The organism is Colwellia asteriadis, assembly GCF_039523295.1.
Lineage (GTDB): Bacteria > Pseudomonadota > Gammaproteobacteria > Enterobacterales > Alteromonadaceae > Colwellia > Colwellia asteriadis.
The window spans coordinates 409,415-467,085 of the sequence record NZ_BAAAFA010000001.1; the positions used below are offsets into that span (position 1 = coordinate 409,415).

The window sequence follows — 57,671 nt, forward strand, 5'->3', positions numbered from 1 at the left end:
AAAGTTCCTCGATAAAACCAATAACTTGACAGATCCTAGCCAGGTATAACCTTTCCATAAAAAACTGCCGAAGCAGGTTTTTAATTTGAAGCGTTAAGTCGCAAAGCTCCAATACTTAGCCGCTAACTAGCTTTCTAAGCTGCCTGTGTGGCAGTGAACCAAAAATCCATTTTGCAAAAAGTGGTTGAATGTTTCTAAGCTGCCTGTGTGGCAGTGAATTTAATCGGACCAATTAAACCCGTTGATTGGTTTTTCTAAGCTGCCTGTGTGGCAGTGAACTATTGTAAATCACATCAGCAGCATCGTCAGTTTTTCTAAGCTGCCTGTATGGCAGTGAACGCCGCCAAATAACAGATACTTTTATGTTAAATTTTCTAAGCTGCCTGTGTGGCAGTGAACTCTTTTTGGCTCTTTTAGAGTTCGGTAACTTTTTTCTAAGCTGCCTGTGTGGCAGTGAACACGCTAAGCATCTTTATGCTTGCGGCAATTCATTTCTAAGCTGCCTGTGTGGCAGTGAACCAGGTAAACATCGCGAACTGTTACGCTCGATTTTTCTAAGCCGCCTGTGTGGCAGTGAACCTTCAAAGTACATTTTATGCACTTGCTCATATTTTCTAAGCTGCCTGTGTGGCAGTGAACTTATAGGATGGGAAGATTGTCCTTGCTGCAACTTTCTAAGCTGCCTGTGTGGCAGTACACATCTAGCCTACGGTACACGCTCAAATCTAGCATTTCTAAGCTGCCTGTGTGGCAGTGAACCCTCTAAATCAAAATCTAAATGATGTGTTGGCTTTCTAAGCTGCCTGTGTGGCAGTGAACTTGATTATCTTGTTTCTTGCATTGATAGCGTTTTTCTAAGCTGTCTGTGTGGCAGTGGACCGACTTCCGACAACCAACCTTTAACGCCAACATTTCTAAGCTGCCTGTGTGGCAGTGGACTTAGTTGCGCTATCCGTGCTTGAATGGCTTCGTTTCTAAGCTGCCTGTGTGGCAGTGAACTTTGGCGAGTATACGCAAGGCTCAGGCGATGATTTCTAAGCTGCCTGCGTGGCAGTGAACATTCTATCCATCTTAGATAATAATTCATGTCATTTCTAAGCTGCCTGCGTGGCAGTGAACAGATAAACAAGAGGTTACCAGTTAGCGCTAGTTTTCTAAGCTGCCTGCGTGGCAGTGAACGTTTAACTACAACCTAGAAAATTTCGGTGCTGTTTCTAAGCTGCCTGCGTGGCAGTGAACAACTAAACAAGTTGTTTGCGATCGACGGAGCTTTTCTAAGCTGCCTGCGTGGCAGTGAACTTGCACAAACCAACATTACTGAATTCGTTGGCTTTCTAAGCTGCCTGCGTGGCAGTGAACAGTTTTTTGCACAGTCTCTTGAGTGCTAACGCTTTCTAAGCTGCCTGCGTGGCAGTGAACAAAAGGCCAAGCCCGAGAACCATAACCCAAAATTTCTAAGCTGCCTGCGTGGCAGTGAACAAGAAATCAAGCGCGCTAAGTCGTCACAGGGCTTTCTAAGCTGCCTGCGTGGCAGTGAACTGGATTATTATTGATATGAAACAATTTTAAGATTTCTAAGCTGCCTGCGTGGCAGTGAACGTTCTGATAATGAAATTCTATTGACTAAATCATTTCTAAGCTGCCTGCGTGGCAGTGAACATTTTAGGCGCTGGCGACACCTTGCATCTATGTTTCTAAGCTGCCTGCGTGGCAGTGAACCACAGGGCATTGGCGCAAACTGGACTATATTCTTTCTAAGCTGCCTGCGTGGCAGTGAACGAGGGTAAAATATTATGCCCTATCTGCAAGCATTTCTAAGCTGCCTGCGTGGCAGTGAACGGTTATTGTTTGTAACACTTGTAATAGCTATATTTCTAAGCTGCCTGCGTGGCAGTGAACGTGTGCTGGGTGTTTTCGGTGACAGCTTTATCTTTCTAAGCTGCCTGCGTGGCAGTGAACAATATTGGTCATTTTATTGGTCTCACTAGATATTTCTAAGCTGCCTGCGTGGCAGTGAACATCAGGGCATATCGTTTATAGCTCAGTCCTTATTTCTAAGCTGCCTGCGTGGCAGTGAACCTGTTGCATGGGAAAACATTCCATCATGGGACTTTCTAAGCTGCCTGCGTGGCAGTGAACTTTCACACAGTGGTACCGGCCTACATGTTATATTTCTAAGCTGCCTGCGTGGCAGTGAACGCCAGTGTGGCCGGTGCCAAAATCAAATAGTCTTTCTAAGCTGCCTGCGTGGCAGTGAACTAGGTGAGATTATAGGAAACATATCAGAGATATTTCTAAGCTGCCTGCGTGGCAGTGAACACTGATTAGGGTTTTGTCTATCTGCGCGAAAATTTCTAAGCTGCCTGCGTGGCAGTGAACTTGTTACGGCCACATCTAAGTCTATTAAAATATTTCTAAGCTGCCTGCGTGGCAGTGAACGCGTGCTGTTTATCGTTAGGTTAAACTTTTGCTTTCTAAGCTGCCTGCGTGGCAGTGAACTCCCCAGTATGCTCGCCTGCTTCGCTAGTAATTTTCTAAGCTGCCTGCGTGGCAGTGAACTTAAAGTTTTGCGGCGTTCTCGGTATTTTATATTTCTAAGCTGCCTGCGTGGCAGTGAACCCTCTTTAACTGAGTAAACCATATCACCAGACTTTCTAAGCTGCCTGCGTGGCAGTGAACTAAGCCCCTTAATAGGGGCTTTTTATTTTAAATTTCTAAGCTGCCTGCGTGGCAGTGAACTTATTCCCGACTTGCTCGAATCGTTTTTGTGTTTTCTAAGCTGCCTGCGTGGCAGTGAACCCTGTTTAACTGAGTAAACCATGTCACCAGTTTTTCTAAGCTGCCTGCGTGGCAGTGAACATACATTAGCGCCTTGTGCATAATAATATCGTTTTCTAAGCTGCCTGCGTGGCAGTGAACTCCGCATTGATGCAACTGGCTCAACGGTCGATTTTCTAAGCTGCCTGCGTGGCAGTGAACGTAAAGACAGATTACGCACAGCTTCACAAGTATTTCTAAGCTGCCTGCGTGGCAGTGAACTAATTGGCGGCACTAACGTAATTCTTGCAAACTTTCTAAGCTGCCTGCGTGGCAGTGAACTTTCACTTGGAGTTGGTTGCTCTTCGCGCTCATTTCTAAGCTGCCTGCGTGGCAGTGAACTATCACCTATATGCCTTAATCTGCCATTTGATTTTCTAAGCTGCCTGCGTGGCAGTGAACAATATCAATAATCAATTACTGGATATCAATAGTTTCTAAGCTGCCTGCGTGGCAGTGAACGGTTATAAATACACTTTGCGCGATGGTTGCGATTTCTAAGCTGCCTGCGTGGCAGTGAACCCTTTACTATTCATATATATCAGCCACGTATCTTTCTAAGCTGCCTGCGTGGCAGTGAACAGAATAATAGCCAAGGTATGTTGTACGCTTTATTTCTAAGCTGCCTGCGTGGCAGTGAACTGAAAGTAAAACAAGCATAACTGACTCACAGGTTTCTAAGCTGCCTGCGTGGCAGTGAACAATAGAATATCAAGCAAAAAATAAGTTACAACAGGTGATTAAGTAAAATTATCTATTTTTACCTAATTTTTTAGTGCTGTTGTAACTTATTGTTTTAGTTTCTAATTTTTAAAGAGCAAAAATAAAGGTTAAAACTGAGGAATAGTTGCCAGTTTTTCTTTATTGCTGTGGTTTACACTTAAACCATAACAATTAAATATGCCTGTTTGTTTTTTCCCAATTTCTACCTTTTTGATAAATAGTGGAAACTTTCTACTGTTAGCTGCATCACGTTGTTTAGTTTCTTGGCTTTCTAACCAAATAAAGGGCGATTTAGTTTCATTTCTATCTGCTTTAGGTTTACTTTTTTCAAGCTCTGCCAAACAAGTATCAAGCGGTTGACCTGACTTTTCAGCCCAACGCTGAGCTTTACTTAGCATATCTTTTTCTATCCGCGCTTCACCTTTAACTTGTTGGCGAACAAAAACAACGTGAGTAGCATTATCGGGCACTGGTTTAACTGACTTAATATGCACGTAGTCTTCTAAACGATTTAACCATTTTGAAATGTTAAGTTGAGTCAGTTGCGATTCTTCATTTGCCAGCAATCTTAATTGATTGCCGATCGGAAATTTCTGCTCGCTATTTTTTTCAGCACTATAGCGAGGAAAACTCACCGCAATTGCTGATTGGTTTTCAGCAATTTTGTTTTCAACTAAGGCAATATGCACTTGTTGGTAAACCTTTTGCCAGAGGAAACCGAGGGTAATGTCAGCTTCTGGCAGTAAGGTAATATCGAGATAATATTTCATGTATTCCTCCCTTAACTTTCACCTTCACCAAACACACCTCCACGAATCAGCATGGCGACAACAAAGTCCTGTTCATTTTGTTCAAGCGCATCGTTACTAACTGAATTCAACCATTTTAACAACAATGTTTTAAAATCATTTTTTGTTGAACGATAAGCAATACCTCTTTGTGTAACGGAACCATAGGCTTCGATAGCTATAGGGATTTGTGTTTCATCAAAGCTAGGGTACCAATCATCAATGGTACGCAATGCATTGCCTATTTTTTCACAGTGCATTGCTGCTACATCTTTGCCATTCACGTTTAATGAAAATAAATGTCGGCTTTTCTCACCTTTCGGAGAGTTCAGTATCATCTCTTGTGAAGGCCAAATACGTTGCCCATTACCAAGCTTTGAAAATGCTTGAATAGACAATAAAACAGGTGTGTCACTTTCAAATCCTGATTTGATCAATTCTGTTAATTTGACTAATTCAGCATTTCCAGATGTCGTATTCTTTAATGAATAATCATAAGCATCAAATACTAATGGTTCGCTTAAACTTGCGTGATTCACTACAATTTTGATTTCTTGAGCACCAACACGGTTACGCCATAAAAAACGACCGTTTGCAATATTATATGCGTAACGACTAGCCAAATTACCTATATTAGATTGAACATAGCCATGAATTTTTTCTTTATATGCAGCTTCAAATTCCACATCGTTACATACTGATGGACGACTTAAACCGCTTACAACACGTAAAGTAAAACTTAATTTTAATGTATCGTGTTCATGGCTTAATGCGGCGTCATCTCCCCAAGCAAGGTTTGCTTCGGCAATTTGCTTTTGTAACTCAACCTCATCATTAAGAACTTCAGGTTTAAAGTTACTTTTAACTGCGCGGTTATGCCTATCAAAAAGTTCAATTTCGCGCCATGAATTAGCAGTGGCTATATTTTCCCAGTTCCCTGAATACATTAACGCATCGGAAGGTTCTAATTTTCGATCAAAAGCGATCACTGCAGGCATTTTTGTAAAAGTGGTCATGTTATTTATCCTTAAAAGAGGTTAAGTGCTTCATTTAAATTAAGTGTTTGTGCTTGTTCTAATTCGCTTTCGTTTGTATATAAATCAACGGACTCGGGGTTATTATTTTGTTCACATAAATACCATTGTCCGTCGTGTCTATAACGCCAAATAATGTCAGCAACTTTTTGAGTGTTGTGCATACTTTTCCATTCACCGACAGAATGAACTACTTCGACAAAACGTGAATGGGTTAAATCATCACGTGTATTCTTCACTTGCTTAGGTTCATACAGTTCACTGATCGCTTTATACCCCGTCATAATAGGAACCAAATAACCAGAATTAGGTTTAGCAACATACTTCCAATCAGCATCAGTATTTTCATCTGGTACAACTTGGTCTTTAGTTACTTTGGGAATTGCTTGATATTTAAGAGCAGAAAAATCTAACCATGCATCTAACAGTTGTGGTTCGTTGTTCACATTGGTATTTACTTTATGACGGCTTACTAGGGTTTTGTAATGTTGTTGCAAATATTCACTACGATCTAATAAAACAAAACCAGCCATAGTTAAGTTTTTTATTTTCCTAACCATGTCAGCATGCTGCTTTTCAGTACTCGCGGCTAAGAGCTTAATTTTATTAATGTTTAAAATTGTTCCACCAGCAATACGCATTCGATAACATAGCGCTTCAACTTTTTGTTCAAACTCTTTAATCTTTTCTATGGTTAGCATTGCTGATTTATCTATTTCAATAATCAAACTAACAGTCAAATTCATTTTTCCCTCTTCAATGATCGGAGGCGATGCATTTTTATGTTTAGCCAAAACAGGGGGGGTTTTACTTTGGATGAACTCAAAATCAGAGAATTGTTTAGGTTGATATACTTTATTTTGAACAGTATGAGATATCACTCCACAACCAGTTAATTCGAAGTCATACTCACCATCATACTGTTTTGATATTTTTCTATTTAAAGCATGAGTAAAACCTAAAAACTGAGTTATAGCGGGAAAGCCCCACGTTAACCCTGCAATTGAATTAGCATTTTGTATTTGAATATGACTGAGTACTAAGTATTGGCTCATAATGTTACCTCCTGTGTAGCAACAAACTCTCTCAACTCAATTAAAAATGCATCTGCCCATACTGCTTCGTGAATAAGGGTTAAGGGCAACTTATCTTTGTCTTTAAGCTGATTATTTAACCACCGGCCGTAACTTTTGCTAAGTACTTCCATCCATTGCTTATTTTGTTTTACGGTGATTGCCTTATCATCGTCACGGAAGTATTCAAATAAAAGCTGTTGCTCGATCGGTAGCTGCGTTTCAACTGTCCAATTTTTCATGCTTGTGTGTAAATTAATCTGTTCTATATAATTAAAGAAATTACCCGATATTGCCCGTAGTTTATTTATTACTGTCGCATTGCGTTTAGGCTCACTTATACTGAGTGATTTATTTTTTATCAGTAGTAAATATTTTTTTAAGTCGTTCATTTCTACTTTTAAAACAAAACTCAATGTTCGATCAAAAACATCGGTTTTATTAATATAGGAAGGAATAGTTGATTGCCATTGCGGTGGCATAGCTGGCAATAATGAAATTCGCCCCCCACGCTTGCCATTTAATGAGGAAGCATTGGAGTGATTAGAGCCTGTAACATGAATATAAGCTTTATTTGGATAGGAACATGACATTTTCGGCATGTATTTTTTACTATATCTCTGCGATCTAACCTTTTCTTGTTCTTCGTCCCAATATTTTTTATGTTCAAGGTGTAATGCGTGAACCAAGGAGGATGAAGTTAAGGGTAATAGCAGGTGATACTGCTTACTTTCTACGGGAAAGTAAGTTTGTTTAGAAAGGAAATAGCTTTGCTTTTCTGAACTATCATAAGCTTGTTTTAATTGTTCACACCACTCATTTATTAAAACCTCATTGTCAGTTAAATTTTCGAATAATGATTTATCATTCTTTTTTAAACAATCAAGAACACTAATACCATCGACTGTTATTTTTAATATATCTGCAATAGGTAATGAAGCCGCATTTGAAGAGGCTGTATCAATTTCAATATTATGCAAAGTATTAGTTGTAAGGTAGTCTTCTTTTTTTTCATCCGACACATCGAGAATACTAGAACTTTTACTGCTAGAATGAGTTAGTTTCCCAACATGGGTTGCGAAACTTATATCTTTAGCTTTCACAGAATAATTAGTAAGCCAAGTCACTGTGTTAAAAAACTCTCGATTAGTCTCTAGAAATTGATGATATTCATTTTTTATATCAACTAAATTATTATCAACACTGGTTGCATCTACTAAAGACAATAATTGCTCATATCGGCTTCTTTGAAATTCTAAATTTGTTTGGGTTTTATTTTTTTTTGCTTTTTCTATGCTGCTAACTTCATCAACATGATTAGTTACCTTTTTTATAACAGCTAATAATCTCGCAATAATTGCACCATTGGATATTGTCCCTTGTTTATTTTTTTTCGGCTTATCCTTTAAAAAACCTTCTTCTTTAACATCTCGACGATTATCAATATATTTAATAATCTCATCGGATAATGCCTTCGATATTTTTTCATTAATCATTTTTATAAGCATCCTTTTTCAATATTTTGTATAAACCAAGCGAAGGATGGCATTGCCACTGTTCAGCTGAGTCTTTATTAAATTGACGAAGTGATAGATTCGTAAATTTCTTTAATACCAGTTCTTCACTTTCACCACTTCGAGTAGCTAAACTTTCAACGCTTTCTTTAAGGTTAAAATCTCCCCATATATAATTACCTATGCCAAACTTAATATTTTCACTTTCAGTTGCTATGTCTGACGTATTTTCATATTCAACAGGCGATGTTTTCGCTATTTTTTTTTGCCAAATAACTTTGCCCGTACGACTAAACATCTGGTTATATTCATCATTTGGGGCTGACTGCCTAAATGGCTGTAAACGCTGCAACTCTCCACACCATGTGACGTTGTTATCCCACCATTGTGCGGCATAATTTCTGTCGTTTTTACTTCCTCTAAGTCGAATAGTCTGTGATAAATGCTCTAATTCATTAAATGATTTAAAACGCGGTGAAGCTTCACTTGTTAGTGTGAGTGACTTTGGCGCTTTAATTCTGGAAACAGCATTAATTTCATCAAATTCATTCATTGGAACAAGATCACTTAGCTCCGCAGAAAAATAACTTAATTTTTTAGTTTCAAATCCTGGCTTTTCGAAGCGTACATCAAGCCCTTTTATACCCTTAAAGTTTTTAGATAGAACATGAATATTTTCAGTGGTAGGTTCTTGTTTACGATGGCGCTGAACACGCCCAGCTAACTGAATAATTGAACGCATAGAGCTTGGCTCAACTATCGCCCAATCATAATCATGATCACGACCCACTTCAGCTACTGCTGTAGCTAAAACAACAAAAATATGGTGTGTTTCTTTATACTGTTTTACCTGTTCTGTAATACCTGAACGTTGTAACCATTCTTCTTGGTTATGTCGCGATAATGCAGTATCTAACTGGTTTTCAATTTTTGAGCGTTGTAATAATGGAAACTGACTATGGTAAACACAGTAATGAATAATCGTATCTTCAGGCGCATTTTCTTCTAATAATATTTTAGAAATATGCACCAATGGATCAATATTTGCCATACGTACTAATCCGATAGATACTTTTTTATCTAATACAGAAATGCAGTGTTGCTTATGTAAAGTTTGGATAGATGTATGAATAACTTCCGCTATATTTTCACTGGGTCTTTGTTCATTATTTTTAACAACAGGAATGATTTTACCTTTCCTTAACGCCACATTATTTTTCCCTAAATTACTAATGCGTTTTTCAATAAAATTAGCATGCTCTTTTTCATAAGCATCGGTATTAGCTATGAGTGCTGATTTAGGCTTTTTAAACTCATCAAACCATGCACAACAAACTTTTGTGGTTTCACCAAGCTCACCATTAACTTGCGTATAGTGTTTACGACCTGCTTGATAAGCAGAAAATAATGCACTCGCTAGTGATGGTGATATTGTCGCCGTTGATAAAAGCACTCGACTGCCGAGCATACCTGCCCAATTAACTAAACGGCATAACGCTGGTAAATCATCTAGACCAAAATCATCAGGTTCATCAAGCACTAAGTCAGATGTAAGTAACCTAAGCATAGGAGCTATTTGACGTCCACCGCGGATCCCCTCGTTAGCTGGCATCAAGTAATCTATCGTGCTAACTAATACAGGTGCTTGAATAAGTTTTAGTATTTTAGGGTCATGTTTAAACCATTTAGCACACTCGCCTATATACTCAGGTAAATTTTCAATTAGCGCAATTTCATCTTTTAATAATGATTCTGCAGATTCACTACCTTGGTTTTGCTGGACACTAACCTCAGGGACTTTTGATTGTTGGTGTAAATCCTTCACGGCCTGTGAACCAATAAGCAAAGCAAGTTCATCATTGCCAAAGTTTAGTTTACCTTTAAGCGCATCTGCTGTTTGCAGTGTTAATGTTCTTAGGCCAAGTGCAATACTAAACCGACAATTTCCTTCATCAGCAAGTCCATACATGATTCGCGTATTCCCTAGTGTTTTTCCTTTTCCTGTTGATGATTGACAGATGCCAAAGAAACCATAGTTTTTAGCTTCATCTTTGATTGATTTCGCTAAATTATAGGCTGTATCTTGCCATCCGTAATCGGCTTGGAAATTACTAGGAACTTTCGTTGTTAACGCTTTATTTACTTTTAAGGTAGGTAAATCAGCTTTTAAATAAGGTAAAGACTTTGCAAGTTCATACGCATTTAAGCCCACTGCAATATTATGTTCATCAAGTTTTTGCTTTAAGTAAGATTTACCGTGCGAGTTTTTATCTGTATTTGCATAAGCTTTATAATTTCTATCTTGCCATTGTGGCGTAGTTTCTGGTTGTGAAGAATAATAATGATCCGACAACATTAAAGAGAAACGTGCAATGTGGGCTGTAAAGTTCTGTTCTAACCAGCTCCGTTGAAAGAAACCTTCACAATGCAAAGCTCTCTTCGCTAAAATACTCACTTGTGTTTGCCAATGAACACTAGAAAATGGTGTACCGTGTGGGAATATCCAGTTTTGCTCGATGTCTTTTTTTTGCCAGTCATCAGTTAAACATTGTGGTGAATTCCAACAAGCTTCAAAGCTTTGATTCAACCATTTATTAATATTCTCTAACGACGGTGGATTATCACCATCTTTAGGAAATTGGGGTAATTTATGGTGCGATACAATCAGCCAAGCAATTACTTTAGCTATAGGAGGAAATGACATAAAGGGATTAATAATATTTTCATCAATACCATCTCTGAGTGATGTTAGCTTTTTTAAAACATATTTTTCAGAGCTGTTATCAACACCAACTAAAGCCTGTAACCATTCTTTGTCTGTTTTATCATCAACAAACGCCTGAAATATTCTTAGTGATACCCACTCATGACGATATGGCTCATAAAACTTACCTGTTAACTCTGGGTTAAGTTTATTTTGGAAAAGTGCATTTGCCTTCCCTACATCATGGAATAAACCAGCAATACTAGAAAATAATGCAATTTGATCAACAGAATTGAAAAATGATGTTTCTACTAATAATTCTTTCTTCGTACTATTAACTGGCACTATACCTTCACTATTAAATTTACTTTTATTCCCAACCACCCACAAAAACTGGCTACGTGAACGACTTCTGATCCAGTGGCAACTGACGGCGGTGCTTTTACTGGCGGTTTGGCGCAGCATTTTTTTAACGGTTAATAGGCCGTCTTCGGTTATTAAAGTTTGCCATGTGTTGTCGCCAATGCGGTTGGCGAAGGCATCGAGTACACGGCGAGTTTTCTTTAAGGCATTTTTTTCGCATTGAGAAACAAAAGTTACCATCATAATGCTGCTGCTCCGTACTCTTTCAATTCACCTTGTAAAGTTAAACCAATAAAAGCGTGCAAATAGCTAGTATCACTTGGTGCTAGGAGCCAAGTGGGATCAATTACTTGCAAAGTAAAGATGACTTTTTCATTGGTTGCTATTTTGGCGTTGTTTGCCATTAACCAAATGTCACCTGCCGCTTGCTTATTGTTAATATTAGAATGAAGCAACAATGCGGCTTGCAGAGGGTGCAATTTGTTCTGGCGCTTAAGCTTACCAAGCCACATGCAACTTACGCTTATGTTGTGTGCAGCAGTAGTGAAAAATTGATAGTTTGGGGCGCAATAACTAGTCATTAAGGTTGCGCCTCTGTTTCTTCCGCTGTGTATTCTTGTAAGGCGACTTGCTTAACGGCATCAAACATGAAGTCGAGCGCTTTGTGGTCGGTAAAGGCTTGTAATATTTGTTGACGAAACTCTTGCTCGGTGGCGTTTTCTTTGGCACATATAAATGCCCAAGGCAGTACTAGTGCGTCTTTTATTAAATCTGCAACATCAAACACTAAAGCGCCACGTCTGGTTTTTCCGTGCATAACGGCAAAGCCATGGGGTATGCCTAACACCCATAAGCAACTGGCGGCAAGGCCATAAGCTAAGTAGTTGCCATGATTTAAAAAATCATTAGCTAAGTCGGTACTTTGGTGTTGTCGGGTAAAGTTTTCAGTATTGGTGCTATTGGCAGCAAATTTATAAAGCGCTTTGGTTAACTGCGCTTCGGTAAGCAGTAACTCAGATTGTTTATTTGCCGCATCGGTTCGGCTATGAAAAGTAGTTAACGCGTTTTGTATGCGCTCATTATTAAAATCAAAGCCTTCATTTTTTAAGTCTCGGTCTTTTTGCCACACTTTTTGTAAAAAGTTGATACGTGCTTGCTGAAACACTTTAGCTGCTGCTAAACGCTTTTCATCATCAAACCAAAACTGCATCCACCCATGTAAATATTCAGTTGGGCGATATTCACTTTGCGGTGTCATCCATTCAATTTCACACCCCATATAAAGTGGCGTTGCTCCTCCGCCGCTGAACCCAACTAATACACCTGCTTGGGCTAACATTCGCATAGCGGCTTGGGTTATTGATGTGCCGTTTCCTAATAGAATAACGGTAGTATTGGCGATAGGAATATTAAAATAAAGATTCTCTTTACTACTTTCAGTCAAGTAAAGCACGCGGCCATCTTTTTGCATTACCCGGCAATATTCTAAATAGAAGATGTTGGCACGTTTAGAGTGCAGTATGCTTTTCAAATCTGATGGTGATAAATCTTTCATTCCAAGTCCTTTTTTACCTACTAACACTGGTGTTTATTATTAACAGTCGTGGCTGTCACCTTTAGTGTTACCTTTAATTTCATCGCTAGCAGCACCTTGGTGATTTAGTAATACGCTTGAGCCCATCAGTACCATTAAGTATTTGGATGTATCGTTACAACACAGCGCTTTGATAAAAAAAACTAAAAAAATTATAAGAAACAAAGCAAGTACAATAATTGAAGTAACAAGCACTATATCCAACATGAGTTTTCCCTTATTAGTCCAACCGTTATGTATTGTTACTGGCTAAGTTAGCCCTAAATATTAGGTAGCTCAATCCTGTGTTTTTTAACATGTAAAGAAACTAGGCAGGTTTCGGTAAATAAGGCGTTATTGCTTGTCGGCTTGCACGAGTAAGTACTATTTGCTGTTCTTCTGGGGTGTTTTTGTAACTATCTATATGTAATCGTCGCAATAAATAATTTACGAGTGCTGCCCTAGTAGGTATTACTTTTTGCCCATGAGTCATTTGAAAGTCTTGTTCTATAATGTGCTTTTGCTCTGGATTGAACCTTGGGTCAGCTTCAATCACCACATCAACTATAGTGTTCCACTTTTCATCATCTGCGGCAAAATGAGTTGCTTTCCCTTCAAAAGCGGCTTCACCATTAAAGCGCGATAATGTGAAGTCTCTAAAGTCATTATTTTTATTGCAATACGCGCGCACATGCCAGCGTAACCCGTCAAATATCAATGCATGTGGCTGGATAATACGATCTAGGTAATTAGGGCTTGAAAGGGATATATAGCCAATATCTATTTGCAGTTGTTCTCTTATTGCTCTTAATATTGGTCTGACTTGAATAGGGTTAATATTACGTAGCGGTGCTTCAACTTCGAGTACGGTACTGGGCTGAAGACGACTAACACCATCATCTGCATAAGCTATTGCCGCTAAGTATTGCGAAAATGAATTGGCTGTACCAGCTAACGTAAAAGCATTATCAAAATGCTTTGTGGCAATATATGCTTTTTCTGACGTGTTATATTGCAAGTAAGTGGGATATTGCTCGCGATATTGTTTAAGTACATTGCTTGCTGCTTGTCTTGACAATTGAAATTTAGAAACAATATGGGTGGTATTAACTTGCCCTTCCCAGCCAACTAAATTATTAATAAAAGCAAAACGTGGGTGTATTTCGTTTGACATAGTGCTACTACATAAATATCCATATTAGATCTGCTACCATCACATGAATAAGTTAAAAACACAATTGATTGATATCATGTTATCTAGTATTAAGAGATAACTTCACCCGTGGCACCAATGTAAGTTCCTTCAAAAGAGTTTACGTAAGAAACAGTTTTAAATAAATATGTTACTCTCAATTCAGGTTGAAAAGTCCATAAAAAACCTGCCGAAGCATAATTATATTTCCACCAAAGTCCGCTCTATTTTTAATCATTAAAAATGTTTTGAGGGATCCATACGTTGATGAAGAATACGAGCAACATCAATACCGTTATCACTGGCTTGATAAAACACTATATGTTTTTCTACGGGAAAGCTTTTAGCGTCTTTATAAATTTCATTTCTTTCTCTACCAAAATCAGGATATTGGGCAAGTTTTATTAATGCGGCATCTATATTCTGTGCATACACTTTTGCTTGCTCATTACCCCATAAATTCATTGTCGTAGAGATTATTTTATATAAATCTTCTTCGGCTAAAAAAGAAAGCCTATAGGTTGGCATTGTCGCCCTTACTTTCAGACTGTTTATTTACGGAAAGAGAGGCTTGTTCAAAGATATCCATAACACTGCGATTTGACGATTCGCCCACTGCTAGCTGTTCAAAACCTTTCGCTACTTCTTCGCGTAATATTTCAAGCTGTTGATTTTTAGCTACATCTTTTTCAAACAACAATCTCAACCCATCACGGATCACTTCACTCGCTGAGGTATATAAACCATCAGAGACTTTTTCTGCGATCCTTCTTTCGAACTCTTTGCCTAACGTAATATTCATAATTAACACTCCAACCATTCAATACCCATATTATGCGCACTGTATGCACCCAATTCAAGTTTGACTAAAAGAGAGTGATGAAAGTAAAAGTCAGTTGACTACTTTTCTGGCATCATTAATTGATACGATCACGCTACTGAAACCACAATATGCTGCCCATAGATGAATTATCCCCTTTTATTTATAGAGCTAACCATATGGGAGAGATTATCGCCCCCACTTTACCCCCTAAAATTATAACGCTTGTTGAAAAACAGAAACAAAAAAGCCATAACATCAACATGTTATGGCTTCCTAGAAAAGCGATTTAGGCTAAAATCTACTACATCATACCGCCCATTCCGCCCATACCACCGCCCATACCGCCCATATCAGGCATTGCTGGTGCGTCTTTTACTGGTGCATCAGTAATCATTGCTTCAGTTGTTAACATTAACCCTGCAACTGATGCTGCAAATTGTAATGCTGAACGAGTTACTTTAGTTGGATCTAAAATACCCATTTCAATCATATCGCCGTATGTACTGTTGCCAGCGTTGTAACCATAGTTACCTGTGCCGCCGTTGCGTACTTCGTTTAATACAACTGAAGATTCATCACCACAGTTAGTTACGATTTGACGAAGCGGTGCTTCCATTGCACGAATGGCAACATTAATACCGTGTGTTTGATCTTCATTTGCACCTTGTAGTGCTTTAATTGCGTCAGCTGCGCGTATTAAGGCAACACCACCACCAGCAACAACACCTTCTTCAACCGCTGCGCGCGTTGCATGTAATGCATCTTCAACACGGTCTTTTTTCTCTTTCATGGCAATTTCAGTAGCCGCGCCAATTTTAATTACCGCAACACCGCCAGCTAATTTAGCTAAACGTTCTTGTAGTTTTTCTTTGTCGTAATCAGAAGAAGACTCTTCAATTTGACCACGAATTTGAGCAACACGTGCTTTAATGTCGGCATCTTCGCCTAAGCCATCAATAATTGTGGTGTTATCTTTAGAGATAATTACGCGCTTAGCTTGACCTAAGTCTTCTAATGTTGCTTTTTCTAGCTCCATACCGATTTCTTCAGAAATAACAGTACCAGCTGTTAATGTAGCAACATCTTGAAGCATTGCTTTACGACGGTCACCAAAACCAGGTGCTTTAACCGCTGCCACTTTCACAATACCGCGCATGTTGTTTACAACCAATGTTGCTAAGGCTTCGCCTTCAACATCTTCTGCAATAATTAAGAGTGGTTTACCGGCTTTAGCAACCGCTTCTAGGGTAGTTAATAATTCACGAATGTTGGCTACTTTTTTATCAACCAATAAAATGAATGGGTTTTCTAATTCTACTGTGCCACTTTCTTGGTTGTTAATGAAGTATGGAGATAAGTAACCACGGTCGAACTGCATGCCTTCTACAACGTCTAACTCGTCAGTCAATGCTTGGCCTTCTTCAACAGTAATTACACCTTCGGTACCTACTCGGTCCATTGCTGTTGCAATGATTTTACCAACAGTTTCATCAGAGTTTGCTGAAATAGTACCAACTTGCTCAATCGCTTTGTTGTCAGTTACTGGCGTAGACGCTTCTTTTAATGCGGCAACTGCAGCAATAACCGCTTGGTCGATACCACGTTTAAGATCCATTGGGTTCATACCCGCAGCAATAGATTTTAAGCCTTCGTTAACAATTGCTTGTGCTAAAACAGTGGCAGTAGTTGTACCGTCACCTGCTTCATCATTTGCTTTTGACGCAACTTCTTTAACCATTTGTGCGCCCATGTTTTCAAACTTGTCTTCAAGCTCAATTTCTTTCGCAACGGTTACGCCATCTTTAGTGATCGCTGGACCACCAAATGATTTATCTAAAACAACATTACGACCTTTAGGACCTAATGTTACTTTTACCGCGTCAGCTAAAATGTTTACGCCTTTAAGCATTTTTACGCGTGCGTCATTTCCAAATAATACGTCTTTTGCAGCCATGTTATTTATTCCTATAATTTTGTTTATTTCTAAAGTAATGAATCTTTAACTGATAAACTTAACAGCATTTAACTATGCTATATCGCTTAAAAGCAAAGCAGAAGCACAGAGCTGACACGAGTCAGTAAGCACTTCTTAGGTCGCTTTGGGGTAAAAAGCGACCTTAAAATTTATGCAACTATTCAACAATAGCTAAAATGTCTGACTCAGAAAGAATCAATACTTCTTCACCGTCAATTTTTTCAGTTTTCACACCGTAACCTTCTGAGAAGATCACTTGGTCACCTACTTTTACGTCTAATGCACGTACTTCACCGTTGTCTAAAAGGCGACCGTTGCCTACTGCAATAATTTCACCACGGGTAGATTTTTCAGCTGCACTGCCAGTTAGTACAATGCCGCCTGCAGACTTTGATTCAACTTCTTTACGTTTTACGATTACGCGATCGTGTAATGGGCGAATGCTCATGTATTTATCTCCTAAGGGTGTTCAAAATATAACTTACGAAATAAATGCTTTGTTTGTGCATTTATTTCGTGAATGGTTTGGTATTGTTAAGTAATTTACTTATGAGAACTAAGTGGGGATTAAAAAAAACTTCACAAGCTTTTTAGCTATTTTTTTACTCTTTTCTCTCAAAACTTCCTTCAAGGGTTTCACCTTGATGATGTGATATTGGTTTTACTGGCTCATTTGTGTTGTATGTCTCACTTGTTTGAACCTCATGTTCATAAACATTACCTTGGCTAGTGTGTGTTGAGTGGCTACTGTAAAAGTGTGCACTTCCTGAGAATGGACTAGAACCAACTTGTGCACTAACGAGATTTTTTTGCACCGCTCCTACCAATGAATTGCGCACAGCAGGTATTAATAACGATAAACCAAAAATATCAGTGACAAAACCAGGGGTAACTAACAAAACGCCCGCAACTAATAATAAAAGCCCAGTTACAATTTCATTTGAAGGCATTTCGCCTTGCGCCATTTTGGTTTGCACTGATTGCATGGTTGCTAAACCTTGTTGACGTACATACTTAGCACCTAACCATGCGCTGGCAATAACAATAGCAATCGTTGGCCATAAACCTAACAGTGCACCAACCTGCATAAGTACTGCAATTTCAATAATGGGAATGATGATAAATAGTAAAAATAATACCCGAAACATAAATAATCCTCTTTTATTTGTAAGATATATGGGGTTAAGCAGGTCTTTTTCAAGGCAAGTGCGCTTAATAGTATTCACCTTAAGGTTTTATCTATTATCAAGGTATACTATTGCCAACATATCATTAACAAGGATATCAAAATGTATCAATTAGTATTAACTACCTGCCCTAATGAGCAAGTAGCTAAAGGTATTGCTCAGCATTTGGTTAGTGAAAAACTTGCAGCTTGCGTTAATATTGTACCTAACATCACTTCTATTTATAGTTGGCAAGATGAAATACATTGCGACACTGAAGTACAATTATTAATAAAAACAAGTAACGATAAATTTGAAAAAATTAAGCAACATATAAACACTCTACATCCATACGAGGTTGTAGAAATTATCGCTTTGAATATCCAGCAAGGTGATGAAAATTATTTGAACTGGATCTCTAATTCTTTAAAGTAGTATCAATGAAAAATTTAACCGCTATTTTTCTTAGCATGCTTATTTTAGTATGCTCAATACCGCAGAGCGCTGTTGCACAAAAGTCCATTTTTGATGTTTCAGGCACTAGCTTATTTGATAATAAAAAGCTCAGTAACGATGACGAGTTTTTACGTGTCGATGAAGCCTTTATCTTTAACTTTTATCAACAAGGTAAGCAACTAAAAGTTAGCTTTGATATTAGTGAAGGTTACTACCTCTACCGTCATCAATTTAAATTTAAAGCAACCGATGCAACATTAGCCACGGTAGAATTACCTACAGGTGAAAGCCATGAAGATGAGTTTTTTGGCGTACAGCAAATATTTACCAATAAGCTTGAGTTTGACGTAAATATTACAGAGGCAATGGCCAGCGGTAGTATAAAAATATCTTACCAAGGCTGCGCTGAAAAAGGCTTATGTTATCCTCCTACCAGTAAAGTGGTGATGTTAGACCAAGTTACTAAGACTACTAATGAATTAAGTAGCTCTTCTGCTGTGTTATCAGCTATTGGTGCAACAGACAATGAAACTAATAACACTAGTGATAACTCAAATAGCGCCAATAACACACCAAGCTCAACTAAAAGCGAGCAACACCAATTAGCTGATATGCTAAAACAAGATAGCTTATTGCTAACACTCATTGCCTTTTTTGTGGGTGGTTTACTCTTATCGTTTACGCCATGTGTTTTCCCTATGTACCCTATTTTAACCGGGATTATTGTTGGCCAAGGTAAAAAACTTACGACTAAAAAAGCGTTCACGCTATCTTTCTTTTATGTACAGGGCATGGCGGTAACTTATACCTTACTTGGCGTAGTAGTGGCCCTTGCTGGTGCTAAATTTCAAGCGGTATTTCAACACCCTGCGGTACTTATTGGTTTAAGTGTTTTATTTATCTTTTTAGCGCTTTCTATGTTTGGAGTGTTCAATCTTGCACTACCAGCAAGCTGGCAAAATAAGCTAAACAACCTTAGCAATAAGCAAAAAGGTGGCTCTATTACGGGTGTATTAATGATGGGGGTGATTTCAGGGTTAGTCGCTTCACCTTGTACTACTGCACCGTTAACCGGCGCATTACTTTATATTTCACAAACAGGTGATGTGGTATTAGGCGCTTCTGCGTTATATGCCTTAAGTTTAGGTATGGGCTTACCTTTATTAATTTTAGGTAGCTCGGGTGGTAAGTTACTACCTAAGGCCGGTGCTTGGATGAATATTATTAAGAATATCTTTGGCTTGTTATTACTTGCTGTACCGGTGTTTTTATTAGAGCGTTTTATTCCAGAAGTCGCGAGTCAAGCATTATGGGCATTACTCATTTTAGCTGCCGCAACTTATTTTTATGTCACTAATCAAAACCATGCCCAAACGCAAAATGAAAAAGGATTTTGGTACGGCGTACGCGCTTTAGTTATCTTTTTAATGATGTTCTTTGGTGCTAACTTAGCTTATCAACTGGTAATGCCAAATACACACAATAGTACTCAACAGGCGGCATTACATCCTGAGTTTACGGTAGTAAAAAACCAAGAGCAGCTTGAGTCGGCAATAATGTCAGCTAATCAGCAAGGAAAAACTGTGATGTTAGACTTGTATGCTGATTGGTGTATTGCTTGTAAAGAGTTTGAAAAATATACCTTTTCAGATGCAGAGGTACAAAAGGCACTAAGTAATACCTTATGGTTACAAGTTGATATGACAGACTTTGACTCACCTGATAATGCCCAGCTCGTTAAGCATTATAAAATATTAGGGCTACCTTCTATTTTATTCTTTGATTTACAAGGTAATGAGTTAACTAGTCAGCGTACCACCGGATTTATGGACGCTAAAGCGTTTACCGCTCATATAGAGTCATTCTTTTAAGTAAATAAAGTGAGTAATTCTGCGTGCTATTAGGTTCGATAGTACGTAGTTAAAGACTGATGATGAAGCGCTTATTAATTTACCTGAATTAGCTGTTTGCCTAATGGCTCTTTAGCTAATCAGGCTAGTTTAATAAGCGTTTTTCTAAACGCTCGTGCTCTACTTTTATTTTCCAATAACCAAACAATATTTGTTTATCAATAAAAGCTGCAAGTTCCTTCTCAGGAATAGGTTTTGAATAGTAATAGCCTTGAATAATGTCACAATCATTTTCTGTTAAACTTAACAGCTGTGCCTTAGTTTCAACGCCTTCAGCCACGACGGTTAAGCCTAAATTTTTAACCATAGCAATAGTTGAAGTAATAATTTGGTAGTCTGAATGATTTTCCAGCATACCAAAAATGAAGCTTTTATCGATTTTAATGACATCAACCGGCATTTTTTTCAAGTAAGCTAAAGATGAATACCCCGTACCAAAATCGTCAATAGCAAAAGTGAAGCCCATCTCTTTTAACTCTTGCATTATCGCAATGGTATGCTCCATATCTTTCACTAAGGTTTGCTCAGTTAACTCTAATTCAAAACACTCGGCAGGTAATGAAAATTCAGTGAGAAGGTCACGTAAAAATGTTGATAAGTTAACATCGATAAACTGCCCTGCAGATAAGTTTATCGCGATACGAACATCGTTTAACCCTTGTGCTTTCAGATCAATCGCAATTTCAAAGCAACGACGAATAATCCAATAACCTAGCTCAATCATATGTTGAGAGTTCTCTAAAATAGGGATGAAGTCTTCAGGAGAAATCATGCCTCTTTCAGGATGTTGCCAGCGTAATAGCGCTTCAAAACCATAAAGTTTTTTGTTTTTCGCACAAATTTGAGGCTGTAAGCTTAAACTAAATTGTTGTTTAGCAAGTGCTTGCCTGACTTCTCCCTCAAGCATTACACGGTGTGCAACCCGCTGGAACATCTCTTGATGATAAACATGGTATTGGCCACCACCGTTTTCTTTGGCTTCATACATAGCAATATCTGCATGGCTAATTAAATCATCAGCTTTTTCTTGCGGAGACTCTGTGTAAGCAATACCTATACTGGTTGATATATAAAAAAAGCTACTACCAAGCTGAATAGGCTCTTTAAACTGTAGCAATACTTTTTCTGCGACATCAATCGCCTCATCAATATTAGCTAAATTACTTAACACTAAGACAAACTCATCACCACCAAATCGAGAAGCGAGATCAATACTACCAACGCTTAAACGAATACGTTGAGCAGCTTGCATTAACAGTTTATCGCCCGAGCTGTGCCCATTACTGTCATTTACCTTTTTGAAGTCATCTAAGTCTAAAAATAATACCGCAACCCCTCCTTGAAAACGGGTGATGCTCGCTAGTGACTTGCGTAGCTGATAGTTCAGCATATTTCGATTAGGTAAACCCGTAAGTAAATCGAACATAGCAATGTTTTCAAGTTCTTTAGTTTTTTGTTCAACCTCAAGGTTAAGCTGTTCTAATTCAAAACTCAGCTCAACCGCAGAGTCTGACAAAATATCAAGTTCATCAGAAAAAACGCGTGGCCGTTTAAATTTGGCTTGTCTAAATTGGTCAAAGTGCTTTTGAGCGAGTAAAGGCAGAACATTAGAGAGTAAAAGTAAACGTTTCGTGAACGGGCTAGCAATAAAGTAAACAAAACCAGCTAACACCATAAACATGACAGCCAATGAAATAATAAAACGCTGCTGATATGCTTCATTCTGCTGCCTATAGGCGCTAACATCATCAATTAAAGCAAGATAAAAACCTTGCTCTTTTTGCTCTGACAAAGGTAAAACATTGATCAAATAGCTTGATTCTAACAGGTCTATTTTCAAGCCTTGTTCGAGCATTTTATCTAACTTAGGTTGTGTAAAGTTACTATGAAATAAACTATCAACAAGCTCCATATTAGAAGAAGAAATAATTTTACTATTGGCTAAATCCACATTGTTATTTTTTGTATTAAAACTAATAACGGCTACGTCGCGGTTAAGTGATGTTTTAATGGCAAATAGCATATCAACCAAAGAGGCACCTAAGGTAACAACAACCGTGTCTCCTTTGTTATTTAATAAAGGTAAGCTAAGTAATAATTGGCAATTATTAGGACAATATATTTGGTGACTAGGCTCTTGCAAACGCAAAACTTGCTCTATATTTTCTTTTACCTCAAAGGGAAGAATATCGGTCGAATAAAGTAGCCGCTGATCGGCATCAGCTAACCAAATGTTTTCAATATTAAAATGCAGCTGCAAGGCATCATACTGGCGCCTTAATTGATTTGATAGTTGAGAAAAGTCGTCGTGCTCAGAGAGTTGAATAAGATCGGTAAATGACTCGAGCCAAACCGTTAATTTTGCTCTTAATATACTATTGTGTAGCTCAACTTGTACTTGCCCTTGCTCGATAGTGTCTTGTTGAAATCGGGCATAGTCTTCCTGCAGTCGCCAAAATGATAAGCTAGAAAACCCTACTGCTAATAACAGTAAGGTGGTAATAATAAGCGTCAGAAGCTTGCTTGAAACCCCTACAAACCGCTTTTCTGTAATTTTTTTATTACCCATGTAAATTAATACTCTACGTGTGTTTTAATCATGCGGATTAAAACCAATACATTATTTGTGCGGCCCACACCTGCCAATCTTCAGAATCATTAATTCGAGGGTTAGGTACAACGACCGGTGTTAATCGTCCAGCGCCTTTCACCCAATGATACTCCATACGTAATCTAATATTACTGGTAAAGTCATAAGATAAACCAAGCGTTATATCTTTATTAAAACCGAAATAATAAGGTACTAAACCACCGCTATTTTCTTCTAACTTCTTGCCATTTTTATCTGTTTTATCAAGATAAAAATCTTCAAAACGCGCTAGAAAGGTTAAATCAGAGTTCCACTTGTAGCGTGTTTGTACATAAAAACCTTGTCCAACATTGTCATCATGAAAACCATTTTGATAAAAGCCATCAATAATAAAGCGTTGTTGATATATTTCACTACTGAACTCCCATACTTCACCTTCATACAGCGCATTAGCCGTATAAAATTGAAAGGTAAAGTCACTATCAACAAAAGGGTTATCAAAGCTTGGTGTACCTTGCACATAAGAAAAATCAGCATCGAGCAACGATACGCCAAAGCGCCAAGGTGAAAAAGCGGGTTGCCAATAAAAACTTGCCTGAGCATCATGCTCCTGTTTAGCTTTTCCTTTCGCTAATTTGCTTAATAAATTAGTCGCCTGCTCATCTGAAATAGGAGAAGTACCGTAACTTAAATTAATATCAAAATTACCATATGTATCATTACTATGACTTACTTTTATCGCTGCGCCATCGCTACCAACGGCAATATCTCGAAAGCCGTCAAAATAAACCGATTGCGGTAAAATAATACTAGGACGAGCAAAGGGAACATCACGAGAGCTAGAATAAAGCCAGTGATTATTTTTAAAGCGCCCAAGATACATATTAGCTTGCCAAAAATCATTATTATAAATAGACCAATCAAGTAAAGCGTAATCAATTCGCGCGCCTTTTGCGTATCGATTACCGCCATCTAAATACACTAATTGTCCTGCAAGACGTAATTTACTATTTAGCTGATATGTTGCATTTATTCCAACTTCAGTTAATTCTGCCGACAGCTCCCCGTCATCATTAACAAAATCACTACCATTAACATCAATAATACCCTGAGCAACAAAGCCGTGTACTTGAAACTTTTGCGCATTAAAATAACTTTCTTCGGCAATCAACGGTGTCGACAACAACAAACTACATGTAACAACAACCTTGATTAAAAATTTAGACATAATATCTCTTAAACTAGTCGATAATATTGATAACATGCACCACTCCTTGGTTGTTATAACCATCAGTAGGCTTAGCCTTTTCTGTGGTATCGCCCTGTAATGCATTTTCCTTTGTATCAAGTGAATGCGCGCTCGCAAATAAAATTAAATCATCTTTGCTCGCATACCCTATAGCACCGGGGGTATTTAAAACCGCTTGAATCAAAGCCTCAGGGGTGTCAACAACTGTCGGAGCAACCCCTAAGCCAGAGTAAGTAAGTTTGTTCCATATACGTTCAAGTTGATATGGATAAATGGCTAAGCGCTCTTTACTAAACGAACGATGTAATTGATGTTGGCTTGGCAAGACAAAAATGGTGATCGCATTATTATTCGACCAATAGGTTTGGCGCATCGTAAAAATACGCCGCAATTGTGATGTTGTCAGACTTTGCTGAGTTATCGACTTATGAGTGATAACTTCTACGGCTTTTGCCGGTATAGCCCCAAAAATGCTGAACATTAATAAGGTTATTAAAGAGTATGTTTTAATAATACTGTCCTTGTAAACAACAAGAAAATCCAATAATTCAAATAAATTTCTTAAAAATCAATATACTAATATAATAAACACTCAAAAGTAAGTGTAGCCAATAAAAAAATAAATTCCAATTAAGTGTCCACTAAAGAGATTAGACCAGTATTTTGCTGCTATATTCTGCGAAAACACTATAATATTCGCCAATAACAAAATAATTCGATCTTGCATCGTATTTGTGGTTCACAGTTAAGTGATTTTATGTAACTATGAACTATACCGTCAATTTATGGATATTTTTCAGAAGATGAATGCAAAGTTTACAGTTTTAGTGTTGAATGGCCCAAACCTAAACATGCTTGGTAAGCGAGAGCCTGAGATCTATGGACATAAAAGTTTAATAGAAATAATGACAGAGTTAAGTCAAGCTGCGGCAAAAAAGCACATTGAACTGTCACATTTACAATCTAACGCTGAACATATTCTAATTGACGCGATACATGATGCCTATCAAAAAGTAGATTTTATTATTATTAACCCTGCTGCTTTTACACATAGCAGTGTAGCAATTAGAGATGCACTACTTTCAGTTGCCATCCCTTTCATTGAAGTGCATTTATCAAACGTACATGCACGTGAAGCCTTTAGACATCACTCTTACCTTTCTGATAAGGCCCAAGGAGTTATCTGTGGGTTGGGTGCTAGAGGTTATAGCTATGCTCTAGAGTCGGCTGCACTGTGGTTAGAAAAACAAGACTAATTTGAAATAACAAACAATAACAGTCAGCGAGTAATACTTCGCTTACTATCAATTAATAAACAACCAGAACTAAGGTATTACAATGGATATTCGTAAAATCAAAAAACTTATCGAACTTGTTGAAGAATCAGGTATTAACGAGTTAGAAATCTCAGAAGGCGAAGAATCAGTACGTATCAGCCGTGGTGGCACTATGGTTCAAGCTGCACCAGTAATGCACGCAGCACCAGCTGCTCCAGCTCCTGTAGCCAGCGCTCCTGCCCCTGCTGCTGCACCAGAAGCGCCTGTATTAACAGGTCATATTGTACGTTCACCTATGGTTGGTACTTTCTACGCATCAGCTTCACCAGATGCTCCTGCATTTGCTGAAGTAGGTAACCATGTAAATGCTGGCGATACATTGTGTATTGTTGAAGCAATGAAAATGATGAACCAAATTGAAGCTGATAAGTCTGGCGTTATTAAAGAAATTCTAGCGCAAAACGAAGATGCTATTGAATTTGACCAACCGCTATTCATCATTGAATAAGCCCAACCAAAAAGGGTTATTCCATGTTAGATAAAGTTGTTATCGCCAACCGTGGCGAAATTGCCTTAAGAATATTACGCGCTTGTAAAGAGCTTGGTATTAAAACGGTAGCTGTTCATTCAGTTGCTGACAAAAACCTAAAGCATGTTTTATTAGCTGATGAAACTATTTGTATTGGTAAAGCACCAGCACCTGATAGCTATTTGAATATTCCAGCAATTATTACTGCTGCTGAAGTAACCAATGCTGTTGCTATTCATCCTGGCTATGGCTTTTTAGCTGAAAATGCTGATTTTGCTGAACAAGTTGAAAAATCTGGCTTTGCTTTTATTGGTCCTAAAGCGGAAAGTATTCGCATTATGGGCGATAAAGTTGCCGCAATAAAGGCAATGAAAGCAGCAGGTGTACCTTGTGTACCAGGCTCTGACGGTCCATTGACTGATGATGAAGAGCTCAATAAAGCTCACGCTAAACGCATTGGCTACCCTGTTATTGTAAAAGCAGCGGGTGGCGGCGGTGGTCGTGGTATGCGCGTTGTGCGCAACGAAGCTGAGTTAATTAGCTCAATATCATTGACCAAAAGAGAAGCCGGCACCATCTTCAAAAATGATATGGTTTACATGGAAAAATTCCTTGAAAACCCTCGTCATGTTGAAATTCAAATTGTTGCTGACGGTAAAGGTAATGCGATTCACTTAGGTGAGCGTGATTGTTCAATGCAGCGTCGTCATCAAAAAGTTGTAGAAGAAGCACCAGCACCAGGCATTACCCCTGAAATGCGTGCCAAAATTGGTGAACGCTGTTGTAATGCCTGTGTTGAGATTAATTACCGTGGCGCTGGTACGTTTGAGTTTTTATACGAAAATGGCGAGTTCTACTTCATTGAAATGAACACGCGTATTCAAGTTGAGCACCCAGTAACAGAAATGATCACCGGCGTTGACTTAATCAAAGAACAGCTTCGTGTTGCCGCAGGTTTACCGTTATCTTGTACTCAAGAAGATATTAAAATCTCAGGCCATTCAATTGAGTGTCGTATTAACGCTGAAGACCCGCGTACTTTTATTCCTTCACCGGGTAAAATCACTCGCTTCCACCCACCAGGTGGTTTAGGTGTACGTTGGGATTCTCATATTTATGCTGATTACTCTGTACCACCGCATTACGACTCTATGATTGGTAAACTAATCACTTGGGGCGATAATCGTGACGTTGCTATTGCACGTATGCGTAACGCACTATCTGAGTTAGTCATTGATGGCATAAAAACTAATATCACTTTGCATCAAGATATTTTAAATGATCAAGGTTTTGTTAATGGCGGTGCCAACATTCATTACTTAGAGCATAAGTTAGCTGAGTTAGATTAATCGTTATTGGTTAATCGCTAAATTGAAAGCCCTGCAATTGCAGGGCTTTTTTGTTAATATACACAGGTAATCACCTGACAATACCATTGTGTATACATAATTGTTTTATTATACAAATGGCATGATACTAAGAGTGCCTAATGTCCGAACTTATTGAAAAACCAACACCACCTGCTGACGATGACTGTTGCGGCGGCGGCGCATGCAACCCTTGTGTGTGGGATCGTTACTATGCTCAATTACAAACGTGGCGTATTGAACAAGCTAAAATTAAAGAGCAATTAGCTGAACAAGACAACAAACTTAACAATAGTTAAGCGCTTATTAATTCTTTTAATATATTGCTAAGCTATTATTACAACTCCCGTAAAAGTAAAACTCCCATAAAAAAAACCGCAAATTTGCGGTTTTTTTTATGGGAGTTTTATACACATTAATAATTATTTTTCATCATGTAACTCGATATTGAGTTCTAATACGTTTAAATCGCCATCTTTCTTATCTAAGTTCACTGATAAGCTTTTATCTGACACCTGAATATATTTACGTAATACCTGTAAAATATCTTCAGTTAATTGTGGCAAATAATCAGGCTCTTTATTTCTTTTATTACGCTCATGAGCAACGATTATTTGCAAACGCTCTTTTGCTTTAGACGCTGTGGCAACTTGCTTTTCTTTTTTACGTAAAAAATAGTCGAGTAGTGCCATGCTAACCTCCAAATATACGACTGAAAATGCCTTTTTTCTCGGCAACTAAAAACCTAAAGTCAACCGTTTCACCTAATAAACGATCAACTGCATCTTGGTAGGCTTGACCGGCATCACTTTCAATATCTAAAATTACCGGTTCGCCTGAGTTAGATGCTTTTAATACTGCTTGAGATTCAGGAATAACCCCTAATAAAGGCACGGCAAGAATCTCTTCAACATCTTCAACACTCAGCATCTCACCTTCGGCAACACGCTTAGGTGAATAACGAGTGAGTAATAAGTGCTCTTTTATTGGGTCTAGGCCTAATTCAGCACGACGTGAACGACTTGATAACATTCCTATAATGCGATCAGAGTCACGCACTGAAGATACCTCAGGGTTAGTGGTAATAATCGCTTCATCGGCATAATAAAGTGCCATCATAGCACCAGCCTCAATACCCGCAGGCGAGTCACACAAAATATAGTCAAACTCTTTAGCAAGCTCGTCTAAAACCTTGCCAACATTTTCTTTATTTAACGCATCTTTATCGCGCGTTTGAGAAGCAGGTAAAATTGACAAAGTACTTACGCGCTTATCTTTAATTAGTGCTTGATTTAGCGTTGCTTCACCATTAATAACATTAACAAAATCATAAACAACACGGCGTTCACAGCCCATAATCAAATCAAGGTTACGTAAGCCAATATCGAAATCAATTAATACCACTTTATGGCCTTTAAGCGCCAAACCGATACCAATAGCAGCACTCGATGTTGTTTTACCAACACCACCTTTTCCTGACGTTACTACAATTATTCGTGCCATAGACCGAATATCCTTCTCATAAAAATAACTAAAATTAAACTAGCTTTGACGACATCAATTCAGTGTCGGTCAAATGAATATAAACAGGTGTCGCCCAATGATCTTGCATTGAATCGCTCAGCCAATAATTACCATTAATTGACACTAATTCGGCTTCAAGACTTTGGCAATAAATTTGTGCATGCTGGTGCCCTTGGGCTCCTGCAATAGCACGGCCTCGCAAAGCACCATAAATATGAATATTACCATCAGCAATTACCTCAGCACCCGCAGAAACCGAGCCAATAACCACAAGGTTTTGACCTTTGGCATAAACTTGCTGACCTGAGCGAATTTGTCCGCGGTGTACCTTATCACTAAATAACGTAGACTCAACAGGCATTTGCTTTGCCGCAACTTGCTCAGCTAAAGGTTCAGATGCTAACGCACTACGCTCTTCAGGCTCTGGTGTGTTAGCCGTTACTTGTTTTGCAACAACTGCTTTCGCTGCATTTACAAACGAAAAACCTAAATCACGAATAAGCTTACGCTGCTCGTTACTAATAACGCCAGTAAAACCGACAAAGGTAAAATTAAACTCTTCAACCAGCGCTTTAATGGCTGAGTAATCTATCGTAGTATCAAGTTGTTCAATATTAACTAAAACAGGTACTAAGTTAAAAAAGTCAGGGGCTTGCGCCACCTTATCAGCTAAAGTATCGCGAATATCGTCTATTTGGGCTGTACTAAGATGAATAACAGACAATGTAAAGCTTGTACCTTTAAATTCTAAAACGGCATCAGCCATAAAGTGCAGTATCCTGAATATAAAAATGGAGGTAAAAATACCTAACAATTAATCTTATAGTGTGTCGCTTACAGTGACAATGCTCATGAACATAATTCACGCACAACTGCCGATAAATCAATCAACTTAAGTACGTTACTTGATAACGCCCTGACGAACAACTGTAAAAAACACACGAAAGCGCTGAGAGTAATGAGTTAAATATTCGAAGAGAAAAAATGAAGGCTACCTGTTACCCGAAAGTTTTACTGATAACAGGCCAAGCCTCTAATAAACATTAAATTTATAACGCTTTTTTTAATACATCAATTAAACGGTTATGTTGCTCTTGATAAGTAGCAATATCGTTTTTAGCACTTAGCAATTGATAACTTAAATTTAATGCCGCAACTAACAGTGCCCGCTCATTATTCGTAGCAGCGTTAGTTTTATGCTTAATATCTTTAAACATAAAGTCGAGATTACTGGCGGCTTGCTTTAAGCCCTCTTCTTGTTCAGCTGAACAAGCAAACTGATGTTGCCTGCCCATAATTTCAACGCTGATCGTATTAGAGTTACCAGCAGACATTAACTAGGCTCTTGTACGCTTTGTAACTTACCTAATAAATTTTCAACCGCACTACGAGCTTGCTTTTGCTTTTCTTCACCTTCAAGCAGTTCAAGTTGTAACATTTCATTCTCATCTGCTAGGCTAGAATTTTGCTGTTGCAGGTTGCTAATTTCGGCTTTCAAACTAACATTTTTTTCAATCATTGCTTCGATAAGCTGTTCGAGTTGTGGGAGAGTATTTTCTAACATAAGGCGCTCTTATAAATGGGTATAGTAAGGTCGGCAAATCTAATCTAAAGTGAGCTAAAATACTACTCTTTAACGGTATAATTCTGCTTATTTATGTAACAAATTTCGTAAGTTGATCACAAAATTAGAATACGCTTAAAAAGTAACGTTTAACGCATAAAAAACACACTAATCATTAAAGAAAGGTAACATCATGATAACTATTACTGGTATTGATCATATCGTGCTTAGAACAACAAAATTAGAGGCGATGTTATTTTTTTATTCAACAACCTTAGGTTGCCCTGTTGAACGACAAACCGATGCTAAAGTTGGCTTAACTCAACTCAGAGCAGGAAACGCATTAATTGATATTGTAACCGTTGCAAGCGAGCTTGGTGCATTGGGCGGCGGAGCCCCTACTAAAACCAATAACAATGTCGACCATTTTTGCTTACAAATAGCAGCAATTACAGAAGCTGACTTAATTGCATATTTAAAAAGCCACCAAATTGCTGTTGATGACTTTTCATTACGTTATGGCGCTCAAGGCTATGGGAATTCAATTTACATTAACGATCCCGAAGGTAATACCGTTGAGCTAAAATGTGAAATACCCGCTTAACTTGAGTTAGGGTTAACACTAGTCAATAAAAAGCTAAGTAACCTATAAAAGCACTAAACTACCTAGCCCTAAAAACACTACAAAACCAACAATATCGGTAACCGTGGTTAATACCACAGAGCCTGACAAAGCAGGGTCAATATTCATTTTATTCAATATTGATGGTATTAGTACTCCCGAGCAAGCGGCCGCAATTAAATTTAATAAAATAGCGAGTAAAATCGTTAAACTTAACATCACATTGTCAAACCATAAAAAGGTAATAATACCGATTACTGACGACCAAATAATGCCATTAACTAAGCCAACTTTTAGCTCTTTTCTCAGTAATGCTTTTTGGTTAGCTGAGGTAATTTGCCCAAGAGCCAAACCTCTAACAATAACCGTTAATGTTTGACTACCCGCAATGCCCCCCATAGATGCGACCACAGGCATTAATACCGCTAGCGCGACCATTTCTTGTAGGGTAGCTTCAAATAAACCAATAAACCATGATGCTAAAAATGCGGTTGCCAAGTTAATACCAAGCCATACCCCACGGTTTTTTGAGCTCTCCATTACACTAGAAAAAAGTGCCTCATCTTCACTTAAACCACCAGCGAGGTTCATTTGCTCTTGAATTTGTTCTTGTCTAAGCTGGTAAGCAGATTCGATATCAACCCGACCAATAAATTTATTATTATCGTCCACCACTGGCAGCGACATTTTTCCTGAAATAATGACCGCTTCAGCTGCTTCATATATATTGTCGTTACCATTTAACGTGATAAAACTTTCTTCAACAATCTCTTTTAAAGTGCTTTCATCTGAACTCGACATTAATTTGTTAACATTTAACACGCTAACTAAATCATTGGCTTTATCAACAATATAAAATTCATCCGTAAAAGGTTGTAACCCTTTATTGATTAACTTTTTCGCAGAAACAACTTTCAGTGTATTTGAAATTCTTACGTAATCGTAATTTAACCAGTGACCTATTTGCTCAACGTCATATTGCTGTGCTTGATCAAATAGCGCGCGTTGTTTAGTGTCTAGGTGCTTTATCGCGTAAGTTAAAAAGCGATCAGGTATTTCTTCTGCTATTTCTAATAAATCATCGGCATCAAGTTGCTCAAGCAGTTGGAAACAATCAACATCGTCTAATGCCTTAATCAACCACTTACGAGTATCTGAGCCTAAATCAATAAAAACTTCAAGCTTGGTTTCTTCACTAAAAGTATGCCAAACCAGTAAACGTGTTTCGGCAGGAATAGCTTCAACAACTAACGCAAACTGCTCAGAAACAAATGTTTGTCCAGCCTCGCTAATAATGGCGGATATTTCATGCTCATCAGCAGCGGCAAGAATTTGATTAATATAGATTGATAGTTGATCACTATTCGTTTCAATAGCCACGTAAGTACATTCTCTTTAACGAGTTTATTTTCTTACATCATAACGCTGTCTTGTTAAAAAAACCCGAAAATGTCGATATTTTTCTAAAAATAAAGCAGAAAATTAAAAGAGTATTTTGAGTGTATGATAAGTGAAGCTAGTATCTAGGGAGGTATGCTAAGAAAAATAAATGGTGGCCCCTCCCCGACTTGAACTCTTATGTGGTAAAAAATATTTACAAAAAACAACTGTATGTAGCTAGTTAACTACTTTTATTATTTGATACCTTCTTTTTATTTTGTTATTTATCATGATGTTAATACGCAGGTTAATATCAATGCACCTTATATTTTAATAATTATACATATACGCTAAACTTTTGCGCATATAAAATTTTGAAAAACTCGCATATTTAAAGAGTTTCAAAATGACTGTTATAGACATTTGTTTTTTAGAGTAATTTAGTCTGTTCTCTTAATACAAAAACTTATTTGCTCAGAATACATTACAACATTATGCAATTTTATTAAGTATTAATCAGATAATAATACGGGCAAACAATCCTTATGCCTAAGCTGAATTTTCGAAACATCTTTAATAATCATCGTATTCCCAGTAAGGATTGCCGCCATCATAGCTGTCATACTTAATAAGCCATTTGATGATTTTATGATATCGATAATTAACTTTTCAGGATAACCATGGCCATGACGTTGAAGTGCATGTACGCCAGCATGAACGTATGAATTAAGTGCCTTCCACTGTGTGTCTCTAAATTCAGTTAGCATCAACACAGCTTGCTCAGGTGCTTTATTTTTCATCTGAGTAATCATGTCGTTATTACTCGGTTTTTGATCAGCATTTTGTGAGAGTTCACTTAACGTTTTCATGGTGTTTTCAATTTTGGCTTCACTCGCACTATAAAATAACCAAGTTGCACGAGTTACCGCTTCAAACTGTGAGCGCATAATACAAATTGCAGAGGTGTAGTTACCGTTCAGTGCAAGTTGTCGAAGGCTAACACTATGCTCAAGCCCAACTAAGCACATTATCCAGCTTGCAATTACGCGTTTACTTTCATCCGCTGGTCCATAATCAAATATCCGGCTAAATTCACTATTTAGTGATTCTGACTTTTCTAAAAGCTTATCCATTGACAACACTGTTCAACATCCCGTTCTTTAGTAAGAATAATGCCTACCTACATAAGCAACAATTAAAATGATTAAATTAACATACACAATAAATCTAAACTCTGTATTGCTTCAAGCATACGGTTAATGGCGATATTCACTTTAATCCTTCAAGAGTAAATCCATAATACATCGTAACATAATACAATTTTTGGCTGTTTCTCAATATAATATTAATATTCAGTCTTTTCCTATTTTGATCTTCTTAAGTTAAACCATGTTATCCTGATGTGTAAAATAGTTTAACTTAATCACAAACGAATGATTTATTTAGATACTGCCGCGTCATATCCTATCCTGCCTGAAGTCAAACAATCCCTAAATGAGGCTTTTGAACATTATTATGCTAACTCTGCATCGAGTCATTTATTAGGAGGGCAAGTTTCTGATGAAATTAATAAAGTCCGAGAACAACTAGCTGATCAAATAGGAGCATACCCAAGTGAAATTATTTTTACCAGTGGCGCAACAGAATCGAATAATATTGCTTTTAAAAGTCTGCTTTTAGGTAAAGAAGTATCAGAAGATAAAAAGCATATAGTAACTACTCAGGTTGAACATAAATGTACATTTGCCATATGTGATTATTTTAAATCCATTGGTTATGAAGTTACTTATGTAAAACCAAATAAAGGTGGGATAATTGAGACTGATGCAGTCACAAATGCAATCAGGCCAGATACAGCGTTTGTTTCAGTAATGCATGTAAATAATGAATTAGGAACTATTAATCCAATTGATGAAATAGGACAAGTCTGTTTTGATGCTGGGATATTATTTCATAGTGATGCAGCTCAAAGTTTTGGAAAAGTAGATATTGATGTAGATGATATTAATGTAGATGCGATGTCATTTTCTGCTCACAAAATTGGCGGACCGAAAGGTATAGGTGCAATCTATATTCGTGATTTACGTAAAAAACATTTAATGCCAGTGATACACGGAGCAGGGCAAGAGGATGGCTTACGAGGAGGTACTGTTGCAGCACCACTAATTTTAGGCTTTGGTGCAGCAATTAAATATTTTGGAAAGTATTATTACAGCTTTAAATCTAAAAATGTTAAACAGTATTTTTTAAGTAAGCTTAAAGCCGAAAACGTAATATTTAATGTCAATGGTGCCGATACATTAGCAAATTGTTTATCGATAACGCTACCTGAAACAGATACTGATACATTAGTTAGAAAAAATGAAACCCTGCTATGTTTAGCCCAAGGCTCGGCTTGCTCATCAAAAGAAATAGAACCATCACATGTGCTTAGTGCCATCGGATTAACAAGAGAAATAGCAGATAAAACTTTTAGAATAAGCTTCCCACTAAATATTGATTATGCTTCTATGGACAAGCTAGCCGATGAGATTAAAGTTTTTTCTTAATCTCATCGTAGATCTATTTTTCTGTTTTTGTAATGGGAAATTCTTAGCTACTTATAGCAGGTTACGCAAGCTCCCCCGCCTTCAGCTTCATCATATATATCATCCATATAATCAGTATCAATTTCCTTAACAGCTATTTGAAGTGCGTTACGTCTCTTATTTTTCTTCTTTAAAAAACGTTCAAACTTCTTTTTATGGTTCATTTCTATTTGTTCTTTTCTTGCATCAGACTCTAAAGTTGAAAGGGGTGTGTCTTTGCCTAACCAATAAAAAGTACCATCTTCTCGTTCATCTTCAGCAGCTTTTTCATATTTTTTAGCTTCTTCAAAAGCTTCTGGATATATTTCTTTTAATCTTAACCATTCAATCTTCTGTTGATAAAAACAAAATGTACAACCGCTTCTAGATCGCCAACCGTAATAACCAGGTTTACCATCATCCATTGCTTCAACTATTTTTTGTAAAGTCTTAGCATCAACATTCCCTTTATATTTAGGGTCCCTATGCTTCTTTTCCACTAACGCACTAAAGTGCGCAGTTATTTCACTTTCACTGAGTTCTTTAAGTTCACGGTACGAAATTACATCTGGGTGGTCGGAAAATAGGTCTGCTTTTCTGAGAATGTCAAAAACACCATTACGGTCAATACCATCTTCCCTAAAAGGCATTTTAATTTTCATATAGTTTTCAGAGATAGAGTTAGTCATGAAACCTGTTCGTTCAGGTTCATCAGCTCTTATTCCAACATACGAAACAACTTCTTCATATCCTTCGTCTTTCATTTTCTTATTCACCCACAACTCGTAAGGCACTAATTTCATCTGAATAGTGCACCATCTTGCTTGGGGGGACGGAAGGTAATTCTTGTGTTTTTTTAAATGGAAATCAAAATTTTTCTTTTCCCTGTTAGATGTATAAACTTCCTCATAAGGGTCAATAATAGTTCCAACGTAACCTTCCAACCTATTAACAAAATCTATAACCTCTGGTAACTCTTTACCAGTATCAGTAAAGTAGTAATGCATATCTAGGTCGGGGTAATTTTTTCTCATATACATAGCAAGTGCTGCGCTATCTTTACCGCCAGAAAGGCCGAGTACATGTAATGTCTTTTTTGTAGAACTCACTTAAACTTCCTCTGTTTCTAGTGATTCAAGAACTCTTAATAGAATAGCTCGTTGCTTGGCCGAGTCTATTTTTTTAAGAGTCGCTTTTACTGAATTCATTTCTTGTTTAAATTCTCTATCTACTTTATTAGGAGATAAGTCGCCTAATACAGCATAGTGAGAAGCTGTTTTAAACTTGTCTATCATCTGAACTAATTCAGAGTTAGCCTTTTCAAGCGCCATATCATTCCAGTTTCGTTCAGCGACACCCGATAAAAGGGATATAATACTTGAAACCCACTTTTCGTTACTTGCAAATTCCGCTAAGCGTGAAGCGAATGTTTCAAGTTTATAGTCAGATGTATATTTAGCAACATTTTTACATTGAGTAAGTAACTTCGGATCCAACTTAAAGAATGATGTTATGCGTGCCCTATAAGCATTAACCATGTCCAGATGTGCAGAGCGCAATTCATTAATTACTTCAGAAATTTTATCTGTTTCAATATTAACTTTGTGTTTATTGAATAGCTTAGGAATATCGTCCATTAAGTACTGTGTAGGGTCTGATGCTAACAAAGTAAGATCTCTAAAACCGCGAGTAAGTTTTGAAAGGTTATTTGTCTTTTTCGTCCAAGGAGTCAACTCACTAACGAATTGAACATATTCTTGAGCTAACTTCAGTGTCGTGGGTTTTACTGAGCCACTGTTTATTGCACTTGCTAGAGAAGCAAGATGGTTTAATTTTATACCATCCATTGCAATAAACTTAATACCAACGCCTTGCGGTTCTTTTATTAGTTTTATTGCAAATTCCTCATCAGGTTGAGAAATAAATATATCGTTATTATTAACGTCTTTATCGTAAAAAGCTAAGTGCTCAGTATTAGCCATTAAAAATGCTAAACACCAGATAGGCAGTATGCCTTTTGCTAAACCAAAAGGTTCTTTACTCCATAATGAATAAATCTCAGATAAGTAAATAATATTATTCTTATTTTCTTTTAAGTAACTAAGTGCATTGCTAAATAATAATGCCATATCAGCATTATCTTCTTTTGGCATGTAAAAATCAGCTTGCTCACTTTCAGAGTCAAATTTATGTAGTCCTTTCTTAACTATGCATGAAAGGTACAAACCTTTTTCAGGAGGGAAACCATCTGATTCAAAGCCTAAATCTCTCTCATCAGCATAATCAACCATCCGAATAAGTAGTTTTTTAATAGCTGCATTTGCACTACCTGATGGCTTAGATCTATTAACCAGTTCATTAATCACTTTAGGTGCTGCGCTAAACACATTATCAGCGATAACAGAAGCTACTTGAGAAAGAGATCGTCCAGCTACTTTTTCACCTTGATGCTGCCAGGTAGAGTGTTGAAAAACAGATGACAACTCCTTTTCAACTTCTTGAAACGCCAATGAAATTCGACTATCAAGCTCTTTCGTTGCAATTAGGTCATGCTCAATCTTATCTTCTTCTTTTGCTATTTGATTTAACGCAATTAATTCAATTGCAGCTTCTTTTAATCTTTGCAATGAATTTGCATTACCAATAGCTGCAAAAGGCAGGCTTGGCATAGCATCGGCTAATTCCTTTGCCACCTCTATAGAAGCAGGGAGAAGGAAGCTAAGAAAAGAAGCGCCTTTTAGAGGTTCTTTCTTTAACGAATTAATAAAACCAGGCTCAATTTTATTTATGAGTTTTGTATTTGCCCAACGCATGGAACCAGTTCTATGATAATGTGCCGTTGCTAAAATATTTTGCGGAATATCACAAACCTTTGTCCAATCAACTCCTTGGCTAACTGACTCAATACGTTCTAACACCATGTTATGAATATCAATATCGCTGCCCTGAAATACAAACAAAGCATTGTGATTTTGACGATAAATAATGATCGTCCAAGATTCTAAATCTTTAATGGCTTGGGAAGTTTTTGCTTTACTTACACCCTGAGCGGAAAAGTAAGAAATTATAAATTCTTTTTTCGCATGTAAATGATGTTGAAAACCAAATATAGTCAAAAGCGCAATTACTTTTGTTATTGATACGTGTAGCTCCGTACCTTTTTGCTCTGCTCGATAAATAGCATCACACCCTTCTAACCAAGCTTTACTGTCATGCGAAGTAACAATGAGGTGATGTAAATTGTAATGGAGGTAGTCCCACAGTAATTCAGGACGGTATAGAACTGTCGATTCAGTTCCAGAATCGAAATTAGTCGATAAAAACTCCCTAAATCCCAATTTTTCATGTGAGGCTAGAAAGCCGAATAAGCTTCGTTCATTTTGCGAAAAACGTCTTCGAGAAATAGGACCAAGTAACAAGCTTACAATTGGATCAAGTGGAAGTGTTTTTATTAATGCTTTTTCATTGATGTTTTTATGTTCAAAGTGCGCTAATACATGACTGACTAGATTCTTATGCTTTTTTTCTAAAGCTTCTATAATTTCAGGTGTTTTTGCAATCGAATCACCTACTAATACAAGTGACTCCTCAATTGAAGGATTAAAGCTTAAATCTCTATAACGACCTTGAACTTTTGCCCATTCTTTCTGAGCTTTAGCATCTTTATTTTTTGCGTAATCTGAAAATGACTGATGTAAGAAGCCTACAAGAACAACCGAGCTTTCAGCTTGTTGCGCAATATCCGCAAGTGATTGGAAAAAATGTAAATCTTTATTATTCCTTGATTGGTAATCAAGTGCTTTACCCATCTCATCAAGAAAAATAAGCGTGCCATCAACTTTTCTTGAAGTAGATCCTAACGTACGTTTAATCTCAACTAAGCATTTATCATCATCAAAACCATTAACCTCTTCCACACTAAAATCAATTTCAAAAGCTCTATATATACTTTTCAAAATAGAGTTAGCTGGTGCTTCAAGACCGCAAACATGCTTAATTACTTGCCAACCCTTTTTTACACTAAAACGATGAGAAAAATCATCAAGAACGCCTTCCGCTTTCTCAAGTTTATTTGCTGCATATGTTCGTTCTGCTTTATTTGTAGAAAGCAAACTAGCTAAAAACAAAGCAACTGTAGACTTACCTGAACCGTACGGACCCGTTAGTGTGTAAGCTCTTTGTTCACTACCTGAAAAATCACGGCTAATTGTATCTAATACATTTACCGCTGTACCATGCAATATAAAATCATTTAAAAATGGTTTGAAATCATCGAGTTGACTATCAATCCTAGTTGAACTTTTGTAGCGCTGATTTATACTAATTAATGAGTTAGCCATTATGATGTAGCTCCATAGAATTTGTTAAGCACAGCTAAAGGATTGCTCAAATACTCATCATTTATTTTTACTTGACGTAATCCCAGTGAGTCAATCCAAGATACTCCACCTTTAGAATACTCTTGTGCTTCATCCAACTTTTGCCCTAATCCGCTTTCTGAAAGCCTAAATATTCGCCCAGGTGAGCAAGGCTTTGTTAATAAAGAGTCAAAATCAACGCTATTTATGTTTGAATCTTTAGTTTCGACTTGAGCAAACTTAATTAAGCCATAAATAAAAACCTCAATAGGAAGTTCAGGGCGCTCAGCTAAATCGCTTACATAAAAGCCACCACCATTGTCTGTAACTAAATTAAGCTCAGTTAAAGGTGAAGTAAAGTGCTCTTCATCTATTGTTAGCTTTTTCTTAACAGCATCACTTTTAAACTTTTTACTATAAGTATTTAAAAAGCAGTCAATATCTTTTTTAAGAGTACTTTCATTACCTATATCGTTAGTAACCAACTTTTTAGCATCACTCGAACAATCTGAAAGCAGTTTTGATTTTTCGAAATGCTGCACATGAGAATAATTAAAAAAGTAGCGATAAGCACTAAGGTGCTGAAAATTAAAATTTAGCCAAAAATGAACAAGCCACACAGAGCCTATTTGTTCTAAATACGGATCTTTTCCTGTATCTGTGTTAAATAAGTAATCGCCGTTTTCTGAAGTGAAATAATCAATATTTGATTGAGATCTTTTACTAGATAGTAACTCAGCAGACTCTGCCCAATATCTAATAGCATTGACCATATTTTTACCCACACCAAGTTTAATTATCGCTTGTTGAGTTTCTTCTTCCTTGCTTGTTTGTAATTTACCACCGGAATTCAAATGGTTAACAGCTTTAAAGAGCCAGCCATATCTAAGGGGAAAAGTGTCGTGACCGGTAAATTTAGCTTTCATTCCTGTTGCTACCTCTGGAGAAATTGTCCAGATGCAATAATATATGTTTATTCTTCAAGGTTAAAGTAAAAGTTTACCTTTATCTGTATATTTAAACAGTGCACAGAGAGGAAGGTTAAATGGGTGTTGTGAACCATTAATAAACACATGATTTAAAGTGTTTTTAAGTTGAATTGATTAATATAAATCAATAAACTGAGGTAAAAGAGAATATTATAATAACTGCTACTTTAAAGCGAGTATTGTTTGAATAAAAAACTCTAAGGATATCGTGCTTTGTACGACTTTTAAAAAGGATCTCCATGTTACAAAAAATATTATCTAATTTCTCTGAAGACGAGTTACTTACCTTTTTACCTAAGCAATCAATAGATTTTGCGGTAAATGTTTCATCAGAAAATGCAGAGTTAAGTAAAATCAAGCTTGCGGGTATCGTTGCATGTACTAAACAAGTTGAATTTATTTTTAATGATAAGTTACGCGCCCTACTAATCGATCGGTTAAAGCCACAATTATTTATAGAATTATTTCCAGAGTTTGAACTATCCCCTCATCAAGTTTCACCTAAACATTATAGCGCTGCTATTAGTTGGGCATCTGAAGATTTATTAAAATTCTCAGAAAAAATTGGTTTACAAGAAATTTATGAAACCGAAAGTAACAATGATTCAGAAGTAGATAGCATTTCTAGAGTTGAACCGAATTATGCTTTATATCCTTATCAGCAAGAGATTTCTCAAAACGTCCTATCTTCTTTAGCTTCAATACCTCGCAATAGAGTTTTAGTTCATTTACCTACTGGAGCAGGGAAAACCCGTACAGCTATGAATATTGCTTCTGAACACTTAAGGGCCAATAAATCAAATGTTGTATTATGGTTGGCAGATAGAGAGGAATTATGTTCGCAAGCCTATTCTGAATTTGAAAAAGCATGGCAATCACTTGGAAATAGAGCAACGTCTCTATACGGGTTTTATTCCAACTCAAATGAAAGCTTGGGGGGAATCGATTCAGGATTTGTTGTGGGGGGGTTACATAAATTTTTAAGCTTGAGAGAGAACGATACTAGAAAGTTACAACTACTTTATAAGGAATTAAGAAAGTCCGTCACTATGGTCATTTTTGATGAAGCTCACAAGGCCATAGCTCCAAAATTCTGTGAAGTTGTTAACGACTTCATTTCCGGGGACGACTTTACTGCTGATCTTATTGGTTTAACAGCTACGCCAGGTAGAAGTTATTCGGCTGAAGGATTATCTGAAGAAGACAAAGAATTGGCAGATTTCTTTTATAACAACAAAATATCCATGAAAATTTCAGGGTATTTATCCCCGATTGATTACTTAGTAGAAAATGGTTATCTAGCTAAAGCAAACTTTAAATCATTAAATTATGATCATTCTGGTATTGCAGCCTACGAATTAAAGGATTCAGGCGGGACAGAAACAATGAAGGCATTAGCGAATAACATTGAACGTAATAAAATAGTTCTTAATACTGTTATGCTTGAATGTGAACTAGGTTCACAAATTATCGTTTTTGCTTGTAATGTAGAACATGGAGTTAATTTAGCTACAGCATTAGCTTATAAAGGGATTAAGGCTGCATCGATCGACAGCAAAAACGACTCAATTGAAAGTCGCAGAGCGAAGATCAATCAATATAAAGAAGGAAAGCTACAAGTACTTGTTAACTTTAATGTACTAACTGCCGGCTTTGATGCCCCTAAAACTAACGTCACTGTAATTGCTAAACCTATGAACTCTTTAGTGCAATATCTGCAAATGGCCGGGAGAGCAATGAGAGGGTTTAAAAGTGGTGGAAACAAAGAATGTAATATTTATACGGTTATGGATGATATTCCTGAATTTCAAAGTGTCAATATCGCTTTTGAATACTGGAATGATATGTGGGTTACAACTGAGGAAGTAAAATGAGCAATAGGTTTTTAAGTGCATCAACAGTAATAGAATCGTTAAGAGACAACGGTTATAACAATACCGCATATGCCCTTGCTGAATTGATTGATAATAGTCTACAAGCTAAAGCAACAAGAGTTGAAGTTGGCTTTATTGAAGAGAAATTAGCTAAAAGAAAAAACTATACTGTTTCTGAAATATCCCTATGGGATAACGGTAACGGTATGGATGCAGAAACATTGCGAGTTGCAATGCAATTCGGTGGTGGCACTCATCGTAATGATAGTTCTGGCATGGGAAAGTTTGGCATGGGACTGCCTAATTCATCTATTTCACAATGTAAAAGAGTGGAAGTCTGGAGTTGGCAAAAAGGTGGGGAGCCTTATTACACCTATTTAGATGTAGATGCTATGAAAGAAGGTACCTTAGAAGAAGTGCCTATGCCTGAAGTTTCTCCTATTCCCGTAAAATATGAAGAAGCTTTTTTTAACAAAAGACCTGAATCAGGTACGTTAATCATTTGGTCAAAGCTCGATAGACTCAGTTGGAAAACAGGACAATCTATTTACCGTCATTGTGAGCATCTAGTTGGTAGAATGTATCGTAACTTTATTTGCAATGACAATATAAAGATTGAAAGCCGAACTTATCGACCATCTGGCTCTGAAAAATTAGATACTTGGAAGATTGAGGTATTTAAAGCTAATGACCCTATGTATTTAAAAAAGAATACATCATTACCTGTATTGCCTGGTAGCTATAAAAATGAAGCTTTTTTTGAATTGATGGATGAAGAAATTGTTTCAGTTGAGTATATAAATGAAAACGGTGAACCAAAGCGAGATGATGTAACTATAACCACATCCATGGTTAAGAAAAGCATTGCAGATAAGATATTAAAAAATACTGTAGGCCGACTAGGCGGAACAGAATGGGGTAAACACTGTAGCAAAAATGTTGGTGTTTCAATTGTAAGAGCTAACCGAGAGTTAGTCTTAAGAGATTCCTTTCTGACGTCAGCACTTCGTGAAAGCAAAGGCCGTTTTATAGGTGTTGAAATATCATTTCCACCAAGTTTAGATGCTGTTTTTGGTGTAACTAATAATAAGCAAGATGCTGTTAAGTTAATACCATATGATATGAATTCTATTAGTTCACAGGCAGGCTTTGATTCTGAACAAGAGTACCTTCGAGATTTAGAAGAAAATTCTGACTCTTTACTTCAAGTTTTAAAAGTAGTCAGTGTTATAAAAAAACAAGTTTCCGCATTAACAAAGTCGTTAGAAACGATTAATGTCATAGGCAAAGGCGTTAAAGGTGCTGAAGAAACAAAAACTGTTGCAGAAGGGGCGGCAGGTAAAGCGACTCAAGGTTCGGTAAGCAGAGAGAAGCATGGACATAAAACCGAAACCATAAAAGATGAGTTAAAAAAAGAAGATGTTGTTGAGCACCTTAAAAGTGCTGGTGGGATGACTCAAGATGAAGCTGAAAGTAAAGCTGAACGATTAATCCTCACAGGTAATCGCTTTTTAATTGAAGATGTTGCAAGAGACTCTGAGGCTTTCTTCGATGTTTCAACTAGTAAAGGCTTAACACTCGTATTATTCAACACTAACCATGTTTTCTATAATAAGCTTGTGAATAAACTTGGTGAAGAAGAGCTAGAAGTAATACAAACCGCTATTGCAGGCTTTGCCCGTGTAATGAATGAGACTACACATGAAGGAAAGTTAAACCACTTAAACTTTATTCGTAGAGAGTGGGGACGTGTAATCAGTGAATTCTTAGAAGAGCCGACAGACGACGATGTTAATGATTTCTAATTTAGCCAATCAACTACTAGGTAGACATGACTAGTTTAATTTCAAATAAAGAGCTAACTATTAAGTTAGAGTCATGTCTTCCTTATGCAACAAAAGTTAATATCATATCAGCTTTTATCACTAAGCCAGCATATCGCTGGCTTAGTGAATTAACTAAATTTAATTTGCCTGAAGTTGCTTTAGTGGGTAGATTTTTGCCCAAAGACTTTATAGATGGTGCCAGTAATATTGAGGCCATTAGAGAAAGTTTACTATCTGGATACTCTGTTAAGGCCCTATCAAATTTACATGCAAAAATATATCAAATAGATAATGATTTGATATTTACAGGTAGTGCGAATATGACAGGTAAAGGACTTGCATTAATTGAAGAATGTAATCTTGAAGCTTGTGCAAAAGTAGCTCCAAGCGATGAGTCAAAAGCTTTCATTGATAAGATAATAAACACTTCTGTTAAGTTAACCTTAGAACGGCTGGATAAAATGCAAGCCTTTATCGATGAGTTAAATTTTTCTACAGAACCAGAGGTACCTGACAATTGGCCTGAAGATATCATGCCAAAAATTAAAGATATATTTGTATCTGATTTTCCATTAGCAAAACCGGGTGAACCATGTGAAATTTACCAGATAAACCCTTCTCTTGATTTCGCCATTATTGAGTCAAACAATACTAATTTTGACGATGCTCAGTCATTATTTAAAAACTCTAAGGCATATCATTGGCTCAAAACAACTGTGGTTAAACACCAAGGAGATAGAAATTTAGGGTTTGGTCAAATATCACGTATGTTACATGATGCGTTAGCAGATGACCCTGCACCATATCGAAGAGATATAAAGGATATTCAAGTTAATATGTACGAATATATAAGACTTTATGCGCCAGATGAAATAGAAATTTATGTTCCCGGTAGCAGAAGTGAAGTAATAAGAATAATCAAATAAGGAAAAGTAATGAAGCAAGTTGCCTCTGAAGCTTTAAATCTAGAGCCTAGAAGCTGACTGTGTTAGTTGTAGTAGTTCACTTTAATTGTGTTAGTTTAAAGCCTTCTATTACATAGAAAGGCTTTATTAATTCATATAATGAAAGCATTGTTAATTTATGTTTATTTATTTCAGAGAAGTCGATGGCTTTTCGTAATTTCGTATTAAAAGATTTTTGCTTTTTATATTGTTTAAAACTTTCATCGATATATTCTATCTTATCAAGTAATACTGTCCGTTTTTCTTCTCGAACATAATCAAAAAAGTCGACATCTTGTTCTGCCATCTTTATTTTTACACGCTCTTTAAGTTGTGGTAGTGGTGAATTATCAAAACCTTCATAACCTAACAAAGTTACCTTACCTGATGTAATATGTATTTTGATGAGCTGAATCTCATCAAGCTCACCGTACAATTGCAAGGCTGAATAAACATATACTCTTAATAGAGGAGATAATTCACCAATAAAATTTTTGTGAAGAGTAAGAGAGTGTGGTAACTCATTTTCTAGCGTTAACTTAGATGCAGGCAATGCCTGCTTAGCCTTCAAGCATTCAGCAGTAATTTTTTCAATATTAGCAATATCAAACAGAAGTTCTTTAGCTTGATGCTGTGCTATTTTATGTGTATCGAAAAAGGCTTTAATATCCCGTTTTAAATCGTCAGGGAGGTGAGTATAAGCTTTTCTTCCTTCAAACATGCCTAAAGCAAAGTAGATTAACATATCTTCTTTACGCATACTTTTAGCTAGCTCTAGCTCTTCCAACCCAAACCAATCAGTTACTAGTTTTAATGCTTTTTTATTTGAACCTATTACTTCCTTTATTTTGTCACTCTCACTGAATTCTTCATTAGATGGAACTCGCCCATAAGCTAAACAGCTCAACCAAAAAGACTCTAGAAGTTCTTGATGTTTTGTAAATAGTATTCTGGCCTGATCTTCACTAACAGGCTTAGGCGCTGTTAATTGTTGCCATTGATAGCTTCGTTTATGCCTATTTTGCAAAAATTGTTGTTCAAGCACCTTATCTTTAAATATATAAAATATCCCTGGGGATATGGCTATAGGCTCTTCATCAAGGGTTCTTTCTATATAAACTTTTAATTCAGCTTGAGAGAAATACTTTTGAAATGTATTTCTAGAAGTAATGACGCCATCTTTATAAGGCTTAAATTGTGTTAAATAACTTTCATTTGCCAACATAGCAGAAACAACTAATAGTTTGTTGGTTGCTTCCCATGCACCTAATACAGCACCAATTCTTTCGTCTTGATCTTCAATAACATTAATTACAAAACCAATATTAACTACATCTGAGTTAATTATTTCAGCATCAGGCCTGAAATTAGGGTCCCAGCCAAGTGCATCAAGCCCATGAGCTTCTAACTCTCTTAAGTCATCACCCCTACCACAACCGTAATCGAATATTGAATACTCACCCGATAAGAATCCACTTTTGGCTAGGGTATTCATAGGGGCTGATAATTCATGCCTTACGATGGCGGTTTTATGTCTATCAATTTCTTTGTCTTCGTTAATATTGTTATTTACTGCTGAGCGCCTAAATAAGCGCCCATCAACTAGCTCATAACCATGCTTAGCAATTAGTCTCTCCCAAGAGCTTTTAAAGCCTATCATACGACTATTTTCATAAAGTCCAGCAGCTTCACCCTCCTGTGTAATCATACAAAAGTGATCATAAAACTCATGTCCTTTAGGAAGCATTGTCTCTTTTCTATGAAGGATGGGAGGGTTTTCTTGTGCTGAGTAGCTAGTTATGCGATGCGATAGTTTAATTAAATCAACATTTACGCTTTGTTCTAGTGCAGGGTAAGAATCATCATAAAATAATGGGTAATTTAAAAGAGATAAGCGAAAGTCATTTCTAAAAACTTTAACCAAATTCCAATTTTCATCTTCAATTTTTAATGCTTTTGCGACAACGTTAATAAACTTAGACAAAGCCTTCGGAACTTCAGAAAAGGCGTCTTTATGGAAGTATATAGAGTCAGGAAGCTTCTTACCTACATCGAGTGAGTTAACTAATTCTTTAAATTGTTCAGCATTCATGTTGTAGTTCTTCTGCTAATTCTTTGGCTTTATGACCGTATGCTCTTTTACCAGGTATCCTACGGCCATTTTTACTTTCATTCATTACCTGTAAATGCTTCAAATTTTCATTTCCTACGCTTACGTGTATTGGTCTGTTTTTTCCGTAATAGTACACTTTGTCAAAAGCTAAGTTGTTCACTATAAACACCATAACCTTATCCATTTTATTTTCATAACCTTTAACGATGAAGTCACAGGCTAAACCGTGTCTTTTGCAAATTTGATTATTAGCGTTGTTGAACTCTGATGCCGCGTGTTGGTCAATAGAAGGGTATGTACCAGATGCGCTGTTTTTTTGGATGAATTTATTTAATTTTGCTGACACAAAACCATAGGTGATATTAATATCGCCAAATTTGTTGCTGATGGGTAATAAAATAGTTTCGAGCATCATTTTCGCTGATTGGATTGACTCACTTGCTTTAGGAGTGTTATCAATATTAATTGAGTGCTTACCTTGATACCAATTGAATAATTGACTAGCTAGAGGATGTTTTAGTAATAATTGCTTATCATGAAGTTTGTATAAAAAAGCATTTCCTTTTTTCACAAATTTTAACTCACCAGACACTCGCATGTGCATCAGTTCGCAATCAGAAACACTTAATAGTTGTTTGAATTCTTTAGAGGAAAATAATATTTCTGTGGTCATAAGTAATATGCTTAATTGTCTTCCTTTAACTCAATAAAATGAAACATTATAGTATTAATAATTTTTATAATATATCTGCGAGTAAATAACATTAACTATGGCTTATTTTTTCTACTCTTTATAGGCACTTACTATTTTTATACCTAACATAATTTAAATTGTCGATCAGTTTACGTAAATAATCGCTATTACTTAGTGAGAATAAGTAGCACTGATACTTCTGATTCGTTGAGAAAATTGAGGGGTCGACATAATAAAATTAATAGACAGGTTCACCAGTGATTTTAATGGAATATCATAATGATCTGTTTTCCCTATTGCTGGGTGTATCTCAAAACAGCGTAAGTATTCTCGAATCTTGGTTTCAACATCTAAAGCAAATTTTTCATTCGCTCTAGACTCTAAACAAACAACAATGCCCACATCTTTTTGGGTAAAACGATCAGAGTTATCAGCAGATCCTATTTTTGAGCTACTCTCTGTCCGCTTTATATAAAAGTATGGCGAGGTTCTATCGATTGCTGAAATTGAACTCGTATAGTTTATTTCGTTATTAAAAGCAGATGCATTTATCCAAGGTTTTGGAGGATTATCATTTTTTCTAATCAATGAAAACTTTCGGATTTCATTGTCAAAGTAATCGTTCAGCTTTTGTTTAGGTATACATGCAATCTCAGGGCTTTCGATGAGGCTCTTCAATAAGTCGAAAATTATTTTTAACTGTGTTGGCTTTGAGTGTGAAACTGGAAGGGCTACGAGTAATTGGTGCTCAATTAAAAAATCTAGTAGCTCAGGCTTAGGCCAATATCTCTTATCACCGACCGGCATCCCTTTTTCACACCAGACTTGATAACATTCGGCTACTACTTGATAACTAGCAGCATTTTTAATCGATATTTGAAAAAAAGAAATTGCACTTTTTTTTTCAGGTTCCATAAGCCATCTGCCATTTACTTGAGATAGGCAACATCTTGAAGAGGGGGCTTCATTGATGTTTAAATATTTAGCAACATCCTGAACTAAGTAGTAACCATTATTTTTATATATACTTAAATTGTCAGGCGTTATTCGAACCCCTGTGATAGATAATATCAAATCACATATAATATTTGATGATATTGCATTTAATTGTACTCCCTTCTTTTTTGAATACTTCAAAATGTCAGCTAAATGTTTGATCACCCCTAGATAATCGTTAGCTTTGAGACCCAAATTAACCGCAACCAATTCGAGCTTAGACGCGACTGTTTTCATTGAACAACCCCATGTTCCATGACCGTGTTAAATTTGATATGTTCTCGAATATACGCATCTACTTCTGGACATATATGTTGAGGGGCAGCTATCCTCTCAATAATTTCACTCGCAATTAGAATTATAGACTTAAATTCCCTTGTAGATTGAAAGTCTTCAATCATCTTTCTGGCAATTTTGTCGTAGTGAATATTTATTGCTGCTTCTATAGCTTCCAACATATATAACTGAGAGAGTTCATAAGATGCTATCGGCCATGCTTCTGAATGATAAGGAAACAAAGACGAAGCAAACCTCATCATACTGATTGGGCATGATAAATTAGCGAAAAAACAAAGAATTTGTTGAGCTTGCAGCGATGCTTTAGTTAGCATTATTCCACTGAATTGCGATGCGTTTAACATACATCGCGTACCATCCGACGCTTCCATTTTCTCTTGAAAAGTTGACTCGCAGTCATTATTTAACTGTTCATCTAGCCGTGATAAGTCGAGATAAATCATTATAAATCACCATTCAAACGGGCTTTTATTTTAATGGGGGAGTTAATTCGAATAGAGCCTGAGATTCTAAGACACAATACAGACTGACGGAGAAGTATAATTGATGAAAAAACTAGGCACTCATCATTGTCCACTTTCAGCTCGGCTTCTCCTGTTTCAGCGTTTTTTAGCGTTATATATTTATTAAGTTCTAAGCTACCCAATATTTCGTTATTGAAATGGTCAACAAGCACTAGTTCTATTTGATAATTTTGCCCTACTGAAACTAAAGCTTCGATTACTTCGATTAAGCATTCGCGCGGACCAAAAATCAGCGGGATATCACATGAAAACAGTTTGAGTTTAGAGCTAAGTTTTGAAAAGTGAAAATAACTATCTTTTTCTGCAAGCTCGATAATATCTGAATGATCAAGTCCACGGGTGTAAATTTTGTTGAAATAAGATAAATAGAGCCTCTGAAATACTTCAAAGATATTGACGTAGGTATTTTCAGACGATTCAATCGGATCAATATATAAAAAACGATTTGCCATAACTTTTAGCCTCAAACATTTGCCATGATTTAACAAATAGCTTAATTCAATAAATAATCAAGCCATTGATATAACAAAAATTATTATTATACGAATATTAATTCAAAGCATTTTAAAGGCTTTATTATGTTATAATGTATAAGGAATTTATTAATGATTGAATAGGTAAGAGTTATGCTGGTTAATCATTAAAATACTTTCTGGTTGGGTAAATGTTAATACAAAGCTCTAAATATATTAAGGTGATTGCTCACTATTTGACACTTTCTAACAATATATTTTTAAGATTTAATTTCAGGTAAAAATCCATGATTGATAGTACTAGCTCTAGGCTGGTTTTTGATGGCCTGAACAAGCATACTATTTGAACCTACAAAGATAGTTAGGTTTTTACTACGTGTAAGTGCCGTATAAACCATGCTGCGCTCAAGGAGTTTACTTGGCACGGCACAACAAACGATGATCGCATTATATTCGCTGCCTTGGCTTTTATGAATTGTAATTGCATAGGCAAGTTCAATACCTAATTCAAAACAATTCTCTTTAGTAAGCAACCTTGAAACACCATCAAACCTAATGTTAACGCAGTCTTGACCATTCTTATTCAAAATTTCTTCAACAACCCCTGTGTTACCATTGTAAAGCCCTAGGCTGAAGTTGTTTACTGTGACAATAACAGGATCGTTTTGCATTAACACAGTATCACCTAGACGCACCACAGGGCGCGAATACTCATATCCATTTGCTTCAGTGTAATCGTTTATTTTTGGTGAATTAAACACAAACTGCATGGCATTATTTATTACGGAAGTATTGTCGGCAGCACTTAATGAAGCATGAGGTGTGATGATTTGACATCTTTGCCTTTGCATCGTATCTGTAAGCTTTTTAATAATGTCTTTTTGTTCCGGGTTGCACTCAACAATATATACTCCATGATCTTGTCCTTCCCATTTAGGTACAGGGAAGTGTTCTCCATTTCTGACCTTCATTGCCATTTTGTGAATGGGGCTATCAGCTGTCTGGCGATGAACTTTTGTTAATTTCTGGGTACACACACTATCAACTAAAACATGAAAGAACAGTCCAAAGCCTATGGGACTTAACTGTGCAGGATCACCCACAAGTACGAGGTGATAATTGGTAGTCGAAAGTAATGAAAGTAGCCGATTCGCCAATGCAATATCGACCATTGATGCTTCATCAATGATGATAATGGGGGTGCCAGATAAATTAACGTACTCACTGCCTTCTTTCACCTGTTTGATAAACCCGTGGATTGTAAAACTTTCATTAGAGCGCCCTGTGGCTTGTTCTATCCTATCTTTAGCCTTGCCTGCAAGCGCAGTTAAATATGGCTGAAATCCTAGTTTTTCTGCTATGTCTGCAATGGCTCGAAGTACAGTTGTTTTACCTGAACCGCCGTATCCAGTGATAACTGAAATCCTTTTATCGAATACCATTCTAATTGCATTAAGTTGCTCATTCGTCAGTGAATAGCCTTGTAACTTTATGAAATCAGAACTGTACTTATTAATAATCCGCTGCGCTTCAGGTGCATTGATAGAAAGCTGAAGTGGCTCTTTCACTAGTTCTGCCACGAGTTTTTCAAGACTTGATTCAATAACAGCTGCACCGAACGTTTGAAATTTCAATAAACCGGTAGACGTTTGAAATGAACAGATAGCTTTTATTTTACAAGCTTCATGTATTGCCAATTCAGCACGTTTATGACTACCTAGTAATTTTTCAGAATGTGTTACCAACTCATTCTTAGTCATTGCTGTATCACCAGAACGGAGGGCTGTGTAAAGGGAGTGTTCAACGGCTCCAACAAGCCTTTGTGGGGCATCCCTTGGTATCTCAAGCTTTGAAGCAATGGTTTCTACTGTGCTCCATAACTTCGGACTGGTAGGCGCAAATGCAAGCAAGGCATAAGGGTTGGATATTAGTCTATTCACTGCATTTTCATGGCATATTTTGGATATTTGTTTTGACATGTACGGTGAAATATTGTGCTCAGTTAAAAATTTTGCAAGCTGCATCTCATTTTGTAATGGCGTCCAACATTCACAAAGCGTCTTGGCAATTGGCTCAGAAATTATATCTGCTAAATGAAGATACTTACTTTCATCTAGTAGTTTTATTAACTCTAATTCACAACCAACGCCTCTAATGAGCTTGTTTACTTTGTTTTTCCCAAGCCCAAAACCACGAAACATAGGGTGGTTAATGAGTAAGCTACTTAGATATGACGGGGAAGGAAGGTCAGTAATCGCACATTTAGTCAGCCTTATTTGAATTCCATACTCTTCACTTCTGCTAGACGATCCCTCAATGTACCAAAATTCACCTATTTGAGGCGACCGTGTTAAAATCTTATAACTTGCAACACAGCGAATTCGGGTATTTTTTTTTGTATCCTTGCCGCCAAAAATTGCTCCGCCAAACGTACCAACATGCACTGAAGTGACCTGTATTGTTGTCCTTGTTATTATTCCCATAAAAAGCGCCTCTTACCATCATCTAACATAGACTCAGTGGCGTTAATTTGACCCTGTAGTTTGTTTTTAAGCACTTTGCATTCTTGCTCTAGGGAAGCATTAACATTACGCAATTTTTCGACTTCCGCTGTAACTCGTTCTAATTCTCTTGATAACTTTGATGCATCTTTTTTAGCTTGATCTTTCTGAGTTTTAAGCGCTGATTCTACTTGGTTAACACTCTTGGCTTGGGTTCCAATATTATCAATTGCCTTCTTAAGCATCTTTCCAATTGTATTGTTCGGCTTTTGAAATGCCCCTCGTTTACATTCGCATATTCTGGCAAGTTCAGAAATATTGACGTTACCGTCAACTTGATTGATTGGCAGCTTTTCACCAGTGACTTCTAACTTGATGAGATAATCAGTAAAACTCTGTATCACTCGTTGATGTTTCTGATTAGGCGAAAGCTTTTTAGTCATCTTTTTCGAACCCTTTAAACAGGTAACTGTCGAGAAGCCTTGTTGTCTCCAACATGTTTTCATCAGCAATAACATTATTTACTGTTCTAGAGCAGTTTATTATTTTCCCATCATTGAAGCTAAAAACGTTATCAGAAGCTTCAACCAACGCCATCACAATCTTATGTGCTGCATCCAAGGCTCTAGCATCATCTTGTTTGTTGACGCTGTTAGCTGAAGATGTTGTTAACATCTTTCCCTCGACTTGCCCTAGATTTTTTTTTGCAAAATTTTTGAATGCAGCAAGCTCATCTTTTAGCTCAGAAATTTCCAGCTGATAAGTAAGTATTTCTGCTCGCATTTCATTTATGCTACTAAGTTTTTCGCTTTTTAACAGGTGTTTTTCAAGTTCAATTTTATATTTTGTACCTTTCCTTACTAATGTTGTGGGGTGCACTAATGATCGTTCCTTTTCGGCAATTTTAGGGTATTCAAGCTTCAGTATCCTATTGACTTCTTCGGAAACATGAGCTGCCAACTGCCACTCATTTGGGTAGACCTGTTTACGCCTAGTTATGTCACCCAGTACCCGTTTGATCAAATCCAGCCTGAGTTGTTGTTTTTTTAACTGGTGTGCCCCGAATCTATTATCACCTTTCTTAGCTCCGCTACCCATTGATTACCTCTAATAGTTTTATGTTACCTTCAGGACCCCTTAACGGCTCAGATAACAATTTTGTTGCATCTTTCAAGGAAATCCCCTGTGCTTCCGTAAAGGTTCTAAGAATACCTCTAAATTCATCTATCAACTCAAAGCCATCCGGTTGTTCTAAAAGTTGATCGAATTTTTTTTGATTAATAAGAATTTTATTTCTGATTTGAGTAATTTGAGCTTTCAACTGTGGCGTGAAATATTCCTGAAATGCATTTGCATCTTGAATTCTCAACAACAATGCATTTACGATATTGTCTTCGACTTCTCCTTTGACAAAGTACTCCATTAAAATATCAGGTCGTGCGACAAGAAATTCTTTTGTGCCGTCAGCACATCTGCCTTTTAGATTTGCTAAATTGATTTGAAGCAATTCATAAGTATAAGTCCAAGCAGCTTCTTCATTGGCAATTTGGTTTCTCTCTTGCTCTTTCACATCTAGGGCTTCAAAATCAGCACCAGCTTCATGTGCTTGAATGATATTCTCGGTCTTTTCTTTTAATTCATCATTCAGTTTACGAATGTGAGCCAGTATGCGAGGGATATGGTCAACGGTTTTTACTGAAAAGTAGCATTGGCCACATTGGAGTTCACCAAACTCTTCTTTAATCTCTTTAGGGCAAACTCCTCCGAATGGACATATGTGTGTTGGCATAAATGCACAATTTGAGACCGGAGTCATTGCTATAGTTTTTAGGCCTCCAACTATATCTTCTTTACTATTTTCAGCGGTAAAACCGACAGCCCCAAAGTCATTACCCAATAACGTCGGATCATGCTCAACTACCTTCTGTAAATTTTTTTTGACCCGTGCTTTTTGTTCATCAGTTAAATTCCTATTGGTGGTACTTTTTAAGTGTTGTTCGCTAAGGAGTATATTTTCATTATAATCTCCAACTTCCTTCAACCAATCAGGATCTACTTGGATATAATATGAAAGAACGGCTCTGCTTTCATGGCCGGTTATATAATCCTGAATCGCTTGTGGCGGCAATACCTTAATTTTTTCACTTGCAACGGATGCTCGTGTGCCGTGAGGTTTGAAATCAGTTTTATATTGTCCATTGAAATAAAACGCGGCCTTAGTCGCATATTTCCAAAGAAGCATCGTGAGTCTTCTTTCACTGAGTTTCGGGTTTGCATCCCGCTCTTGTTTGACTAAATTACGTGCATCCTCTATTTTTTGTAATGACTTCTTTGAAGTTGTACCGAGTTGTTGGATATCTAATCCTGATAACTGAATAAACAAATCGTAAAAAAACAAAAGTCTTTTATATTGAACTCTACAAGGTTCATCTTCTATTACATTTGGTGAATCTTTCGTTGCATCCATTGAACAAAATAGGGATTTTATCTTTCCATGTATCGAGCCTTCGTGGTAGTCATACCATAGGGCAGGAACCTCTATATCCAGAGTATCTTGAAAAGCTTTTAAACGCCTGAGCAAATTATGCACACGACTGCTGACATAAGGTTTCCATGGTTCTGTTTTCACCTTATCTGTACTTACCTCTATTTTATCTGATTCATTTGCAGCGATATAATGAACTTGTAACTCAGAAATATGCGAATTAGAACTTTGTGGAATCTGATTATGGGTCAAATCAAACTTTTCTCTATCTAGCCATCTTATGTGGATATGTCGTAACCCTGTCTCAAGTGCTATCAAGTTTTCAAACAACACTTGAAAGGTAGGGTAGTTATATAACTCTCCATTCTTCATCGATGTTATTTCGTAAGTGAGGTTGCTTGGAACATAATAGATAGGTTGAAACCTACCATCAATAAGCACTAGAGGAACATAGCCTATTTCCTGTGTGTCATAACAATGTCTTGAAGATACTCCGCCGGGAACAAACCTGTTTTCTGAAATTAAATACCAGTAAAACTCACAAATTGCCGATGTAAATGAGTGTATATGTGAAAATTGACGTCTCGGAAACGCTTTTTTATTAGTCCCTTTTCGACGAGGAGCCCTTACAAAATCCAAATCTGAAATAGGGTTAACAAAACCGGATATATCACCATCGTTATTAAGCAATATCCAGTCGAAAAATAAAGAGATAGCTCTTAGATTTGCATTGAAACTTTCATTACCCAGTGACTTTCTTAGTTTTTCTTTGAAGCTTGGTATTTCCTGATCTCCAATAAAATGTTTCCTTTTAAATTGGCTAGGAAAATTGGGAATCAATTCACTTTCTTGACCTAACTCACGAGGCAAATCGATGCATATATGATTAATTAGTTTACCTAGAATTCCTTCTAGGCCTCTAATTGATTTGATCCCCGTTGCTTTTTTTTCATTAATATATCGATTTGTAAGTGTTATCCATTCATTACCAACCTGACTAATCATTTTACCTTGATCTAATTTTTTAATTAATGAAGCTGTGGGTACCTCAGACAATGTTAGATGAATATCGTTAAGTTTAAAATTGCACCTATCGGGAGCATAGCGATAAATCAGAGTCAGTAAGTCTCCTAATGCTAAAGTTAACTTAGTTTGATTTACATCTTTTTTTTGTTGATGCATTCGTTGGTATTCTAGAGCATCGCTTAACTGAATATCCTCCACATTTCGCCAACTTGATGCAATTATAGCTTTATAGAGTAAGCCTACCTTTTGTGCTCTCTCTTTATCCTTTGATGTAAGGTGTTGTTTATGCTGTAAAAATATATTGAACAGTTCAGGGTAGCGTCCTTCTGAATAGTCTTTTCCTTGTGTGTTTACAGGAGTAAAATCAAAAGGCAGTAATATTGCACCTGCACTGTATAGTTCAAGGAAGAAAACTTTTAGAGCGGATTTAAAGTTATCTGAATATTCTACTTTCCAAAAGCCAAAATCTTTTTCTTTCGAAATAAACTGATTAAAATCTTGTTTTGCAATATAGTCATGTTCAAGTAATTCATACAGGTGAATCAAATCACTTTTATTTAAAGGTTTTACACTTTTGAACACATATATAAAGCCAAGGCGGGTTGTTTTGAAGTCTCTTAAGGCTCCATGCGTTTTCATACTAACTTCATTATTATAATGTCGACTTAGCAATACATCAAACGTATGTCTCAAGCTAATTGCTATAGCTCGATCAAGTGCGTTGCCTGTTAAAATAAACTTTAACTTGTTGGTCAAATTAACGTCAAAGTGAAACTGTTTGTGCACTTTGAGTTCAGCCCCATCAAGTTCTGAATTGAATTTATCTTGTCGTTCAAGTTGTATTTTTATCAAGTCATTTAACTTGAATCTGCACCTTTCAGGTGCATAAGATAAAAACCCCTTCAGCATGGATGAAAAGGGAAGAGATTTTATTTTTTTTTCGTATGAAGCATTCTTTCTTCTTAGATTAATGTAAAATTCTTTAAATGAAAAAATATCATCCAAGTCAATATCTTCAATCGAATACCAAGTAGAAGCAATCAAGCAATGGTAACCAAAATCCTTCACAAAATTTTTTCCAGTATCTAAATGGTTACTTAAATCTTCAAACCTTTTATCTTGGAAGTGTACATTTCTAACTAGCTGGAGTGTCTCTGGATATATTTTTAAGCCAATCTCAATCCATTTTGACGAATCTGTGCTACGGGCTTTAGGTGGCTTATAGTCAAATGGGAGTAAGACTGCACGTTGTGCCCACAATATATAAAAAAACAACCTGAAATTAGACTTAGTTATATTATAAAGGGTTTTGGTTACCGACTCTTCATCTTTTATAGCAGGTAATAGCAATGAAATAGTATCAAGGCTACTATAGTCTTTATTTTCTTCAAGACTGATAGCAAATAACTCTCTGCACCATTCTTCATTAAATTTTACTCTATTAGCTTTTCGATGATTGTGAAAGTATTTATAAAAGCAAAGCCTAACATTAGTCTTACTGGTCACTTGAGATGGACCAATACTTTGCGAGATATTGTTATGTTCAAAAATCAATTTTATTGTTTTATCTATTGCATCATGAACGGACGCTTCCAGCTCTAAACCAGACTTTAAGAAATGCAGCTTCGTCGAACAATTAATCATTTTTACCCTCCTTGCCGAGTAGTCGTGCTACCTCCTCCTTTACTTCTCTCAACTTACTCTCTTGATACTTGAAACTTATCATTTTTAAATCAATTTCATTTGCATCAAACAGGAGCTCATTTGCATATTGAATTTGTGCTTTCAGAA

The 57,671-nt window shown here is 36.8% G+C and carries 49 protein-coding genes and 1 CRISPR repeat array (2 of these 50 running past the window's edge); of the genes, 12 read left to right on the forward strand and 37 right to left on the reverse strand.

From position 1 onward, the window contains the following. A protein-coding gene (locus ABD005_RS01675; RefSeq protein ID WP_343814228.1) for a hypothetical protein crosses the window boundary here: on the forward strand, window positions 1–49 show its end. The gene continues 167 nt to the left of window position 1, outside the view; the window shows 49 of its 216 coding nt (coding positions 168–216); its start codon lies beyond the left edge, outside the window; it ends in the stop codon at window positions 47–49. Between the two features lie 82 nt (window positions 50–131). Beyond that, a CRISPR array of direct repeats spans window positions 132–3,519; the repeat unit is 28 nt; unit sequence TTTCTAAGCTGCCTGCGTGGCAGTGAAC. 128 nt (window positions 3,520–3,647) lie between these two features. Here ABD005_RS01675 and cas6f read toward each other — a convergent pair. The 14 genes from cas6f to ABD005_RS01745 all read right to left on the reverse strand — a co-directional run bounded on the left by cas6f (window position 3,648) and on the right by ABD005_RS01745 (window position 17,727). Continuing rightward, window positions 3,648–4,310 carry a type I-F CRISPR-associated endoribonuclease Cas6/Csy4 gene (gene cas6f, locus ABD005_RS01680; RefSeq protein ID WP_343814231.1) on the reverse strand — a complete coding sequence of 221 codons (663 nt, stop codon included), beginning with the start codon at window positions 4,308–4,310 and terminating at the stop codon, window positions 3,648–3,650. Between the two features lie 11 nt (window positions 4,311–4,321). Then, the gene (gene csy3 / locus ABD005_RS01685; RefSeq protein WP_343814234.1) at window positions 4,322–5,344 is read right to left on the reverse strand and encodes a type I-F CRISPR-associated protein Csy3; all 1,023 of its coding nucleotides are present in this window, start codon (window positions 5,342–5,344) and stop codon (window positions 4,322–4,324) included. A gap of 11 nt (window positions 5,345–5,355) precedes the next feature. Then, window positions 5,356–6,417 (reverse strand): type I-F CRISPR-associated protein Csy2, encoded by a 1,062-nt coding sequence (gene csy2 / locus ABD005_RS01690; protein ID WP_343814237.1) that lies wholly within the window; start codon window positions 6,415–6,417, stop codon window positions 5,356–5,358. After that, complete coding sequence (csy1, locus tag ABD005_RS01695) at window positions 6,414–7,931, reverse strand: type I-F CRISPR-associated protein Csy1 (protein WP_343814240.1); 1,518 nt, start codon at window positions 7,929–7,931, stop codon at window positions 6,414–6,416. Before csy1 ends, csy2 begins: the two co-directional genes overlap by 4 nt. Further along, entirely contained in the window at window positions 7,924–11,259 is a 3,336-nt protein-coding gene (cas3f, locus tag ABD005_RS01700) for a type I-F CRISPR-associated helicase Cas3f (protein ID WP_343814243.1), read from the reverse strand. The genes csy1 and cas3f overlap by 8 nt, the downstream gene beginning before the upstream one ends. Continuing rightward, window positions 11,256–11,597: a hypothetical protein gene (locus ABD005_RS01705; RefSeq protein ID WP_343814246.1), complete on the reverse strand. Its 342-nt coding sequence runs from the start codon at window positions 11,595–11,597 to the stop codon at window positions 11,256–11,258. Before ABD005_RS01705 ends, cas3f begins: the two co-directional genes overlap by 4 nt. Beyond that, window positions 11,597–12,571, reverse strand: coding sequence for a type I-F CRISPR-associated endonuclease Cas1f (cas1f, locus tag ABD005_RS01710; protein ID WP_343814248.1), 975 nt, complete (start codon window positions 12,569–12,571; stop codon window positions 11,597–11,599). Before cas1f ends, ABD005_RS01705 begins: the two co-directional genes overlap by 1 nt. 39 nt (window positions 12,572–12,610) lie before the next feature. Then, window positions 12,611–12,817: a hypothetical protein gene (locus tag ABD005_RS01715; RefSeq protein ID WP_343814251.1), complete on the reverse strand. Its 207-nt coding sequence runs from the start codon at window positions 12,815–12,817 to the stop codon at window positions 12,611–12,613. 100 nt (window positions 12,818–12,917) lie between these two features. Continuing rightward, entirely contained in the window at window positions 12,918–13,763 is an 846-nt protein-coding gene (locus ABD005_RS01720; protein WP_343814255.1) for a BrxR family transcriptional regulator, read from the reverse strand. A 255-nt stretch (window positions 13,764–14,018) separates the two neighbouring features. Further along, window positions 14,019–14,309, reverse strand: a complete 291-nt coding sequence (locus ABD005_RS01725; protein ID WP_343814258.1) for a type II toxin-antitoxin system RelE/ParE family toxin — start codon at window positions 14,307–14,309, stop codon at window positions 14,019–14,021. After that, the gene (locus tag ABD005_RS01730; RefSeq protein WP_343814261.1) at window positions 14,296–14,583 is read right to left on the reverse strand and encodes a type II toxin-antitoxin system ParD family antitoxin; all 288 of its coding nucleotides are present in this window, start codon (window positions 14,581–14,583) and stop codon (window positions 14,296–14,298) included. Before ABD005_RS01730 ends, ABD005_RS01725 begins: the two co-directional genes overlap by 14 nt. Window positions 14,584–14,905: 322 nt before the next feature. Next, window positions 14,906–16,558, reverse strand: coding sequence for a chaperonin GroEL (gene groL / locus ABD005_RS01735; protein ID WP_215980274.1), 1,653 nt, complete (start codon window positions 16,556–16,558; stop codon window positions 14,906–14,908). A gap of 178 nt (window positions 16,559–16,736) precedes the next feature. Then, window positions 16,737–17,027 carry a co-chaperone GroES gene (locus ABD005_RS01740; RefSeq protein ID WP_215980273.1) on the reverse strand — a complete coding sequence of 97 codons (291 nt, stop codon included), beginning with the start codon at window positions 17,025–17,027 and terminating at the stop codon, window positions 16,737–16,739. 154 nt (window positions 17,028–17,181) lie between these two features. Continuing rightward, entirely contained in the window at window positions 17,182–17,727 is a 546-nt protein-coding gene (locus ABD005_RS01745) for an FxsA family protein (RefSeq protein ID WP_343814267.1), read from the reverse strand. A 141-nt stretch (window positions 17,728–17,868) separates the two neighbouring features. Here ABD005_RS01745 and cutA point away from each other — a divergent pair, with 141 nt between their 5' ends. Further along, entirely contained in the window at window positions 17,869–18,180 is a 312-nt protein-coding gene (gene cutA, locus ABD005_RS01750; protein ID WP_343814270.1) for a divalent-cation tolerance protein CutA, read from the forward strand. Between the two features lie 5 nt (window positions 18,181–18,185). Beyond that, entirely contained in the window at window positions 18,186–20,072 is a 1,887-nt protein-coding gene (locus ABD005_RS01755) for a protein-disulfide reductase DsbD (protein WP_343814274.1), read from the forward strand. A gap of 124 nt (window positions 20,073–20,196) precedes the next feature. Here the strand turns inward: ABD005_RS01755 and ABD005_RS01760 are convergent, their stop codons facing one another. The 3 genes from ABD005_RS01760 to ABD005_RS01770 are packed head-to-tail and all read right to left on the reverse strand — an operon-like array spanning window position 20,197 to window position 24,431. Then, window positions 20,197–22,680, reverse strand: coding sequence for a putative bifunctional diguanylate cyclase/phosphodiesterase (locus tag ABD005_RS01760; RefSeq protein ID WP_215980269.1), 2,484 nt, complete (start codon window positions 22,678–22,680; stop codon window positions 20,197–20,199). Between the two features lie 37 nt (window positions 22,681–22,717). After that, window positions 22,718–23,929 carry a hypothetical protein gene (locus ABD005_RS01765; RefSeq protein ID WP_343814279.1) on the reverse strand — a complete coding sequence of 404 codons (1,212 nt, stop codon included), beginning with the start codon at window positions 23,927–23,929 and terminating at the stop codon, window positions 22,718–22,720. 13 nt (window positions 23,930–23,942) lie between these two features. After that, complete coding sequence (locus ABD005_RS01770) at window positions 23,943–24,431, reverse strand: type 2 periplasmic-binding domain-containing protein (protein ID WP_343814282.1); 489 nt, start codon at window positions 24,429–24,431, stop codon at window positions 23,943–23,945. 322 nt (window positions 24,432–24,753) lie between these two features. Here ABD005_RS01770 and aroQ point away from each other — a divergent pair, with 322 nt between their 5' ends. The 4 genes from aroQ (at window position 24,754) to ABD005_RS01790 (ending at window position 27,422) form a co-directional block, all read left to right on the forward strand. Beyond that, a complete protein-coding gene (gene aroQ / locus ABD005_RS01775; protein WP_343814285.1) occupies window positions 24,754–25,206 on the forward strand; it encodes a type II 3-dehydroquinate dehydratase in 453 nt (150 codons plus the stop codon). An 82-nt stretch (window positions 25,207–25,288) separates the two neighbouring features. Further along, a complete protein-coding gene (gene accB / locus ABD005_RS01780) occupies window positions 25,289–25,735 on the forward strand; it encodes an acetyl-CoA carboxylase biotin carboxyl carrier protein (RefSeq protein ID WP_215980265.1) in 447 nt (148 codons plus the stop codon). A 23-nt stretch (window positions 25,736–25,758) separates the two neighbouring features. Next, entirely contained in the window at window positions 25,759–27,105 is a 1,347-nt protein-coding gene (gene accC / locus ABD005_RS01785; RefSeq protein ID WP_215980264.1) for an acetyl-CoA carboxylase biotin carboxylase subunit, read from the forward strand. 140 nt (window positions 27,106–27,245) lie between these two features. Continuing rightward, on the forward strand, window positions 27,246–27,422 hold the full coding sequence (locus ABD005_RS01790) for an oxidoreductase-like domain-containing protein (RefSeq protein WP_343814290.1): 177 nt from the start codon (window positions 27,246–27,248) through the stop codon (window positions 27,420–27,422). A gap of 123 nt (window positions 27,423–27,545) precedes the next feature. Here ABD005_RS01790 and minE read toward each other — a convergent pair whose 3' ends face one another. From minE to zapB, 5 genes are all read right to left on the reverse strand, one after another. Beyond that, window positions 27,546–27,815, reverse strand: a complete 270-nt coding sequence (gene minE, locus ABD005_RS01795; protein WP_215980262.1) for a cell division topological specificity factor MinE — start codon at window positions 27,813–27,815, stop codon at window positions 27,546–27,548. A 1-nt stretch (window position 27,816) separates the two neighbouring features. Further along, entirely contained in the window at window positions 27,817–28,626 is an 810-nt protein-coding gene (minD, locus tag ABD005_RS01800; protein ID WP_343814293.1) for a septum site-determining protein MinD, read from the reverse strand. Between the two features lie 34 nt (window positions 28,627–28,660). Further along, window positions 28,661–29,413: a septum site-determining protein MinC gene (minC, locus tag ABD005_RS01805; RefSeq protein ID WP_343814296.1), complete on the reverse strand. Its 753-nt coding sequence runs from the start codon at window positions 29,411–29,413 to the stop codon at window positions 28,661–28,663. A gap of 283 nt (window positions 29,414–29,696) precedes the next feature. Next, complete coding sequence (locus ABD005_RS01810; RefSeq protein WP_343814299.1) at window positions 29,697–29,981, reverse strand: cell division protein ZapA; 285 nt, start codon at window positions 29,979–29,981, stop codon at window positions 29,697–29,699. Beyond that, window positions 29,981–30,211, reverse strand: a complete 231-nt coding sequence (zapB, locus tag ABD005_RS01815; protein ID WP_343814301.1) for a cell division protein ZapB — start codon at window positions 30,209–30,211, stop codon at window positions 29,981–29,983. The genes ABD005_RS01810 and zapB overlap by 1 nt, the downstream gene beginning before the upstream one ends. A gap of 193 nt (window positions 30,212–30,404) precedes the next feature. Between zapB and ABD005_RS01820 the strand changes: the two genes are divergently transcribed. Then, window positions 30,405–30,815 carry a VOC family protein gene (locus ABD005_RS01820; RefSeq protein ID WP_343814304.1) on the forward strand — a complete coding sequence of 137 codons (411 nt, stop codon included), beginning with the start codon at window positions 30,405–30,407 and terminating at the stop codon, window positions 30,813–30,815. A 42-nt stretch (window positions 30,816–30,857) separates the two neighbouring features. On the opposite strand, the gene ABD005_RS01825 is transcribed toward ABD005_RS01820, so the two are convergent. Both ABD005_RS01825 and ABD005_RS01830 read right to left on the reverse strand, forming a co-directional pair. Continuing rightward, complete coding sequence (locus ABD005_RS01825) at window positions 30,858–32,213, reverse strand: magnesium transporter (RefSeq protein WP_215980256.1); 1,356 nt, start codon at window positions 32,211–32,213, stop codon at window positions 30,858–30,860. Window positions 32,214–32,725: 512 nt separating this feature from the next. Continuing rightward, a complete protein-coding gene (locus ABD005_RS01830; protein WP_343814310.1) occupies window positions 32,726–33,346 on the reverse strand; it encodes a DUF6988 family protein in 621 nt (206 codons plus the stop codon). 300 nt (window positions 33,347–33,646) lie between these two features. Here ABD005_RS01830 and ABD005_RS01835 point away from each other — a divergent pair, with 300 nt between their 5' ends. After that, complete coding sequence (locus tag ABD005_RS01835) at window positions 33,647–34,762, forward strand: cysteine desulfurase family protein (RefSeq protein ID WP_343814313.1); 1,116 nt, start codon at window positions 33,647–33,649, stop codon at window positions 34,760–34,762. A 47-nt stretch (window positions 34,763–34,809) separates the two neighbouring features. Here the strand turns inward: ABD005_RS01835 and ABD005_RS01840 are convergent, their stop codons facing one another. The 3 genes from ABD005_RS01840 to ABD005_RS01850 are packed head-to-tail and all read right to left on the reverse strand — an operon-like array spanning window position 34,810 to window position 40,064. Beyond that, window positions 34,810–35,889, reverse strand: a complete 1,080-nt coding sequence (locus tag ABD005_RS01840; protein WP_343814316.1) for a phosphoadenosine phosphosulfate reductase domain-containing protein — start codon at window positions 35,887–35,889, stop codon at window positions 34,810–34,812. After that, window positions 35,890–39,120, reverse strand: coding sequence for a hypothetical protein (locus tag ABD005_RS01845; protein WP_343814319.1), 3,231 nt, complete (start codon window positions 39,118–39,120; stop codon window positions 35,890–35,892). After that, on the reverse strand, window positions 39,120–40,064 hold the full coding sequence (locus ABD005_RS01850) for a DUF4007 family protein (RefSeq protein ID WP_343814322.1): 945 nt from the start codon (window positions 40,062–40,064) through the stop codon (window positions 39,120–39,122). The genes ABD005_RS01845 and ABD005_RS01850 overlap by 1 nt, the downstream gene beginning before the upstream one ends. A gap of 302 nt (window positions 40,065–40,366) precedes the next feature. On the opposite strand from ABD005_RS01850, the gene ABD005_RS01855 reads away from it, so the two are divergent. From ABD005_RS01855 to ABD005_RS01865, 3 genes are read left to right on the forward strand one after another with little or no spacing between them, the layout of a single operon-like run. Next, window positions 40,367–42,001 (forward strand): DEAD/DEAH box helicase, encoded by a 1,635-nt coding sequence (locus tag ABD005_RS01855; protein WP_343814325.1) that lies wholly within the window; start codon window positions 40,367–40,369, stop codon window positions 41,999–42,001. Next, a complete protein-coding gene (locus ABD005_RS01860; RefSeq protein WP_343814328.1) occupies window positions 41,998–43,806 on the forward strand; it encodes an ATP-binding protein in 1,809 nt (602 codons plus the stop codon). The genes ABD005_RS01855 and ABD005_RS01860 overlap by 4 nt, the downstream gene beginning before the upstream one ends. Before the next feature lie 26 nt (window positions 43,807–43,832). Further along, window positions 43,833–44,753 (forward strand): phospholipase D-like domain-containing protein, encoded by a 921-nt coding sequence (locus ABD005_RS01865; RefSeq protein WP_343814331.1) that lies wholly within the window; start codon window positions 43,833–43,835, stop codon window positions 44,751–44,753. A 76-nt stretch (window positions 44,754–44,829) separates the two neighbouring features. Here the strand turns inward: ABD005_RS01865 and ABD005_RS01870 are convergent, their stop codons facing one another. From ABD005_RS01870 to ABD005_RS01915, 10 genes are all read right to left on the reverse strand, one after another. Next, window positions 44,830–46,863: a DNA phosphorothioation-associated putative methyltransferase gene (locus ABD005_RS01870; RefSeq protein WP_343814334.1), complete on the reverse strand. Its 2,034-nt coding sequence runs from the start codon at window positions 46,861–46,863 to the stop codon at window positions 44,830–44,832. Next, a complete protein-coding gene (locus ABD005_RS01875; protein ID WP_343814337.1) occupies window positions 46,853–47,557 on the reverse strand; it encodes a hypothetical protein in 705 nt (234 codons plus the stop codon). The genes ABD005_RS01870 and ABD005_RS01875 overlap by 11 nt, the downstream gene beginning before the upstream one ends. 192 nt (window positions 47,558–47,749) lie before the next feature. Then, window positions 47,750–48,811 (reverse strand): hypothetical protein, encoded by a 1,062-nt coding sequence (locus tag ABD005_RS01880; RefSeq protein WP_343814340.1) that lies wholly within the window; start codon window positions 48,809–48,811, stop codon window positions 47,750–47,752. After that, window positions 48,808–49,314, reverse strand: coding sequence for a hypothetical protein (locus ABD005_RS01885; RefSeq protein ID WP_343814343.1), 507 nt, complete (start codon window positions 49,312–49,314; stop codon window positions 48,808–48,810). Before ABD005_RS01885 ends, ABD005_RS01880 begins: the two co-directional genes overlap by 4 nt. Then, window positions 49,314–49,847 (reverse strand): hypothetical protein, encoded by a 534-nt coding sequence (locus tag ABD005_RS01890; RefSeq protein WP_343814346.1) that lies wholly within the window; start codon window positions 49,845–49,847, stop codon window positions 49,314–49,316. The genes ABD005_RS01885 and ABD005_RS01890 overlap by 1 nt, the downstream gene beginning before the upstream one ends. A 281-nt stretch (window positions 49,848–50,128) precedes the next feature. Then, entirely contained in the window at window positions 50,129–52,351 is a 2,223-nt protein-coding gene (locus ABD005_RS01895; RefSeq protein ID WP_343814349.1) for an AAA family ATPase, read from the reverse strand. Further along, window positions 52,342–52,812 (reverse strand): hypothetical protein, encoded by a 471-nt coding sequence (locus tag ABD005_RS01900; protein ID WP_343814350.1) that lies wholly within the window; start codon window positions 52,810–52,812, stop codon window positions 52,342–52,344. Before ABD005_RS01900 ends, ABD005_RS01895 begins: the two co-directional genes overlap by 10 nt. Further along, entirely contained in the window at window positions 52,805–53,467 is a 663-nt protein-coding gene (locus tag ABD005_RS01905; protein WP_343814351.1) for a hypothetical protein, read from the reverse strand. The genes ABD005_RS01900 and ABD005_RS01905 overlap by 8 nt, the downstream gene beginning before the upstream one ends. Further along, window positions 53,460–57,524 (reverse strand): hypothetical protein, encoded by a 4,065-nt coding sequence (locus ABD005_RS01910; protein ID WP_343814353.1) that lies wholly within the window; start codon window positions 57,522–57,524, stop codon window positions 53,460–53,462. Before ABD005_RS01910 ends, ABD005_RS01905 begins: the two co-directional genes overlap by 8 nt. Beyond that, on the reverse strand, window positions 57,517–57,671 hold the end of the coding sequence (locus ABD005_RS01915; protein ID WP_343814354.1) for a tyrosine-type recombinase/integrase. 1,228 nt of this gene lie beyond the right edge of the window; only the last 155 of its 1,383 coding nucleotides appear in the window; its start codon lies beyond the right edge, outside the window; the stop codon is at window positions 57,517–57,519. The genes ABD005_RS01910 and ABD005_RS01915 overlap by 8 nt, the downstream gene beginning before the upstream one ends.

Excerpts from the sequence above, each read along its gene's own strand:
- cas6f (WP_343814231.1), bottom strand. The coding sequence starts at position 4,310 with ATGAAATATTATCTCGATATTACCTTACTGCCAGAAGCTGACATTACC.
- csy3 (WP_343814234.1), bottom strand. The coding sequence starts at position 5,344 with ATGACCACTTTTACAAAAATGCCTGCAGTGATCGCTTTTGATCGAAAA.
- csy2 (WP_343814237.1), bottom strand. The coding sequence starts at position 6,417 with ATGAGCCAATACTTAGTACTCAGTCATATTCAAATACAAAATGCTAAT.
- csy1 (WP_343814240.1), bottom strand. The coding sequence starts at position 7,931 with ATGATTAATGAAAAAATATCGAAGGCATTATCCGATGAGATTATTAAA.
- cas3f (WP_343814243.1), bottom strand. The coding sequence starts at position 11,259 with ATGATGGTAACTTTTGTTTCTCAATGCGAAAAAAATGCCTTAAAGAAA.
- ABD005_RS01705 (WP_343814246.1), bottom strand. The coding sequence starts at position 11,597 with ATGACTAGTTATTGCGCCCCAAACTATCAATTTTTCACTACTGCTGCA.
- cas1f (WP_343814248.1), bottom strand. The coding sequence starts at position 12,571 with ATGAAAGATTTATCACCATCAGATTTGAAAAGCATACTGCACTCTAAA.
- ABD005_RS01715 (WP_343814251.1), bottom strand. The coding sequence starts at position 12,817 with ATGTTGGATATAGTGCTTGTTACTTCAATTATTGTACTTGCTTTGTTT.
- ABD005_RS01720 (WP_343814255.1), bottom strand. The coding sequence starts at position 13,763 with ATGTCAAACGAAATACACCCACGTTTTGCTTTTATTAATAATTTAGTT.
- ABD005_RS01725 (WP_343814258.1), bottom strand. The coding sequence starts at position 14,309 with ATGCCAACCTATAGGCTTTCTTTTTTAGCCGAAGAAGATTTATATAAA.
- ABD005_RS01730 (WP_343814261.1), bottom strand. The coding sequence starts at position 14,583 with ATGAATATTACGTTAGGCAAAGAGTTCGAAAGAAGGATCGCAGAAAAA.
- groL (WP_215980274.1), bottom strand. The coding sequence starts at position 16,558 with ATGGCTGCAAAAGACGTATTATTTGGAAATGACGCACGCGTAAAAATG.
- ABD005_RS01740 (WP_215980273.1), bottom strand. The coding sequence starts at position 17,027 with ATGAGCATTCGCCCATTACACGATCGCGTAATCGTAAAACGTAAAGAA.
- ABD005_RS01745 (WP_343814267.1), bottom strand. The coding sequence starts at position 17,727 with ATGTTTCGGGTATTATTTTTACTATTTATCATCATTCCCATTATTGAA.
- cutA (WP_343814270.1), top strand. The coding sequence starts at position 17,869 with ATGTATCAATTAGTATTAACTACCTGCCCTAATGAGCAAGTAGCTAAA.
- ABD005_RS01755 (WP_343814274.1), top strand. The coding sequence starts at position 18,186 with ATGAAAAATTTAACCGCTATTTTTCTTAGCATGCTTATTTTAGTATGC.
- ABD005_RS01760 (WP_215980269.1), bottom strand. The coding sequence starts at position 22,680 with ATGGGTAATAAAAAAATTACAGAAAAGCGGTTTGTAGGGGTTTCAAGC.
- ABD005_RS01765 (WP_343814279.1), bottom strand. The coding sequence starts at position 23,929 with ATGTCTAAATTTTTAATCAAGGTTGTTGTTACATGTAGTTTGTTGTTG.
- ABD005_RS01770 (WP_343814282.1), bottom strand. The coding sequence starts at position 24,431 with ATGTTCAGCATTTTTGGGGCTATACCGGCAAAAGCCGTAGAAGTTATC.
- aroQ (WP_343814285.1), top strand. The coding sequence starts at position 24,754 with ATGAATGCAAAGTTTACAGTTTTAGTGTTGAATGGCCCAAACCTAAAC.
- accB (WP_215980265.1), top strand. The coding sequence starts at position 25,289 with ATGGATATTCGTAAAATCAAAAAACTTATCGAACTTGTTGAAGAATCA.
- accC (WP_215980264.1), top strand. The coding sequence starts at position 25,759 with ATGTTAGATAAAGTTGTTATCGCCAACCGTGGCGAAATTGCCTTAAGA.
- ABD005_RS01790 (WP_343814290.1), top strand. The coding sequence starts at position 27,246 with ATGTCCGAACTTATTGAAAAACCAACACCACCTGCTGACGATGACTGT.
- minE (WP_215980262.1), bottom strand. The coding sequence starts at position 27,815 with ATGGCACTACTCGACTATTTTTTACGTAAAAAAGAAAAGCAAGTTGCC.
- minD (WP_343814293.1), bottom strand. The coding sequence starts at position 28,626 with ATGGCACGAATAATTGTAGTAACGTCAGGAAAAGGTGGTGTTGGTAAA.
- minC (WP_343814296.1), bottom strand. The coding sequence starts at position 29,413 with ATGGCTGATGCCGTTTTAGAATTTAAAGGTACAAGCTTTACATTGTCT.
- ABD005_RS01810 (WP_343814299.1), bottom strand. The coding sequence starts at position 29,981 with ATGTCTGCTGGTAACTCTAATACGATCAGCGTTGAAATTATGGGCAGG.
- zapB (WP_343814301.1), bottom strand. The coding sequence starts at position 30,211 with ATGTTAGAAAATACTCTCCCACAACTCGAACAGCTTATCGAAGCAATG.
- ABD005_RS01820 (WP_343814304.1), top strand. The coding sequence starts at position 30,405 with ATGATAACTATTACTGGTATTGATCATATCGTGCTTAGAACAACAAAA.
- ABD005_RS01830 (WP_343814310.1), bottom strand. The coding sequence starts at position 33,346 with ATGGATAAGCTTTTAGAAAAGTCAGAATCACTAAATAGTGAATTTAGC.
- ABD005_RS01835 (WP_343814313.1), top strand. The coding sequence starts at position 33,647 with ATGATTTATTTAGATACTGCCGCGTCATATCCTATCCTGCCTGAAGTC.
- ABD005_RS01845 (WP_343814319.1), bottom strand. The coding sequence starts at position 39,120 with ATGGCTAACTCATTAATTAGTATAAATCAGCGCTACAAAAGTTCAACT.
- ABD005_RS01850 (WP_343814322.1), bottom strand. The coding sequence starts at position 40,064 with ATGAAAGCTAAATTTACCGGTCACGACACTTTTCCCCTTAGATATGGC.
- ABD005_RS01855 (WP_343814325.1), top strand. The coding sequence starts at position 40,367 with ATGTTACAAAAAATATTATCTAATTTCTCTGAAGACGAGTTACTTACC.
- ABD005_RS01860 (WP_343814328.1), top strand. The coding sequence starts at position 41,998 with ATGAGCAATAGGTTTTTAAGTGCATCAACAGTAATAGAATCGTTAAGA.
- ABD005_RS01865 (WP_343814331.1), top strand. The coding sequence starts at position 43,833 with ATGACTAGTTTAATTTCAAATAAAGAGCTAACTATTAAGTTAGAGTCA.
- ABD005_RS01870 (WP_343814334.1), bottom strand. The coding sequence starts at position 46,863 with ATGAATGCTGAACAATTTAAAGAATTAGTTAACTCACTCGATGTAGGT.
- ABD005_RS01875 (WP_343814337.1), bottom strand. The coding sequence starts at position 47,557 with ATGACCACAGAAATATTATTTTCCTCTAAAGAATTCAAACAACTATTA.
- ABD005_RS01880 (WP_343814340.1), bottom strand. The coding sequence starts at position 48,811 with ATGAAAACAGTCGCGTCTAAGCTCGAATTGGTTGCGGTTAATTTGGGT.
- ABD005_RS01885 (WP_343814343.1), bottom strand. The coding sequence starts at position 49,314 with ATGATTTATCTCGACTTATCACGGCTAGATGAACAGTTAAATAATGAC.
- ABD005_RS01890 (WP_343814346.1), bottom strand. The coding sequence starts at position 49,847 with ATGGCAAATCGTTTTTTATATATTGATCCGATTGAATCGTCTGAAAAT.
- ABD005_RS01895 (WP_343814349.1), bottom strand. The coding sequence starts at position 52,351 with ATGGGAATAATAACAAGGACAACAATACAGGTCACTTCAGTGCATGTT.
- ABD005_RS01900 (WP_343814350.1), bottom strand. The coding sequence starts at position 52,812 with ATGACTAAAAAGCTTTCGCCTAATCAGAAACATCAACGAGTGATACAG.
- ABD005_RS01905 (WP_343814351.1), bottom strand. The coding sequence starts at position 53,467 with ATGGGTAGCGGAGCTAAGAAAGGTGATAATAGATTCGGGGCACACCAG.
- ABD005_RS01910 (WP_343814353.1), bottom strand. The coding sequence starts at position 57,524 with ATGATTAATTGTTCGACGAAGCTGCATTTCTTAAAGTCTGGTTTAGAG.